We start from the raw sequence: 57,671 nt of genomic DNA, 5'->3' as shown, positions 1-57,671 counted from the left end.
TGAGGCTGGACAACCCTTTATTTTATCAAACAAACGAAGATAATATTTGTAAGCTAAGTACACGCCTGCTTTGGCGCCTTTAGGCAAATTCATGATACCTCTGTAAGCAGCATCAAAGTCAGCCTGAATATCTTCTTCTATGAGTTGTTTGTCCGTTAAGGTAAAATTGGTAAAATCTACATTGGGAAAATAGGTTCTACCTCTTTCCTGAAAGTCTGATTTAATATCACGTAAAAAGTTCACCTTTTGAAATGCTGATCCTAATCTTCTAGCATCGTCTTTCAGGACTTGATACATTTCATTATTTCCTTCACAAAATACTCTTAGGCACATCAACCCTACAACCTCTGCCGACCCATAGATATACTCCTCATAGCCCACTTGATTGTATTCGGACTGATACAAATCCATTTCCATAGAGTGTAAAAATGCCTTAATCAAATCATGGTCGATTTGATATTCATTTACCACCATTTGAAACGAATGTATTACTGGATTAAGGCTAATTTTATCTTCAATTGCCTTAAAAGTATCATCTCTAAAAGTGCTCAACAACGTTTTTTTATCAAAACCATGGAAAGTATCCACAATCTCGTCGGCATAGCGTACGAAGCCATAAATCGCATAAATAGGGAAATGAAAACGCTTATCTAGCGTTTTGATACCCAGTGTAAACGAAGTACTGTAATACTCAGTGATGAGCTTACTACATTCGAAAGTCGTGGTGTTATACAAATCCATCATGTCTTTAAAGCATCATTGCATCAAAGCCAAAGCCTCTTTGCCGTTAAAGGTTTAAAAGTGATTTAGTAATGTTTAGTAAGTATGTGGTCGGGTGATTCTTTATCTCATTTCTTTATCCAATTCACTAGCTACTAATAAGCCAGAAATTAGAGAAGGAGGTACTCCAGGACCCGGTACTGTCAACTGACCAGTGTAGTAAAAATTTTGTATTTTCTTACTTTTCAAAGTTGGCTTCAACAACGCCGTTTGCATAAGTGTATTTGCCAAACCGTAAGCATTTCCTTTGAAAGCATGATAATCTTGTTTAAAATCACGGTGAGCATAGCTTCTTTTGTATACTACAGAGTCGCGAATAGAAGTCCCACAATATTTTTCAAGACGCTCCATCAAAATACTGTAATATTTTTCTCTCATTTCCTCCGTATCTTCCAAATCAGGTGCCACAGGAATTAATAAGAATATATTTTCACAACCCTCTGGAGCAACACTACTATCTGTTACTGATGGTGCCGAAGCATAAAATAGAGGCTTCGAAGGCCATTGGGGTTCAGTATAAATTTCGTGTGCATGAAGACTAAAATCTTCGTCAAAAAATAAATTATGGTGTAACAATTTTGGAATACGCTTATTGACCCCCAAATAAAACAATAAAGACGATGGAGCCATTACTCGCTTATCCCAATATTCCTCATCGTAGTTTCGATAAGTTTGCCCTAGAATTTTATCCTCAACATGATGATAATCGGCACTAGCAACCACTGCATCAGTATCAAAAGTACCTTGACTAGTAATAACTTGTTTGGCTATACCATTGTTTACTACAACCTTTTGAACCTCCTGATTATAGAGAATTTTCACGCCCTTTTCTTCTGCCAAAGCCACCATTCCTTTCACGATTTTGTGCATTCCACCCATTGGATACCATGTACCCAATTGCATTTCAGCATAATTCATCAAGCTATACATTGCTGGAGTATTTTCGGGCGTAGCTCCCAAAAACAGAATAGGAAACTCCATCAATTTTAATATTTTATCGTCTGTAAAAAACTTACGAATATGCTTAGCAAAAGACTGAAATACGTCTAATCGAACTACATCATATAATAATTTTACACTTACAAATTCTGAAATGCTTCGAGAAGGCTTCCACACAAATTGATTAATACCTACATCATATTTATACTCTGCCTGTCGAAGAAACTCTCTAAACTTTGCACCACTACCCGATTCCATTTCCTCAAAAAGCGCTTCAAGTTTATCGACCCCAGCAGGAAGTGCTATGGTTTCATTTCCTTCCAATATCACAGCGTACGAAGGATCAAGACGCACTAAATCATAATAGTCAGAAGTTTTTTTATTGAATTTAGCAAAATAGTTGTCAAAAATATCGGGCATCCAATACCAGCTTGGTCCCATATCAAATGTAAAACCCTCTGCCTCAAAAACTCTCGCACGACCACCCGCCATGCTATTTTTTTCTAGAATCGTAACGTCATAACCTTTATCGGCCAAGCCTGTTGCGGCGGCTAAACCCGAAAATCCCGCTCCAATTACAATTACTTTTTTCATGTATAGTTTTGTTTAAGTATCCAAATCAGATGTTTCTTGTGTGGTTTTGAGATAGATACTTCTAGGTAGTTTAAGTTTTTAAGAGTGATTGAGATAGAAAGCATCTAGTCAAACTAATGCCATATGATACAACTTTACCTTTTCCACCTAAATCTACGTAGGAAATTTATTCTGTTGTATAATTCTTGAAAAAATGGTATTAAGAAATCTTAGAATAGAAACTTTATACTGTAATAAACCGAGAAGCCTAAAGAATGTTTTGTAAAAGGTTTAGTTTTTAAAAATTAAACAAAAACAAAAAAGTCGAGCAAGCGCTCGACCCTTTGCAACTTTCTTCTGTTAACCAAAAAACTAATCAATTATTTCACAATTGTCGTTTTTGGAGTCAATACTTTTGGTGTTGATGAAGTGTAACTCCAGTTAGAACGACTTGTCCTAATTAATTTTAGGCACCAAGTTACAACGTTTAAGCCTTAATTCCAATAAGCATACATATGAAGCTTATCTTTTAATTCCTTTCTGGCTATGTGGATACGGTTCTTAACTGTACCTATTGGGATATTCAATTTGTCGGCTATTTCATGATATTTAAAGCCTCTGAAATACATCACAAAAGGCATACGATATGCCTCATCTAGCGATTTAACGGCATTTTCTATGTCATTAAGGGCAAAAGAGCTTGCTGCGCTGTTGTCAGTGCTTGACTCTAAAGAGTTGATATAATGCAAGTTATCAGAAGTATCAATGAAGGTATTTTTACGAACCATTTTTTGATAATTCGTAATAAAAGTATTTTTCATGATAGTGTACAACCATGCTTTCAAGTTGGTACCTTCTGTATATTTATCTCTGTTGGTGAATGCCTTCAACAAAGTGTCCTGTAACAAATCATTTGCATCTTCGTAATCTCTAGTCAACTTCATAGCAAACGGTTTCAATGACTTTGAAACTCTACCTATGTGGAATGAAAATTCAATAGCAGTCATAATCGTGTTGAGTTTATTTGTTGATTTGTTTAACAAATATATTACAACATTAAACAAACTTCAAAACTTTTTCGAATAAATTTTACATTAAAATTAAATTAGAATTATTATCCAATAAGGCTAAAATCAAGTATTTATCAAAAAACTGCAAGTTTCATAAATGTTCAAAAAAGTTCAAATACCATCAAAAAAGTTTAACAACAAGTCAATTTCGTTAAACAAATCCTTTTGTTTAAGTTTATACTAGTAAAAAGTTAAACAAAACTTTGCCTTCTTCTTAAAAATATCCAAAATCTAGAACCGCTTTAATTGCAACTTTGTTGCAATTATTATCCTGCCAATTATTATCTTTGTTTACCAACAATTATCGACAAACGTGAAAAAACTTTTTTTTATACTTACGGTATTACTCAGCTTTGGGTTGAACATTTTTGCACAAAATACCACTAACTGTAACTGTACACTCAAAGGCGTAGTACACGAAACCAATGCCCACAATCCCATCCCTGGCGCCGTGGTATATTTGAAAGGAACCAAATATGCGGTCTTCACCGATGCGAAAGGTGAATATCAATTCCCGAAACTTTGTCAGGGTACCTATACACTTGTATGTCAGGCAGTGGGCTTTCAAAAAATTGAGGTTCCTATCAACCTGACACAGGAGCATTCGAAGGAACTCACCCTTGCCAATGATGATGAGCACTTACAAGAGGTGGTAGTTTCAGGGAAAAAGACAGAAAATAAGACCAAAGCCAAATCAGTCATTGAAGGTAGCGACCTTGCCGAAACTCGTGGACAAAGTCTTGGTGAAGCGCTGAAGGCTGCAACAGGCGTAACCACACTTCAAACAGGTAGTAGTATTGCCAAACCCGTAATTCATGGGATGCACTCAAACCGAGTATTGATTCTTAATAACGGAATTCGTCAGGAAGGGCAACAATGGGGTAGCGAACATGCGCCAGAAATTGATCCATTTATGGCACAAAAACTCACAGTTATTAAAGGTGCTGCTGGCGTTCGTTATGGGTCCGATGCCATTGCTGGTGTAATTATGGTAGAACCTAATCCCCTACCCGATTCGGCAGCGATTCATGGTGAAGCTAATTTAGTAGGCTTTTCGAATGGTCAACAAGGGATTGCCTCTGGAATTATTGAAGGAGGTTTGCCGAAGAAAAAAGGATGGGCTTGGCGTTTGCAAGGCACTTACAAAAGAGGTGCCGACATCAAAACTGCCGATTATTATTTAGCCAATACAGGTATTCAAGAACGAAATTTTTCGGCAACTATTGGATATAACACTGCTCACTGGGGTACAGAAGCCTATTTTAGCTATTTTGATACGCAATTAGGAATTTTTGCGGGTTCGCATATTGGCAATATTACAGACTTAGTTACTGCGATTAATAGTTCGCGTCCTAATAGTGACTACACGCCTTCCTCGGCAAGCTATACTATCAATCGCCCTAATCAAGATTTGGCACATAATCTCTTTAAAGTAAAATCTTTTTTAGTAAGTGAAAATCTTGGAAAGTGGCAATTAACTCTTTCTCGCCAATATGACTGGCGTTTGGAATATGATGTGCCAAGAGGGAATCGCACGTTGAATACACTCAATTTCAAACTCACGACCTATCAAGCTGAATTATTGCTTGACCACAAACCCCTATGGAACACCTTGAGCGGAACATTTGGCGCAAGTGGTATGTATCAGGAAAACTTATCATCATCGTACGAGTTGACCAAACCGCTCATTAATACCGTATTGATTCCAAATTATCAGACTAAAAGCGGTGGCGTCTTTTTGATTGAACGTTGGGTAAAAAATCGTTGGGAAGTTGAAGGTGGTTTGCGCTATGATATTCGTTCTTCGGATGCGTATGGATTAGATGCCTCCAGCAAACTTTTCAATTATTCTTTTACTTTTAATAATGCCTCCTCAACCATTGGCTTTGTCTGGAATAGTTCGGAGTCTTTATCTTTGAAAGGAAATGCTGCTATTGCTTGGCGTGCACCTAATATGAATGAATTATTCTCAAACGGAGTACACCACGGAGCAGCAGCTTACGAGAAAGGAAATATCAATCTACAACCCGAAGTCGCACATAATTTTTCGGTCACTGCCGAATACTCTGGAAGTAAATGGGCCTGGGAAATTAGTCCTTACTTGAACTTAATTAATGACTTTATTTATTTAAAGCCTCGTGTAGAAAATGGGGAGATTCAAACGGTATTGTCGGTAAGAGGCGCTTTTCCTGCCTTTGACTATACACAAGTAGATGCTCGATTTGCAGGAGTTGATGCTTCCGTAAAATATTTGATTTCAAAACATTTTACCATTACTGAAAAATACTCGATGGTCAGAGCCAAAGATACTCGCAACAATGTTTATATGGTCAATATTCCTGCCGACCGTTTGGAGAGTAGTCTACGCTATACTTTTGGAAAAAATCAAGCTTACGTGAGCTTAACCAACTTATTGGTGGCTCGTCAAACTCGTGTAGAAGCCAATAGCGATTTCTTGGCACCTCCTGCTGGTTATAGTTTGTGGAGTATGAATGCTTCGTATCCTTACAAAAATTTCACCTTTGGTCTAGGTGTAAGCAATTTGCTCAATAAATCTTATCGTGACTACATGAATCGATTCAGGTATTTTACAGACGAAATGGGAAGAAATATTTCGTTGAGAGTACAGTATAGATTTTAAAATAGGGGTTAGGGGTTAGGGGTTAGGGGTTAGGGGTTAGGGGTTAGGGGTTAGGGGTTAGGGGTTAGGGGTTAGGGGTTAGGGGTTAGGGGTTAGGGGTGCAAAACGCTCCCACATCCTATCTACTCACTTTTAACCCACTTTTTTCAACTTTTAAAAAAAACTAATGCCTAACCCCTGTTCCCTATACCCTAAAACACACTTTGTGCCTCTGTGCCTGATCACTCAAAAAACACTAACCCCTATCCCCTGACCCCTCAACATTCAATACCTCCTCCACATACCACTCTGCTTTAGCAGCAGCGTCAGCATCTCTTAGGGCAAGACCCAATCTTCTTAGTAGTACATCTTCTTTGGTACAAGCCATTTCGTGACGTACGGCATAGACTACTTCAGCTTTGATAAATGGATGTCCCGCTACCAATAAGCTCTTCAGATCAGCATCCTTGTTTGACAATTCTAATACTTTTCCAGCATTGCTACCGTACTTTTTCATGAGATGTTGTGCTACCTCAATGGATACATTATATTTATTTACGAGTATCTTCCAATCATCAAATAGATAACCTTCTCCCCCAAATAATACCTGTTGGTCGGTTGTACATTCTACAACAGATTGTTTCAAAACATTTTCCTGAACCATGTCCACAGTATCTTTCGCCATCAAACGATAGGTTGTCCATTTGCCACCCATGATACTAACTAGTTTGGATCGTTTATCTATTTCCACCTCATGGTCACGCACAAGTGATTTGGTTTCAGAATCCAGTGCTGTATGAAGCTTAGCCTCCAACAAAGGGCGTTGTCCCGCAAAACCCGAAGTAACATCTTTTTCGGTTACAGGCGTCTCCAAATAGCGGTTTACATAATCTATTAAATAAGTACGCTCGTAATCTTCCAATTTTGGATTTTCGCTTAATTGGTCTTCCTCGTCGGTTGTACCCACCAAAAGATGGTCTTGCCAAGGAATCATAAAGATGACACGTCCGTCGTCGGTTTTAGGAACTAAGATAGCCGCATCACCTTGAAGAAACTTTTTGGGTAAAACGATATGCGCGCCTCGGCTTACTTTTATTCGAGGTTTCATCTTGCTATTGGCCATTTTACGAATATGATCTGCAAAAGGACCAGTGGCATTAATAAATGCTTTGGCATGGATTTGAATATCTTCCCCTGTAAGCAAGTCTTGTGCAAGAAGCGTTTTGATACGTCCTGTATCTTCGTTTTTGACAAACTTATTAGCTTGTATATAATTAAATGCCAGCACACCCTTTTCTACTGCCGTTTGTACCAAGGCCAAACAATAGCGAGCATCGTCGAGCTGCCCATCATAATATAACACCGCCGAGTTCAGACGCTTTTTCTTAAGTTCAGGAATTAACTCCAAAGCCTCCTTTTTCGAAAGTCTTTCACTTGATGAAATATTCTGTGAACCAGCAATCCACTCATACATCTTTAGACCGATGGTATAATAAATACTTTCGATAAAACTAAAGCAAGGAGTAAGCAAAGCCAAAGGGCGAGAAAGATGTGGTGCGTTTTTCAGCAAAATCTCCCGTTCTTTTAAGGCCTTTCTTACCATTTTGTATTGTTCCCAGTCCAATTTTTTAACAGCCTGTTCCAAGTACCTAACCCCACCATGGATGAGTTTGGTAGATTTGGAAGAAGTCTGAGACGCAAAGTCATTTTTATCAATAATTACTACTTTCAAACCTCGTAGTACTGCATCGATCGCAATACCAGCACCAGTGGCTCCTGCTCCTATGATACAGAGGTCAAATTGCTCGGTTTGGCGTAACTGTTGGAGTTGAGAATGTCTGTTCATTGTTTATATATTTGATTAGGGATATATAGAAGAGGAGACCTTCAATATAAAGAAATTACAATTTCAAAATCGTCTGAGTAAATCAATCTCGAAGTTTTCTTGATGAATGAAAGAATATTGGAGATAGTTTTGAGTATAAAGTACTATAAATAAACAAGCTACTTAAAAAATAGTTATAATTCTTGATAAGTTCACAAAGAAGCCTAAAACTCCCTTTTTTTTCCAAACATTTGTTCAAACTGAGGTATTTCTTCTACTTGATTATCAAATGATAAGAAGTTTACTAGCTTGTCATAAGCTCACAAAAAAAGTCTTGCTAGTTTAGCAAGACTCCTTGAAAAATACAATAAAATTAACAATTTGATATATCCTTTTGATTACTCTATAACTTCAGCATCTTCAAGAATATAATTCATTTCGTAAATATCGTCTGCATTGAGTTTTAGTTTACCTGTAAACGTGTGCATTTCGTCAGTTTTGTATTTCTTAGAACTTCCTTTTTTAGGTTTCAAAGACATTACTGACTCGGGGCCAGCCCCTCCACAAAAGAAACATTGGCTGTAAGGAAATGCCGATAACACATATACATTAGTAGCAGCATCTACAGGAATCACATATCCTTTGATCGTAACTTCTTTATGTTCTAATTTCTTGATGGATGCTCCAAAAGTTGGATACAACATATAAATAGATTCTTGTGGATACCACTTCTTTTTGAAGACTACATCCTTCAAAATTTCCCAAGTAAGTTTTTCGCCTGGTGCGATCATGCGTAAGGCAGGATGCTCGTGAGCCAATACGCTTGTACTCAATAGTAAACTCGCAAATACAAAAGAAAGAAAGCTCTTTTTCATTGATACAAAATTTAGTTTTTAGTGTTGAAATCGTAAATTCAAGTTGCCTGTAGGAGATTTTCGCTTTTTACAAACGATATTGAATTATAAGCAATCGTGCAGAATTTAGATTTGAGTTTTGTGTTTTAGGCACAAGGCAAAAAGTGTAAATTGTTTTTTTAGTAACAATAAATATGTTTTTGCCGAATACCCATAGCTAAAAGCCCAAAGCTCAAAAATGTGCTTGCCCAAATAAGCACTCTTACTTAATCGTCTGCCAAAGTTCTTGAAATATCTATTTTGTAAATACCTAAAGAAGGTATCGCTGCGGCCAGTAAGCCTATTACCAAAGCTCCTGCTAACAACCACACTTCTTCAGCTAACAAAGATAAAACGCCAAAGTCATAATGAAAGTTTTGTTCGACATTCTGTGCCATAACTCCTAAACCTAAACGACTGAGAAATATTCCCACCACATAACCTATAATACTGATAATCAAGCCTTCGGATAGTAATAATAAAAATAATTTTGTACGACTCGCTCCCATCGACAACATCAAAGCCATTTCATATTTTCGCTCTTTCAACGAATTATACAATGAAACAAATACACTTATTCCCGAAACAATAATGATAACCAGTGCTATCAGCTTCAGTGTATCGATCCCAACACCCATCAAGGCAAACAAACGATTCATTTCGATGGCTGGCGTGGCAGTTTGCATGGTAGAGTTTTCGTTGATACTTCTCGATATCATCATACCCATGGCAGGATTTCTAAATTTTACGAGCATAGCTGTAATCTCCTTTGCCTCCTCATGATGCTCTTCGCCATGTTCGCTGTGTTCGTCTTCTGTAAGCAATTTTAAGGCATTGGCACCTTTTCCAGCCTCTTCTGCTTCATGATGCTCGTGTACAGCCCACACGCTTTCGAGTGGCGTTATCAATACTTGGTCAAGCACAGAGTTGCTTTGCTTAAGAATCCCAACCACTTTGAACTTACTTTCTTCGTGATGATCACCCTCGCCATCGTAGCCATGTTGACTGGCAAAAGAATCACCAACTTTGAGTCCTAAATTGCGAGCTGCTTTAGCTCCAACCACGATTTCTAAGGCATTTTCAAATGCTTTTCCTTGTTCAAATTCTCCTTGAAAATGCTCGATATATTTCGGAGTTGTACCAATAATACGGTATCCTTGGTAGCTATCGCCCATCGAAAGCGGAATAGCTGATTGCACCATTGGGTTACGGGTAAAACGCATGGCCTCATCCATATTGATATTGCCCGTTGGCGAGTCTATTTGATATACCGCCGCCAAAATCAATTGTAGAGGACTTCCTTTAGCACCCAATACCATGTCGATACCTTGTATGTTTCGGGTAAATTTTTCTTCTAATTGTTTCCCTACTAGAAGCAACAAGGAGATAATTGCAATCCCAAGTGACATCAACAAGATACTCAAGAAACTGGTTAGGGGTTTGTCTTTTAGGTTTTTCCAAGAAATATGTAATAAATTCATTGTTAGTCAATTTTGTGATTTCCTACGTGATTTTCAAAACTCATTATAAGTACAAGTGCTTCTCGAAAACATCTTTGAGACGCTGATCGTGTGTTACTACCACAAGGCTTGCCCCTATTTCAGAAGTTTGAGTTTTTAGTAAGTCTATTACTTTCAAGCAGTTATCATCATCTAGATTGGATGTAGGCTCATCTGCCAAAATTACCGAAGCATTATTCATCAATGCTCTGGCAATACTCACACGTTGTTGTTCACCTTGTGACAATTGTGTTGTTTTTTTAGCAAGATGGTCTGCAAAGCCTAGACTTTCGGCTAAGTGTTGTGCTTTTTCTTTTGCCAAAGACTTGTTTGCCAAATAATTAGCCAATAGCAAATTATCCAACACGCTCAGCGAATGTACAAAGTGAGGTTTTTGATAAATAATACCCACATTGGCCGCACGAAAGGCCGCCGCTTGAGCACTATCAAAATGGCTTATTTCTTGGTTATGAATTTGAATTGAGCCGCCCGTTGGCTTCAACAAAAGTGCCATAAGGTGCAAAAAAGTAGTTTTACCACGACCAGATTTTCCTAAAATCAACATGGTTTCGCTATCAGCACAGCTGAAATCAGGAAACGTAAATTGCTTCGTAGGAACATTGGGTTGAGTCGGATACGCAAAAGTTAATTGTTGAGTAGCTATCACAGTTGATGAATATGTTTTGGGTTGATAGATCATTGAGCGAGTAAGCCTTTGTACTTCATCAAATGCTACTTTCAAGCAAAATTTCTGCTTGGTCAGAATCGGATTTTAGACATTGGTATAGTTTTCACTTCCAAAAGCTAATACCTTCATTCATTTCGCTCAATACAATATTTTCTGTCTGTAAATGAGTCAGTTTTTATTACAAATATAAACACTAAGCTCATCAAAACGTACCGAACTGTGGGTTATTCAGAGGATTTAAAGATATTTTAAAGAAGGGTTTTACATGGCTAGCAATATCTCGGCAGGGATTCCCAAATGATGATAGAGGTTTTTGATGACTTTAAGCGTAAGCGGTCTTTTTCGATTAAGTATTTCGGAAACACGATTTTCACCCCCAAAATATTGGGCTACCTCCTTTTGCGATAAATTAAGCATTTCTAAACGCTGTTTGATTGCGTCGATAGCGTCCAATTTTGTGACTGGGTAATGTTTTTTTTCATATTCAATTGCCAAAACGGTAACTGCCTCTAGAATATCTAAAGCTTTATTTCTAATGGATTCATCTTCAATCAAATCTGCATCTACTAGATTTTCTATAATTTGACTGGCCTTAATATACTCTTCTTCTGTTCGAATGGGCTTGATTACGATTGAATCAAGGTCTGATATTTGCTGATTTGTCATCCTTCAAAGGTTTTTTATATCTTCGATTTTATCATATTCTTTGTGTGTACCAAGAAATCTAACAAAAACAAGTTTGCGAGAATACTCATACTTGGCTACTAATCTGTATTTATTATGGCATATATTAAATACAATTCTCCCATTTCCAACGGTATCCGCATCCTTGAACAATGCGATGACTTCATTTGGGCTATTGAAATCACACTCTTCATTGACTTCATACCAAGTTTTTAATGAAGATTCGGAGTCGGGATATTTATTCCAAAAATCGCTTATGGTTCCTTTCGTAAATATTCTCATAGCAAATATAATAAAAATTCCCAAAATGGGAATTTAAGGTTTATTTAAACTGACACTAGTATATTTTTGGAACTTCGCTAGCTTGCGCTATATATCATTTCAGAAAAAGTTACTAGTTCAAGTCTTAGTCTTGGACTTATTCCTTTAAACAGTTTTGAAAATGGAAACGACGTAGAAATGTGAGTGGAAGGTTTGTAGAATTTCATGATGTAGCTATTTTACAGTTATTATAATCAAATATATAAGTTTGAATCGTTTTCTCCTAATTCGCTCATAACCCTGTCTATTCATCGCCTATAATGCGATTATAACAGATTATCTAATAATTAGTTAGATACTTTAAACCTTGACTTTTGAGTTGTTTCTAACTTTTTTACCTTAGAGTAGAAAGCCCTTACAAACGGCTTTAATATTCTATCACAAATACCCAATGTATAGTTATCATTTGTTAATTATGCGTTTCTCAAAGCCCCATTTTGGTAAAATTTAGCATGTTTTTGCTAATTTATTATAGAAGTTTTCAAATTTAGAATAGCATAGAACAGCTAATTTGCTAAATTTGCGTCCACTTTTGAGGAACAGCAATTTTTGAGTAGAAAGCTATGAGTAACAACGTATTATATTTTGAACTAACCACCCCAGTTGAAGACGACCGCCCAATTTATATATCTGGCAATTTTAACGGGTGGCTCCCCGACAAGGAAGATTTTCGTTTGAAAAAAACAGAGGAAGGAAGATATGTTTTGAAATTTCCACACTCTGTACCACTTCCTGAAAAACTTGAATACAAGTACACCAAGGGTGGCTGGAATCAAGTGGAGTTGGATGAATTTGGTAACGCTACTTACAACAGAGTAGTTACCAAGAAACTAGGTGTCATGCACGACTTTGTGCCACATTGGCGCTTAGATGGTTCGAACTTGCAACAGGATTTAATGCCTGAAATCAGACTAATTTCTGATTCATTTGATATGCCTCAGTTTGATACCAAACGTGCGGTGTATATCTTGTTGCCACATGATTATGACAAAACTGATAAAAAATACCCTGTCATGTATTTACAAGATGCCCAAAACCTTTTTCAAGAAGGTTCGGAATTTGGGAATTGGGGTATCGACAAACAATTGGCAGTATTGGCATCTCGTGGTCATGGCGACGTGATCATTGTGGCTATTGCACATGGTGGCGAAAACCGCTACAAAGAGTATTCTCCGTACAATAACCCTAAATTGGGAAAAGGCGAAGGTCGTAAGTATGTACAGTTTATTAGCCGTACATTAAAGCCTTATATCGACGCCAACTTCCGTACGCTCACCGATCGTGAACATACAGGTATTGGTGGTAGCTCATTAGGAGGATTGGTAAGTATTTATGCAGGTTTGATGTATCCAGAGGTATTTGGGCGCTTGATGCTTTTCTCGCCTTCTCTTTGGGTTTCGCCAAATATCTACTTCGATGCGATTGACTTTTTGAGTCATTTACCCACCAAAATCTATGCATATGCTGGAGGTGGCGAAGGTCATTCGATGATTCCAAATGTGGAAAAACTCAAGCAAACTTTGCTACGTCAAGGTAACAAAAAGATTGAAATTAATCTTTCACTCGACCCAGAAGGTAAACACAACGAATCACAATGGGGCAAAGAATTCCCTAAAGCCATAGAATGGTTATTCTTTTAATCATTGAGTAATTTGTGAATGAGTGATTTAGTGATTTTTTATCACATAAAAAAGCCATCTCCCACGGGAAGATGGCTTTTTGCATCACACTACCTTTATATAAAATTTTTGTATTTCAAAAATTACCAGTCATAGACCAAGTCGCTCACTAGATAACAATACAAGCGCATATTCACTAATTCACAAATCACTCATTCACAATTATTTAAAACTCAGGAAACGGATCTTCAAACTTCTTCTTGGCTTCCATTTGTTTGATTTCCTCTTCAGTACAAAGACAATCCTTTAGTTCTTGTATTAGTAGTTCTTTATCTAAATCTTGTCCAATAATTACTAATTCATTGATGCGGTCACCAAAGCGTTCATCCCAACGCTTCATGATTTCGTCTTTTGAGTCTTGCCAAGCAGGATAAAAAGAACGCTCCCACTTGGGTACGCCTGCCCACCATTTTCCTGCATAGTCTGCACGAAGCGAACCACCCGCCTGTCCCCAATTCAAGGCATCTTTGGGTCTTGAAGCTAGCCAGAATAAACCTTTAGAACGAATAATTCCCGCATGCCAATGTTGATTGATATAATTCCAAAAACGTGTAGGATGGAATGGACGTGTATCTCTAAAGACGAATGAACTAATGCCATATTCCTCCGTTTCGGGCGTATGACTAGGTTTTTCTAATTCTTGAATCCAGCCTGCCGATTGTGAAGATTTTTCGAAATCAAACAACCCTGTATTGAGAATATGTGAAGTTTCAATTTTGCCAAAAGTCGATTCGACAATTTTTGCCTCAGGATTAAGTTTCTGAATAATGGTCTTTAATTCAGCAACTCTCTTAGGTGGAAGTAAATCCGTTTTGTTCAAAACAATAACATTGGCAAATTCTATCTGATCTGTCAATAGGTTTACGATGGTGCGCTGGTCGTTAGGATCGTCGTCATTGAGACCCCGAGTCCAGACTGTATCAATTGAGCCAAAGTCTTTGGCAAAATTAAAACAGTCAACCACCGTCACCATCGTGTCTAGTTGGGCAAAACGAGAAAGATCAATTCCGCTGTTTTCATCAACATACGAAAACGTTTGAGCCACAGGTAAAGGCTCCGATATACCCGTGGACTCTATGAGCAAATAATCAAAACGCTGGTCTTTGGCGAGTTTTTCAACTTCTACCATCAAGTCTTCACGAAGTGTACAACAAATACAACCATTGGACATTTCGACCAATTTTTCTTCCGTCCTTGAAAGTACATTTTCTTGTTTGACCAACTGAGCATCGATATTCACCTCGCTCATATCGTTGACAATAACTGCTACTTTCAAGCCTTCTTTATTATGTAAAACGTGATTGAGCAAAGAGGTTTTCCCAGCTCCTAAAAAGCCACTCAATACTGTCACTGGCAATTTTCTATTTGACATTTTTTACAAAATTTTATGTTAAAATAATGTGTTGTAATCAGCCCAAAAGAGGCAATCCATCCCAAATACTGCGCAAACCACACTTGGTCTTCATAAAGCAAAGCCCATGCAAAAACAGTGTAGGCCACCCAAAGCCCTATTCGGATACGCTTAGGCGTATGCTTATGCGAACTCATCCAAACAGCAATGAAACCCAAACCTATAAAGCAATAATCCCAAGAAGGATGATGCGCAAACCCCAAGCTCTCTAACTGAAACTCCCACTTAAACAATAGTAAAATCGGCATCAGCATGCAATGTATGAGACATATACCCGAACTAATAATCCCTACATAATCAAAAGTATTCTTTCTGTAATTTTCCATAAATGCAACATTGTTGCAAATATAAAATATCAAAATTCATTTTTGCAACATTATTGCGAATATTTAAAATATGTTTTTATATTTGCAACACCATTGCATTAATTCAACTAAACAAAAATCAATGAAATACTTTGTCAGGTACTCTCAAATTAACTTTTACCCAAGCTGACATTCGTAGTCCTTTTTTAATACACTCATTTATGAAAAACTTACGTAAATCCCTCACAATTTTGGCTTTAGCCTTTGCTGTCATTACTGTTAGTAGTTGTAAAAAAGACGCCCCAGACCCTGTTCAGGACAGTGAAAACCTTACGACCTTAAAACTTAATTTTACCTCAGGAGGCGTTACTAAAACATTTGCTTTTAAGGATATTGATGGTATCGGAGGCAATGCTCCTGTGGTAGATAATATCAGTTTAGATGCCAACAAAACCTACAGTGTAACCGTGCAGGTATTGGACGAAAGTAAAAGTCCAGCAGAGGATATTACTTCAGAAATAGAAACCGAAAGCTTTGAACATCTATTCGTGTACACGCCAACGCCAAGCAATTTGTTGACCATTACTCGTACCGATAAAGACAATAGAAATCTGGAAGTGGGCTTAAAAGCTTCGGCTGTGACTACAAATGCAGGAACAGGCACATTAAGAGTTGTTTTGTATCACCAACCACCACAAAACGGTGTTCCAATCAAAGATGGTACAGCTAAAGGAAGCACAGATTTTGATGCACAATTCAATGTGACAATCAAATAATTTGCCTAGTAAAATATAGTGTTGATAAAATACTTTTGGTATTTCATCCATTTTATCAGCGCTTTGTACCTATACCTCTTAGTATCGAATCTGCAAAAACCTCTATATTTGTGTGTTTTTGCAGATTTTTTTATGCTTATAACTCCTAAAACTAAGTTTTTCAAGAATTTACAGAAAGGGTTATAAAAGCTCATATACCAACCAATCTCGATGATTTCAGTAGCGCTTTGCACCTACAATGGTGCCAAATATCTAGGTGAACAATTAGAAAGTATTCTGAACCAAACTCGCTCGGTCAATGAAATCGTAATTTGCGACGACCGCTCTTCCGACGCAACTGCTGATATTGTCAAAGCTTTTCAAGACAAAGCTCCTTTTCCTATATATTTCAACAGAAATGATTCACAATTAGGCTCAACCAAAAACTTTGAGAAATGCCTTCAATTATGTCAAGGCGATATTATTTTCTTATGCGACCAAGATGACTTTTGGATGCCTGAAAAGGTTGAAAAATTAGTGGGTTATCTCGAAAAAAATCCCCAGCAACAAATGGTATTCAGCAACGCTGGTATGATGGATGAAAAATCGGAGCGCATAGCAGGACATATCTGGCAGGAAGTAATGTTTGATGATACTATGCAAAAAATCTGGCAAGCAGGTGGCGCTGCTCAGATTTTGTATAAAGGATATGTGGTAACGGGAGCAACAGTGGCGCTACGCAAAAGTGCTTTGGACAATATGCTACCTTTTCCAACCTCGGTAAAAGACCTGATTCATGATGCGTGGATGTCGATTTCATTGGCGCTCAAAAATCAGATTGGTTTCGTCAATGAAGAACTGATTTTGTATCGTCGTCATAGTGCTCAACAAGTTGGGTTTGGCGGTGGTGGCGAAGCCGTTAGCTTCAAACAGCGTTTTTCGAGACCTAGAGCCGAAAAACTACTTCCTATTCAGGAGGAATTGCATCGTTTGGAGTCTACCTTGGCTTTGCTCAAACAACATTATCCAGAAGTACCTGCCAGTCAATTTGCCAAACTGGAATCACATCGGGATTTTGTCAAATTTAGACTTGAATTACCTGAAAATCGTTTGTTAAGAATATTCCCTATTGCGTTCAAGTTTTTGGCAGGTAAATATTACGACCCTCAAAAACATTGGTGGAAAACTTTATTGGGGGATATGATAGAATGAAGGGACAAAGTAAAAAAGGCATTAAGGCACAAAGTGTTTTACCCTATAAACATAACACATACTTTACACTTTGTGCCTGTTTACTCTGTGCCTGTTCACTTTTAATTTTATCAACTTAACCAGCAACACAATGTCCAAACATATAAAAGCTATTTCACATAAAAATCAGGTTGCGGTGGTGATACCGATGTATAAATCTGAGATGACACCGTTTGAGCAAAAGTCCTTTGAACAATGTATCAAAATTTTGGGGCATTATCCTATCGTCATTATCAAACCTGAATCTTTGGATTTGGAGCATTTGAAGCAATCTCATGCTGCTATTCAATTTCAAAATTTTGAGGATAAATATTTCAAAGGCATAGAAGGCTATAACGCTTTGCTAACGACTGTCCATTTTTATGAAGCATTTTTGGCTTACGAATATATGCTGATTTATCAGTTGGATGCTTTTATTTTTAGTGATCAACTAACCGAGTGGTGTAATGCAGGCTTTGATTATGTAGGCTCACCACATATCGAACCCGAGCGTTGGAAAATTGGAGACAAACTTCCAGGAAATTATCATCAATTCCGTAGAATTTTCATGAATGGAGGTTTTTCTTTAAGAAGAGTCAAAGCTATGATTCGTTTCTTAAAGATTTTGAAGTTTTTTAAAAAGGAATGGATTTCAAATGAAGATGGTTTGTTTTCGCTTCACTTTATCCAGCTTCGTCCATACAGACCATTGTTAAGACTTCCCAATTGGCAACAAGCACTACAATTTGGTTTTGAACAACATCCCCAACTCTGCTATCAGCTCAATAACCAACAACTTCCCTTCGGCTGCCATGCTTGGGAAAAATATGATTATGGGTTTTGGGAAAAATATATGAAGTAGCTATGAGCATTCAGCTCTCGGCCTTCGGCAAAATAATTAATGCTGAATGCTGAGAGCCGAATGCTGAGAGCTAATTTAATTTGTTGGCTTATCGGGTACTGGTGCTGACGCGTGGTAACCATCAAATACCACTTGTGCATATTTATCCAAAAGCTCTTTTACACGTTCCTGCGATTCCGACTTTACAATTACGCCTACATGAAACTCTTCGTCCATACGCCAACAAACCTCTGTATCATCAAAAATCATGGGGTCGGTATATCGTTGACGCGTCAAGGAAATCAAGATACCTGCGTACATATTTTGTACTTCGGGTAAAGTATATTCCAGATTACGAGCCATAGCTGTTTCGATATTGGCCCATTCGCGCCATAAATTAATCCCTGTAGCAGCCTCTACCATTTCGGCCAAGTGTGCACCTCCAACTCTAGAGGCAGTTTCTAAGAAGATAAATTTCCCTGTAGCATGATCTCGAATAAACTCGGTATGACTAGCACTAAATTTCATTCCGAAGGCTTTCAATACCTGCTCATTCATTTCTTTCAAAGCTAAATCCTCCTCCGAGCCAACCTCCACAGTCATAGAACGAAATACCCCTCCTCCATGCGCTACTTCCATCGGAGTAGACAAATAACGACTACAACGTGTAAAAATTGGTTGACCGCCCACTGTCAAAGAATCTACGTGGTAGACATCACCGGGGCGAAACTGCTCGACCAGATATTCAGGGCGGCGCTCGCCTAAATAATGGACCACCTCCCACAACTGTTCTGAATTATGTACCTTACGAATACCTGTAGCCGATGCTTCCGAGCGAGGTTTGACCACACAAGGAAATTGAACTTTTTGAGTAAATTCAAATACATCATTATCGTTGAATAAAGATGAAAATTGTGGCACGCTAATTCCTGCTTCCTCTGCTTTCATCCGCATCGCCAGTTTGTCTCTAAACAAGCGCCCTGTCGTTTGTCCCATACCCGGAATACGGAAATGCTCTCGCAAATGAGCAGCCTTTTCGACATCAAAGTCATCGAGTGCAACAATACGGTCTATTTTTCGGGAGCGCATCGCATAGCCCAAACCAAGAATAATTTCTTGAATATCGATACTACCATCTGGTTTTTCTTCTACATAAAAAAACTCATCGACGGCTTCGCGTGCCCACGGACGATGTTCTAGTTTTTTATTAGTCAACAAAAAAACCCTATTCCCAGCTTGCTTACAAGCACGCAAAAACTCATTGCCTTTGAAATAGGTTGAGATACACAAAAAGGTTAATTCTTTCGTCATAAAGTAAAGGGCTATATCGGTTTTGGTTAGAGTGTCTTAGAGGTACACCAGAAGAAGATACCAGAACTAAAAGGGCAGAAAGTCTCAATGCGATGCTGCAATACGACTTTATTGATTAAAGCCTTTGATACCTTTCTTAAATATAGCAAAAAAGATGGGATTGGAAGCAAAATGGAAAGGAAATATTTAGGCAATAAAGACAAAGTAAGAAGTAATCTGATTGAAACATTTTCGTCACGGGTGAATAAATTCACCCGCTAAGTGGAATTGTTGATCAACAGCTAATGCTGTACGAAGGATTTCCAATAATTGCGGATTTGGGATTTCTGAACTCGGAAATAAAGTAAAATACCTTTATTTTTTACAAAACATAAAAGATTATACTTCCGAAATCCCATATCCGATATCCGAAATAGACAGTTTTAGTATCCTTCGTACAACCCTAATCAACAGCTATCAATGGGTGTATTTCAAAACTATTAAAAAACTAGTTCAAGACTAAATCTTGAACTAGCTCTTTCTATGAAGCACTCTTTGCCTTGTGCCTCTTTACCTGTTGCCTGATTACTACAATACTCCCTCAATAAAATCTATCAACAAACGAATACCAAAAGCAGTACCCGCTCGACTTGGAACAAATTCGGTATCGCCAAAGGCTGTACCTGCGATATCGAGGTGTGCCCAATTAGTATGATTTTCGGTAAAAACCTCTAGAAACTTAGCCGCAGAGATAGCCCCAGCCATTGGTTTTCCTGAATAGTTTTTGACATCGGCTATATCCGAGGCTATATCTTCTTTATACAAATCCCACAAAGGTAGCCTCCACAAACGTTCTCCTGTACGTGAACCAGCGTTACTGAGACGAGTTGCCAATTGGTCATTGTTGGTAAATAGTCCTGCCGCATGATAACCCAATGTTGAGATACAACTTCCTGTCAAAGTAGCCAAGTCTATAAGATAATCAGTTTTATAGTTTTTGACCATATACCCCAAACCATCTGCCAAAATCACACGCCCTTCGGCATCTGTATCAATTATTTCGATGGTTTTTCCCAAATACGAACCAATAACATCACTCGGCTTAAAAGATTTGGCGTCTACTGCATTTTCACAAGTTGGCACAACACCGATAATATGTATTGGTAGCTTGAGTTTAGCCGCTAATTCTACCGTTCCCAACACAGCAGCAGCACCTCCCATATCCGATTTCATAAGGTGCATATTCGTTGAAGATTTGATTGAAATACCTCCCGTATCGAAAGTTACTCCCTTACCTACTAAACCAATTGTTTTTTGTGGCAAAGGAAAACGGTATTCAACTACAATCATGGCAGGGTCGTGTTCGCTTCCTTGACCTACCGCCAATAATGCCTCAAAACCATCTTTCTCCAAAGCAGGTCGGTCGATGATATGAGCAGAATAACCAAATTTTTGCGCAGAAGCAACTGCCCAATCACACAAAACCTGTGGTGTTTTTTTGTTGGCAGGAGCATTCATCAAATCAAAAATCTCCATCTGAGTTTCGGCAGTGGCAATGCCTTTATCGACTAAATTTTGGGCATTTTCACCAAATAATTCACCCGCAACTAGATTAATCTGGCCATTTTCACCAAATACTTCTGAAGGGGTTTCACTTTCTGTTTTGTAGAGTTTGCTATTATACTGCCCCAGTACGATACCATTAGTAACCCACTCGAGTTGTTCAAGGTTGAGGGACGCAACGACAACATCTATTTGTGCAGCTATTCTTGATTTTTGATGATGAAAGAAATAGCGTAAAGCCTTGATTACTTGTGCAGAGTCTGCATTTTTTCCAAGTCCTAAAAAAAATACTTTTTGGGCTTGGGTGGTATAAAACGAAAACGTTTCTTTTAACTCAGCCTTAAACTCCTTCGCTAAAATATCTGCGTCAAATGCTTCAGACTGGGCAATAGCGTGTAACTGTGTGGATAAGTTATCACTTTGATTTAGTACATATAAACGGCTTTGTGCCTGTGTATCGAGAGAAGAAGAAAGAATAAGAGACATAGCTTTAAAAGTTTACAGCAATCGAGTAATAGCTTTTAGCATTACTGACTACCAAATGGACCTCAACCAAAAATGCCACCTTAGGGGTGGCATTTTATGGGGATTAATTAATATTCGTCTTCATTAAAGAAGAAGTCGTCTTTTGTAGGATAATCTGGCCAGATTTCTTCGATACTCTCGTAAGGTTGACCATCATCTTCCAATTCTTGTAAGTTTTCGACTACTTCTAATGGCGAGCCTGTACGGATCGCATAGTCAATTAATTCATCTTTTGTTGCTGGCCAAGGAGCGTCTTCTAAGTAAGATGCAAGTTCTAGTGTCCAATACATATTCTTTCTCTAAATTTGGTTACTGGTTAAACGAAGGTAATAGAGCAATCTACTGACTATAAATCAATTATGTCTTTTATAAATGCTTATTTTACCCCTATTTTTTTGATTGATTTAATAGGACTGCAAAAGTACAAGTTTTTTGAAATTACCAACATTACTGGTTTGTAATTATTTAGATAATTCAAATAAATTTTCGAAATGATAAATATGGGGTTATTCGCCTACCTTTTTTCTCTATTTCTACAAAAAAGCCCAAATATTACCTCTATTTTGATTTTCTCATGCGTAATTAACTAATTTTTCTATAAAAAAGTATATTCAAAACCCTGTTTTTTTACGAAAAGTGCCTTTATTTTTTGGGTTTTCCCCGAAGATATAGATAACTAATTGATAATGAATCTATATCCACTCATATCCCAATAAAAATATCATCAAGATGCTTTTACAAAAACAAAATTCAAATTGTTGTCATGCAGGAAGTCCTGTCACAACTATATTTGTACCATTGTATACACTATGTTAATTATTCTCACTCTATGAAACACGCTAGCATGAAAAAGCTTCTTTACTACGCACTATTCTTATTATTCTCACCTGTAGCCCAAGCTCAATTTATCAAAATCGACAATGGTGTTCTGTTTAGTTCGTTCCGAAATGAGCTCAAACTCGATATTCTTACTCAAAGAAATACTAGTTATGCCACCGCCCTTGGGATTGATTATTTACAGAAAAAGCATTTTTATTTATCTTCTCAAATAGGTTACCTACAAGTAGGTGGACACGAGCAAGACGATACTCTTTTGGGTACCGGATTTGATCACGCTTGTGAACAAACAAGTTTTATTCATCTCAATACTCAATTTCGCTATTTGATTACTACAGAAAAACCCTTTAGCCCCAGCGTTTTTATTTCACTTGGTCCATTTGCCAATATTCTTTCTGGAAAAAAAGAATTCAAAAGTTACTATCAAGGTTATAACTTTCAAAATTTGTATGGAGGTCTTAAAACTGAACTCGGTATTACCAAAGACCTACATAGTGTAAGACTAGGACTTGTCGGAAGCTATATGTACAATCTCTCTCCTACAGCCAAATCTTCTGCCCTTGAGCTAACCAGTCAAAGCTACAGCATTATGTTTACCCTAGGTTATCGTATCTGAGTTACTCAAATATGAAATTTTGGTATTTTTTTACCGTAAAATAAAATCTTGTTAAGTACTTATTAAAAATTTTTATTAAATGACTCATCAAAAATCAGGTGAAATGATACCTTTACATATATTTTAAAAATCCCTTTTTTCTGGTAATATTTTATGAAAATTGAAATTTGCGCTTACTCGCTCGAATCATGTATCGCTGCCGAGCAAGGAGGCGCTAATCGTATCGAATTGTGTGCTTCGCCTTACGAGGGTGGCACGACTCCATCAGCAGGCCTTATTCAACTAGCCAAACAACATACTTCTATCGAAGTTCATGTCATGATTCGTCCACGTGGTAGCGATTTTTGCTATTCTGCATTGGAAATTGAGCAAATGAAACAAGATATGCTTGTAGCTAAACAACTAGGAGCCGACGGTTTTGTTCTTGGCATTTTAGAGAAAAATGGTCGTGTCAACGTTGAACAAACCAAAGCTTTCGTCGAATTAGCTCATCCTCTGCCTGTTACTTTTCATCGCGCCATCGACATGACTCCCGATTATCTGCAAGCACTTGAAGATGTTATTGAAGCGGGCTGTAAACGTATCTTAACTTCAGGACAAAAAAACTTGGCAGAAGAAGGCGCAGAAAACCTAAAAGCTTTAATTAAACAAGCCAATGGAAGAATTGAAGTTATGATTGGAAGCGGAGTCAATGTGCGAAATGCCTTAAAACTAGCAGCATTAGGCGCTGATGCCTTACACTTCACAGGCAAGTCGACTAGAGATTCGGAAATGGAGTTTAGGAAGGAAGATATTGCGATGGGCGGACTTTCGGAAGTTCCCGAATATGGTGTAATGTATTCAAACGTCGAAAAAATTCGTGCGGTTGTAGCGCTATTCAAATCCGCTTAGCATTTTTGAGTTTTGTTTTTAGTGATTGAGAAACAACTTATTTAAATAACTGGACATACCTCCACTCGTACTTTAAAACATCCAATTTCTCAGATATGAAACGTCGTACCTTTATTCAACAAACCTCTGCTTTGGCTGGACTTTCTGCCTTAGCAGCTAATCAAACACAAGCACAAAATTCAGCTCCTGCTGAATTTCCAATTATTATCTCTACTTGGAACAATGTCAAAGCTAACGAAGCAGCTTGGGCGATGGTTCAAAAAACAGGTCGTGCTCTCGATGCTGTAGAGGCAGGAGCGCTTATTCCAGAAGCAGACCCTAACGAAATTACCGTAGGATATGGTGGCTTGCCTGACCGTGATGGTCACGTTACACTAGATGCCTGTATCATGGACGAAAAGGGCAATGCTGGTTCTGTAACATTCTTGGAAGGCATTATGCACCCTATTTCGGTAGCTCGGGCAGTAATGGAAAAAACTCCACACGTAATGTTATCGGGTGAAGGCGCTTTACAATTTGCTCTTTCGCAAGGCTTCAAAAAGCAAAACTTATTGACTGAAAGTTCTAAGAAGGCTTGGTTGAAATGGAAAAAAGAATCCAAATACGAGCCAAAAGTAAATATTGAACGTCACGATACTATTGGACTTTTGGCATTGGGCAAAAAGGGTGAAGTATCTGGCGCTTGTACCACTAGCGGGATGGCATACAAAATGCATGGTCGCGTGGGTGACTCTCCAGTAATTGGAGCAGCCGTATTTTGTGACGATGAAGTGGGTGGCGCTTGTGCTACAGGCTTGGGAGAGTTTGTACTCAAGACCTTAGGTTCATTCCTCATTGTAGAATTGATGAGAAATGGTCGTACGCCACAACAAGCTTGTGAGGAAGCCATTATGCGTATTGTCAAACGTTATAACTACAAGGAATTCCAGATTGGTTATTTAGCCGTAAATAAACAAGGAGAATATGGCGCTTATTCAATTCAAAAAGGCTTTAGTTATACCCTCACGAAAGAAGGCGTAACCAAAGTTTATGAAGCTGATTATTACATGAAATAAAGAAATAGGCTACAAATCGACAATACACGGTTAGTACTGTACGAAGGATTATGAAAACTGTTTATTTCGGATATCGGATGTTGGATTTCGGAAGTATAATCTTCTATATTTTGTAAAAAATAAAGGTTTTTTACTTTGTTTCCGAAATAAGAACTCCAAAATCTGCAACAGTTTGACTTCGTACAGCACTAATACACGGTCATTTCTATATGACTACGGTATTTTTGCGTTACTACTTTCAGAAAAAATCTGGCAAGTTTATTTTCAAAAAAAAGCCCTCAAGTTATCATGATAACTTGAGGGCTTTTTTTTGAAGGCGAAAAGAATAACTTATTATTCGGGAAAAGATTTTCCTCCTACAACTTAAAGAACTATTCAAAGAAATAATTGTACATACCTTATTCTAAAGAACAGAATAGACCTACATATAAAATGGTAAAAATAGTATATATTAAAGTCATTATATTTACCACAATTCACATATCAACCACAACATTCTGATTATTAATAAATTACCACAAAAGCACATTAATGACGCATTTGGATTTAGCTGATTTTAGGGCTTTTATTGATATTTTTTAATAATTAGATTTTATTAAGAAAAGCCCCAAATAGCCCATTTTGAGCCAAAATAGAAATATGGCTTTAAGTTTCCTATTCACTGAATATACTTATATATTAGCAACCTAATAGCTTGGTACAAGCAGCCAAACCTTATAACTAAGAGCCGATGGAAATACAAAATCCTTTACAATCTGCTACCCAAAAACAAAAGATATTAATAGAAATTGCCTGGGAAACCTGCAACCAAGTAGGTGGTATTTATACTGTAATTCGTACAAAAGTCCCCTCAATGGTGGAAAAATGGGGCGATGACTACTTCTTGCTAGGACCGTACTTCCCACAAACAGCATCTGCCGAATTTGAACCTATTCATGATTTAGATGATTCAGTTTTAGGTAAAACTGTTCAGAAGATGCGCTCAATGGGCTATGGCGTGCACTATGGTTACTGGCTCGTAACTGGAAAGCCTCGCATTGTCTTATTTGATTTTTGGTCAATCTACAACAATATCAATGCCCTCAAGGCAGGCTTGTGGGAGCGTCATCAGGTATCTACGTTGAATACTGAGGAATTGGTAAGTCATGTAATTGCTTTTGGTGAAATGGTTCGCGTGTTTTTGACCGAATTAGCGAAGGAACAACAAAATAAAATTGATATTGTAGCCCATTTCCACGAATGGATGGCCGCTTCTGCTATTCCAGATTTGCGTAAAGACCAAATAAAAGTAGCCACTGTATTTACTACTCACGCTACCATGTTGGGTCGTTACTTAGCTGGTAATGTTCCGAATTTCTATGATAAAATAGACACCTTCGATTGGCTCAAAGAGGCTCGTCATTATGGTATTGAGGCTCAAGCCACACTTGAGCGTTTGGCAGCATTGCAGGCGCACGTTACGACAACCGTAAGTGATGTAACAGCTAAAGAGTGTGAGTTTTTATTAGGAAAAGTCCCTGACTTGATTTTACCTAACGGTCTGAATATCACAAGATTCTCGGCAATGCACGAGCATCAAAATTTACATACCAAATATAAAGATCGTATCAACGAATTTGTGATGGGACACTTTTTCCAAAGTCAACCATTCAATCTTGAGAAAACTTTATACTTCTTTACCTCAGGGCGTTATGAGTATAGCAACAAAGGCTATGATTTGACCCTTGAAGCGTTGGCTCGCTTAAACTGGAAAATGAAGCAAGCTAAGATTGATAAGACGGTCGTAATGTTTTTTATTACCAAACAACCTTATCATTCAATCGACCCTGAAGTATTGCATTCGCGTGCTGTAATGGACGAAATTCGTGAAACTTGTAATTCTATCGAAAAACAAGTAGGTGAGCAGCTTTTTAAAGCATCTGCATCGTCGAGCGATTTACAAATGCCAGACTTAAACAATTTTGTGGATGAATATTGGCGTTTGCGTCTAAGAAGAACGATTCAGACTTGGAAAAACAACAAACGTCCAAAAGTTGTCACACACTTGCTTAAGCAAAATGATGGTATCACAGATTTTGTTCAGAAATCTAATTTGATGAACAATCCTGAGGATAAGGTAAAAATTGTTTATCACCCAGACTTTATCGTTTCTACCAACCCATTATTTGGACTTGATTACGGACAATTTGTACGTGGTTGTAACCTTGGTGTTTTCCCAAGTTACTATGAACCATGGGGCTACACACCGCTCGAATGTATCGCTCGTGGCGTACCAACTATTACTTCTGACTTGTCAGGTTTTGGTGATTATATGATGCAAATCATGCGTGATTACGAGCATTGGGGCGTTATGGTTGTCAATCGTAAAACACAAGACTTCTACAAAGCAGCCGAACAATTATCGGAAATGTTGTTGAAGTTTGTCAAACAAAGTTTACGTGAACGCATCACCCAACGTAACCGTGTCGAAAGCATTTCGGATACCTTCGACTGGTCGAATCTAAGAACGTATTACGATACCTCTCATGATTTGGCATTGAAAAGAAGAAAATAAAACAATTTTTGATTTCGAAATCAAAGAATAGGGTTTAGGATAGATTACTATCTTAAATCCTATTTTCAACAACTATCTTGCTTGTCTTTTGTGCATTATCCTTATTCATCCTCTAACTCTGACTTTTACCGCCTCATTCAGTCTTCAAGCGCTATTTTGTGTACTTCTTTAAGTTGTTTTCTGAATAAAAAATAAATCTGCATTTGCGCAGAAATACCTACGAGTTAGTTTCCTGATATTGACACAATCAATTTATTCTGTTAAGTTTGTTTAGAACACTTATAAGATTTGTTAGCGAATGGATTTTCTAAATGAAACGCTAGTTTGGCTCATGAAAAAGCGTCTTCCTCGTATTCAGGCTTTTATGGATAAGCCTATGGATACGCAAGAGACGATGTTTTGGCAATTAATCCAAACGGCTAAGAATACAGAGTGGGGTAAAAAATACGATTTTCGTAGCATTTCTTCTATTCGGGACTTTCAGCAACGTGTTCCTATTTCTTCGTATGAAGATTTGTTTCCTTTCATTGAACGTACCATGAAGGGAGAACAGAATATTCTTTGGCCTTCCAATATTCAATATTTCGCCAAATCTTCTGGTACTACCAACGCCCGCAGTAAGTTTATTCCTGTATCAAAAGAATGTCTCGATGATTGTCATTTTATGGGTGGCAAAGATATGATGACTCTTTTGGTAGAAAACAAACCTGATACTGAAGTTTTTAGTGGAAAAGGTTTGTCGATTGGTGGAAGCTTGTCGTCTAATCAATTGAATTCGCGCAGTGTCATGGGTGATGTATCGGCGGTAGTCATGAAAAATTTACCTATTTGGGCTCAGATTATTCGTACGCCATCCTTGGATGTAGCGTTGATGGATGTCTGGGAAGAGAAAATTCAGAAAATGGCAGAAGTTACCTCTCAAGAAAATGTCACAAGCATCTTGGGAGTTCCTACGTGGACTTTGGTATTAATTGATAAAATCTTAGAAATCACAGGTAAAGACAATATTCTGGAAGTATGGCCCAACTTTGAATTTTTCATTCATGGAGCAGTGGCATTTCATCCTTATCGGGATATGTTCAGAAATAAAGTTTTTCCTTCTGAAAGTGTTAATTATCTAGAGATTTATAATGCTTCTGAAGGATTCTTTGGTGTGCAAGACGATATTTCACGCAAAGACGAAATGATGCTGATGCTTGATTATGGTATCTTTTATGAATTTATTCCAATGGAAGAAATCGAAAAAGAATATCCTAAGGCTGTTTCGTTAGATGAAGTAGAAATAGGGAAAAATTACGCTATCATCATTTCTACAAATGCAGGATTATGGCGCTATAAAATCGGAGATACAATTCGATTTACAACCAAATATCCGTATCGATTCAAGATTTCGGGGCGAACCAAACAATTCATTAACGCCTTTGGAGAAGAAATTATCGTTGAAAACTCAGATATAGCTATCACTAAAGCGTGTGAAGCTACGGGCGCAATTATCAACGACTATACGGCAGGACCTGTGTATATGGACGGAGGTAAAAGTGGCTGCCACGAATGGGTTATCGAATTTGATCAAGAACCCAACGATCAAGAAGTGTTCAATCAGGTTTTAGACCAGACGCTCCGCTCTATCAACTCTGATTATGACGCCAAGCGCTATAAAGACATGGTACTGACTCCTCCTAAAATCAACGTGGTTCAGAAAGATACCTTCTATTCGTGGATGCGTAGTAAAGGTAAATTGGGAGGACAACACAAAGTGCCACGATTGTGCAACTCACGAGAATATTTAGATAGTGTTTTAGCAGTAGTTCATCAGAATAATACTGCTAATGTTAATTAACTAAATAGGAATCATAACAAATTGAGTGAATGTTGAATGGGTGATTTAGTGATTATTCTAGCAATAGAGACGCAATGCCTTGCGTCTAGCAATGAGTAATTTAGCATATTAATATCAAAAACATGAGTCATCCCGAATTTTAAGATTAGGGTTATTCTCTAAATTTTCATCAAAAAAGCGGTCGAAAAATATTTTTCGACCGCTTTTTTGATGCTATTATACTAGATTTTATTCAGCTCAAGACGCAATCATTGCGTCTCTTCTACTAGAATACAAATTTTAGCATAATCACTCACCCACTCAATCACTCAACTAGGAATGACTCATGTTTTATTATATCCGATTCCCTAAAAGTTGCTTATGAGTCTCCTAAAACTTCAATCCAAAATCAATCACTAACTGGTTGGTTTTGGTAATCATATCAGCAAATGAGCTGCCTCTATTAATTTCTGAAAGTCCTCTTTGATATTGCAATCCAAAGAAAAAGGCATCTGTTCCTGTTCCTAATTTTTTCTCAAACCCAGCCCCTAATAATAAGTTAGCTTCTCCAAAACCAAAAATCCCTGAATTCGGGGATACTCTGTCACGGTATTGCACTAAAGCATTTTTGGCGTAATTGACAGGCTTTTCTGCAATATTAATATCCAAAGTACCTCCAAACTGGATATAAAAAGGCATTCCCGGGGTTACTTGGTCACTAAAGATTTTAAGCGAAACAGGTATTTGAAGATATTGAAGATTAAATTCTGCGGCATTTGCTTTAATCTCATCTTTGGTCAAAGGCTTTTGCACAAATACGTCGGTATCATAAAAACTATTGTAAATATTATACGAAACGCCTTTTACCGTATACCACAAACCAGTACTAAAAGCATATTTCTGAGCAAAATAAAAATCTGCGACTGGCCCAACGGTCATATTAATTTTGGCTGCACCATCTGACATTCCTTTAAAGTTTTTGACACCTTCGAAAGAAACAAAAGTAATCGCTGGTGAAAATTTAAAGCCAATTGACATGTTATTGAATCGACCGCCCCAATATTCGCGAGAAGCTGCCGACAAACTCGATGACCATAATTGATTCTGCGCTAGCACATTTGTAACAGTAGCCAGAATAAAAAGGGTTATTAATACGTTTTTCTTCATAATTTTGCAGGTACTTACCTGATATATTTTGATTGATTAAGTAAGTTTTTATGGACTGTTGTGTAAGTATACTTTTGATTTTCAAACTATAAAACAGACAATCATTCAATTTATTTTGCCAATGCCGTTGGTAAGAGCAATACAATACCTCGTTTTAATAAATAAAGGATACGCTTTAGACTATAAGCAGAAGGCATCAGGCAAAATGTTTTTATTCTTTTATGAGAGATCATTTTGAACTTTCGGCTTTCAGCTATGGGCTTTCGGCAAAAACATATCTGTAGTTACTACAAAATATGTTAAAACTCTTTGCCTTGTACCTGTTGCCTAGTTCCTCAACACACAACTTAAATCTCATTTTGCACGATTAATTAATACTTATAATAAATCAACTCACTCATTTGAACCCTGATTGCTTTCAACAGCTACCACAAGCATGAAAATTTTTGCAAAAATAGGACTTCTCTTTTTAGTTTCAGTATGCCTTTGGGCTTGTAATAATAATACAGATGGCGAACCCGATGTAAGTAATGTTAAAGTCGACGTTAAGATTCAGTACTTAGACAAAGAACTTTTTGCTTGTAAAACCGAACAAGATGTACTGGTTTTTCTACAAAAGTACACAGAGTTTGCTAGTCAATATTTTAATACAACGCCTGCTTCTTTTCCTGTTTTGGCCAACAAACTGTTTACACAAATTAGCAGTCCAGCTTTACAAGAGTTTTACCAGCAGTCTCAGGAAAAAGCATTTTTTGGCAACCAAAATCTTGAAAACGACTTCAAAGAAGCCTTCCAGCATATCAAGTACTATTATCCAGACTTTAAAGAACCTAAAATTTATACTATTTTTACAGGCTTTTTCGGTCAAGGAACAATCCTTAATCCAGAGCTACGCGTAAGTGATTCGACAATTATTGTTGGAATAGACTATTTTATGGGTGAAAAAGGTAAATATCTACCCGATATTTATGATTATCAAATCAAAAAGATATCACCTGCTGTGGTAGTACCTCAAGCCATACTACAACTTTCGAGCCGATATAATACCTCTAATCCACAAGATAGAACACTACTTGCTGAAATGGTTTGGTATGGAAAAAGTTATGTTTTTGGAAAAGTAATGATGCCTTCTAAAGCTGATAGCGTATTTTTGGGCTATTCTAACGAACAGCTAAACGCTACCTATGCTAATCAAGAAGTTGTATGGGCATATTTTATTGATAACAAACTCTTGTATTCGACCCAAGACCCCGCTAAAGGAAAATATATTGGCGAACGCCCTTCTACTCCAGAAATTGGCCCCGCTTGTCCTGGTGGTATTGGAAGATGGATAGGATTCAGAATCGTTTCGAAATACTATTACGATGACGAAAAACTAACCATTCAAGATTTGATGAAAGAGCCCGATGCACAGCGTATTTTTGAGGCTTCAAAATACAAAGGACTACCTGACGAAGAATAATATCAAGTAGTCAACCATTTGGCTCGATTTTATGTTATCATTGCGAGATTGATTAAAGAAATTTAAGACTATTACCTTAATAGTCAAACCAACTAATAATTCATTTAATATCAACTGTTTTCATCAAATTGAGAACAGTGTTATTCAAATATGGCAAAGCGAAGCGATAAGTTTGGAGACGATGCATCTCCACAGGATAAAAAGAAAATTACGAAAGAAGGACTAAGAAAAGCGTTATCAATTTTTAGATTTACAGCACCTTACAAAGGAACATTTGCGATTGGTTTTATCTTTTTGATTTTATCACAAATCACCTCCATGAGTGTGCCTTTGTTGATGGGTCAAATGGTAGCGTCTATCCTTTCGCCCAACGATGCCCAACAAATGCAGGCCATGTCCAACAACCCTATGATGCAGCAAATGCAAAGTAGCTCGGTCATGAACTTGCCAAAGCTGACACTCGACCAAATGACCTTGTTATTCTTGGCGATTTTGGCAGCACAAGCTTTGTTTTCGTTCTTTAGAGTTTACACCTTTTCGAGAGTAACAGAACGCTCGATTCGCGATATTCGTAAAGAGCTTTACGGCAAAATGATTTCTTTGCCTGTAACGTTCTTCGAAAAAAATCGTGTAGGCGAACTAATGAGCCGTATTACTTCGGATGTAACTCAATTACAGGATATTCTTTCGGTTACATTAGCTGAGTTTTTCCGCCAAATCTTTACGTTGATTGGAGGTATCTGTTTGATTATTTATTTCTCAGGAAAACTTACCCTATTCATGCTATCTACCTTCCCGATTTTGGTGGTAGCTGCCTTCTTTTTTGGAAAGTTTATTCGTAAAAATTCTAAAAAAGTACAAGACGAATTAGCACAAACCAATGTAATTGTAGAAGAAACCCTTCAATCAGTTAATGTCGTAAAAGCATTTACCAATGAAGCTTTTGAAGTAAACCGTTATACGACTTCACTCGAAAAAGTATTGAACTGGGCACTTCGTACTGCCACTTTTAGAGGTAGCTTTATTTCATTTATCATCTTTGTTTTGTTTGGAGCTATTGTAGGGGTAGTTTGGTACGGTGGTCATTTGGTACAAAACCATGAATTGACATTTGACAAACTATTGACATTTATCATCTATACGGGCTTTATCGGTGGTTCTGTAGGTGGTTTGGGTGATATTTATGCTCAAATCCAAAGAACGATTGGAGCGTCTGAACGTATCCTAGAAATCTTGGACGAAGAAGGCGAAGTATCTACCAACGAGCCAGTAACACCTGTACACGTAAAAGGTGAAATTGTGTATGACAATGTTGCTTTTGCATACCCATCTCGTCCAGATGTACAGGTATTAAAAAATATTTCACTGAAGGTAGAAGCTGGTAAAAAAATTGCTTTAGTTGGCTATTCAGGTGGTGGGAAATCTACGATTGTAGGTTTATTACTCCGTTATTATCGCTTGAATAGTGGCAAAATTTTGGTAGATGGCCAAGACGTTCAATCATACAATCTAACTGCTTTGCGTCAAAATATTGCCGTTGTACCACAAGAAGTCATGTTGTTTGGAGGTACCATTCGCGAGAATATTGCTTATGGTAAGCCCAATGCTACAGAAGCTGAAATTACGGAGGCTGCTCGCAAAGCCAATGCCTTAGATTTTATTGAATCTTTCCCTGAAAAATTCGATACCATTGTTGGCGAAAGAGGCGTTAAATTATCGGGTGGACAACGTCAGCGTATTGCTATTGCAAGAGCCATTTTGAAAGATCCAGCAATTTTGGTACTCGACGAAGCGACTAGTGCATTGGATTCTGAGTCAGAAAAATTGGTACAAGATGCGCTTGATAAGTTAATGCAAAATCGTACAACGATTATTATTGCTCACCGTTTGGCAACCATCAGAAACGTTGATACCATTTATGTCTTAAGAGATGGAGAAATAGCTGAGTCGGGAAGTCATGAGGCATTGCTTTCGCAAGAAGAAGGTATTTATGCCAACCTTGTGAAACTACAATATGAGTCTAGTATTTTAAGCGAGTAAACGTATGAATGCGAGCGCAATTAAAAGCACCTTGAAGGCCTATAGCCTTCGCCAAACAGAATGTCGCGAAGAGATTCTAGATATATTCTTAACCAAAGCTTACGCATTGGCTCATGCTGATGTGGAAACTCAAATGTCTGAAAAGTTTGACCGTGTAACAGTTTACCGTACACTCAAAACATTTTTGGACAAAGGGCTTATCCACAAAGTACTCGACGATGAGGGTGGTATCAAATACGCCCTTTGCAAAGACAATTGTCATGCCGACGACCATAAGCATCATCATGATCATGTGCATTTTAAATGCACTAAGTGCGGGCTTACCACTTGTCTTGACCACGTAACTATTCCGCAAGTTGCCTTGCCCGAAGGATACCAACGTGTCGAAACTAATTTATTGGTACAAGGCGTTTGTAAAACTTGTAATCAGATACTTTAGGGTTTTTAAATATATTTAACACAACCCAACACTAGGCATATCTCAAACCTCTCTGAAAATGAGAGGTTTTTTATTTAGCTTTGTAAAAAAATCAATAGCTCGTTCGTTCTTCGACTATATACCAACCTTTGCTTAGGCATGAAGATTTTAGATTTATATATTTTAAAAAAATTCCTCAAGACATACGTTTTTGCTGTTTTGATTATTGTTGCCATTATTTTGGTGATTGACTACACCGAAAAGGTTGACAACTTTATCAAAAAACAAGCGCCTACTTCGGAAATTCTCTTTAGCTATTACCTCAACTTTGTACCTTATTGGGCCAATTATATTAGTCCTCTAATGGTATTTATTTCGACGGTATTTTTTACGGCAAACCTAGCAGCTCGCACCGAGCTTATTGCAATTTTGAGTACTGGGGTAAGTTTTCTGAGATTAATGCGACCATATTTGATGGGTTCGGCATTTGTTGCGGTTATTACCTTTTTCATGGTAGCTTGGATTATTCCGATTGCGAACAAAACTCGTATCAAGTTTGAACGGAAATATGTTATTGATACCTACTATTTCAGTGGTAGAGATGTCCATATCAAAGTTGCGCCAGATACGTACGCCTACATGGAAACGTACGACAACAACTCGAATACAGGCTACAGATTTACCCTAGAAAAAATTCAGAATAATCAACTAATGAGCAAGTTGATGGCAGAAAGAATTACTTGGGATACTACTCGTCATAAATGGACTATCCATGATTATCGTATTCGTGCCTTTGAAGGTGAGGGAAAAGAAAAGTTGACGTATGGTACCAAAATCGACTCAACGATTAACCTTTCGCCCAAAGATTTTGACAGTAATTATCAACTTCATGAAACCTTTACACTGCCAGAGTTAAATGCGCATATTGCAAAGTTAAAATCTCGTGGTGCCGATGGTGTTGAGGTGTTTGTGGTAGAAAAATACGTACGATTTGCCAACCCTTTTGCCATTATTATCCTAACCATGATTGGTTTGATTGTATCAGCACGAAAATCTCGTGGGGGCGTTGGATTTCAGATTGCTTTGGGCTTTATGCTGGCCTTTGTTTACATCATGTTTTTTATGATGAGTAAAGGTATGGCCGAGTCAGGTACGATGCCTCCTCTCCTAGCAGTATGGCTACCCAATATTATTTTTAGCGGTATCGGGGTATTACTGTACTATACGATTCCTCGATAGTAAAGGTGAATGATGAATTGTGAGTTGTGAATTAAAATTATAACTGTCAGCACCTTATACTCATCATTCATAATTCACAATTTATAAATCCTCTAAATGAGTTAACTTTTCAGTTATGAAACAGCGTGTCTATGGACTAATGTTTACTAACTCAATAGTTAACTCATTTTTGTTTATACTCCACTTTTATTTCATTTGTTCTAGAACAAGTATACCTTGGTTGATTAAACAACAGATTTTATGCAAAACAAAACTACCAAAGACTATGTCCAATTACACTTTATTGTATTGTTACTTGGTTTTACGGCGATATTAGGGACGCTTATCTCTGTACATTCTTTGAGCACTGTATTTTTCAGAACTGCCATTGCCGCTGTCGGAATATATTTTGTTTTAAAGTTTCGTCAGGTAGATTTAAACATAAATCGTTCGGGTGCAATCAAGTTATTGTCAACGGGATTTTTGATATCATTGCACTGGTTTTTGTTTTTCTTTGCCGCCAAAATATCCAATGTAGCCTTATGCTTGGCGGGCTTTTCCACAGCTACGTTGTGGACAAGTATTATCGAGCCTATTACTTACAAACGTAAAATTCGTCCATATGAAGTGTTGCTCGGTTTATTGGTCATTGGTGGACTTTGCATGATTTTTTTATCAGAAGTAAAGCATATTTGGGGCTTGATTTTAGGTATTTTGGCGGCTATGCTAAGTGCCTTATTTTCAGTAATCAACTCTAAACTTGGAAAGTCATATCCTTCACAGGTTATTACTTTTTACGAAATGACAGGCGCAGCGATTACCTCATTGATTCCATTGCTCTATACGCTCACAAGTGGCTATTTAACCCTCGAGCAAGTAATCCCACACGGTTGGGACTGGCTCTGGTTGGCAATATTGTCTTTGGTTTGTACTGTGTATGCGTTCAGTGTCACGGTTGAATTGTTAATCAAATTTTCGGCTTTTATTTTCAATCTTGCCCTCAATCTTGAGCCTGTGTATGGGATTATATTTGCCTATTTGATTTTTGGAGAAAAAGAACAGATGAACTTAGGTTTTTATGCTGGAACAGGCGTTATTTTAATCGCTATTTTGATTTATCCTATTTTGAATAAAAGGTTTGGCAATTGATTCTTTTCTTGATCAAAGTGAGTATTTATTAATTGGCTAACAAGAAAATCTAAGAAATCAGGTAATTTTGTTAGAGCTATCTTTCAAATATGATCATTTGAAAGATAGCTTTGAAGGCAATAAGCATTTAGGAATTCCAAAATTCTTATTACCAAACATCGTCCTATAAGTCTGAGTAGACTTCTTTCATATTCATTCACTCAAGTTTACGTTTGGTTTTGAAACTTATACAAACTAAGGCATTTTCGCATTCGATTATCTGGGTAATTTTCTTACTTAGTGTAGTGCCCATTGCTATTTTGGGCTATTTCAATCATCCATCTGTAGCAGACGACTATTGCTTTGCCTACATGACCCGTGATTATGGATTTTGGGAGGGGCAGCGTTTATACTACGAAGGCTGGTCGGGGCGATATATCTCTAATATGCTATTTCATGCCTCGCCGCTGGCGTTTGGTTATTTTGGCTTCGTCAAGATTATGCCTGTTCTCATTTTGGCGCTACTATTTCATTCATTTTACCTGATGGTTGGCGAGTTTATTCCAACCAGTCGTAGCAATAAACTAGTGCTGACTGGAGCATTTTTGAGCCTTTACATTGCTGAATCTGCGAGTATAATTGATAATTTTTTCTGGTACACCTCCGTATTTATTTTCCCTATTTCGGTGTGTTATTGGATGTATTTGGTGGCTGTGCTCATACGATATTATTCTCCACAATACCAATCTCTTCAAAATGCCATTGCCTTACTTTGCGCCACATTAGTCTTTTTTATTGTAGGTTCAAACGAAGTAGTAATGTTGATGATTATTGCTTTTCTAGGACTAGTTTGGCTATATTTTCTTCTTTTTGAAAAACGTTTTGATAAGTTTTTTACCATGCTTGGCATTGTAGCAGTGTTGTGTGCGTATTTCTTGGTCATCAAAGCACCAGGCAACCAAGTTCGTATGCAAGGTGGCGCTTTGAGTGGTAATATCGTCTTGGCTATAACGAAGGCCATCAAATCAACATTCAAAGATAGTTTCCACTGGGTAGTTTATAGTCCACTCCTGCCTATGACTCTTTTGTTTGCGGCATGGTATCAAAAATTTGTGCCTAATACCAAGATAGCATTGTTCAAAACCAATTTGCTATATACCATCGCAAGCCTTGGGATTTTGCTCACCTTAATGTTTTTTGCGATTCACTACGGCAACCCTGATGGCGTGCCCGATCGTGTCAAAAATGCCATTTATGTGTTTTTCTTAGCAGGTTGGTTTTACTTGGCATTAAGTATCCTCAATCAGTTTCCAAAACTGATTACGTTACCTTTGCACAACGTCATTTTTGTACTGGGATTAACAGCATGGTCGTTATTTGCCTGGTCAAAAAGTACCAATCTACGAATTATGTATGCGGATATTCGCTCCGGAAATGCCAAAGGTTATGATGAAGAAATGACGGCTAGATACAAACTAATTCAGGAGTCAAAAGCGGATACCATTTATGTAACACCTTTGAAACACGCTCCTAAAACCTTGTATTTTGATGAAATCAAAGACAATCAAGACCATCTTTGGAACAAGTGCTATGCTACTTATTTTAAAAAGAAGGTGATTGTGATGAAGAAATAAATCTGCTAACACATCCTTTCCTTAATTGAGTGATTTTTTGATTGAGTGGATGAGTGATTATTGTTAATCTACATTTTACTAGTAAAGACTCAATGCTTTGCGTCTAAAGAGGTACCCTGTTGAAATACATTATCAAAAAAGGCGGTCGAAATTAGTTTTCGACCGCCTTTTTTGATTTTACCGTGCTAGATATGAGGCTGATTAAGACGCAATCATTGCGTCTCTACTGCTAAAGCTCAGATTTTTAACTACTAAAGTCAAAATGGTTTCTATTTTCAACTTATCTACCAATAGCCACTCTTCTCAAAATCGTATCAATTACCTGCATAGTTGTGATACCATCTGCCTCGGCTTCATAATTGAGCATAATACGGTGGTTCAGTACATCAGGGGCTATTTCTTTAATATCTTCTGGTAATACGTAATCTCTTTCGTCAAGATAAGCTAGCACTTTTGCAGCAAGGTTGAGGTTAATGGTAGCACGTGGTGATGCTCCAAATTGCACATAGCGGGCTTCGTCTCTCAAACCATAATCTCCAGGCTTTCGTGTCGCAAAAATCAATTCGATGATATATCTTTCGAGTGTTTCAGAAATCGTAATTTTATTGATTTCTTGACGAATATTAGAAATGTCTTCTTTTGTCAAAATAACTTTGGGCTTATAATTAAAGTCCATATTTGACATTTTTTGCATTACTTCTAGTTCTTGTTCTTTGCTCAAATATCCCATAAATACCTTTAGCATAAAACGGTCTACTTGGGCTTCGGGCAATGGAAAAGTACCTTCTTGCTCTACAGGGTTTTGGGTAGCTAGTACCAAAAAAGGCTTATCCAAAATGTAGCTTTCGTCGCCAATCGTTACTTGTTTTTCTTGCATCGCCTCCAACAATGCTGACTGTACTTTGGCAGGTGCACGGTTGATTTCGTCGGCCAAAATGATATTGGCAAAAATAGGACCTTTTCGTACCTCAAAATCGTCAAGCTTACGGTTGTAAATCATCGTCCCAATCAAATCAGCAGGCAATAAGTCTGGAGTAAATTGAATACGGTGGAAATTCAAATCAAGGATTTTGGCAAGGGTATTTATCGTAAGGGTTTTGGCCAAACCTGGCACACCTTCCAAAAGAACGTGTCCTCCAGTAAATAGTCCAATCAACAATCGGTTGGTAAGGCGTTCGTGCCCCACCACGATTTTACCCATTTCATCAAATACCTGTTTTATTTTTGCGCGAGAATTCATCAGTCAATAAGAAGTAAGTTTTTGTATCAATTTGCCTAATCACAAGCGAGAAGTTATTGTCATCCGCCTTTTCCAACAACGCTATTCCCCTAGGCTTTCTTGACAAGTTTACGAAAAAAAGCGCAAACTGCCAATCGTATCAGTTTGCAATGATTGGAAGCTTCTTTGCTCTAATTAAAACCTTCGAGTAGGTCAAACGGCTATGTTTCATTCATTTTTCCAAAACTTTACCTTTGAAGTTGGGATAAAGGGTTTGATTTTATGGAAAAAACCATACAAATTTACTAAAAGCAAAGAGTCTCGTTCTATGCTATTGTATTACTCGCACAATTCCACTTTCTCGTGAAACAAATCTTATCTATCTATATCAATAAACCTGTCTATTGGGGATTTACCGCTCTAATTAGCCTTTTCTGTTTAGCATTTGTATTGCCTTGGCTTTTCAATGTTTCTGTGTTATTGAGCTTGGCCTTTGGGGGAATGCTTTTGATAGACTTAGCTATGTTATTGGGTAGTCAAAAAACGTTTCTTGCCAAAAGATTTATTCCAGAACGTTTGTCCAATGGCGACCAAAATACCATCGAAATTGCCTTAGAAAATCGTTATGGATTTGAGGTAAAAGTTAGCTTAGTCGATGAGATTCCTTTTCAATTTCAAAAGAGAGATTTTCAAATAGATACTACATTAGAAAGTAACACAACACAAAATTTACAATACACCCTCCGACCTACCGAGCGAGGCGAATATCTATTTGGTGCCTTAAATGTTTTTGTAAGTTCACCTGTGGGTTTGTTACAGCGTCGTTTTCAGTTTGAAAAAGATAAAACGGTAGCCGTATATCCCTCATTTTTACAAATGCGAGAATATGAATTGATGGCGATTTCGAACCGTTTGACGGATGTGGGTATCAAAAAAATCAGACGAATTGGACATACTCAAGAGTTTGAACAAATCAGAAGCTACGTACAAGGCGATGATATTCGAACGATCAACTGGCAGGCTACAGCCCGACGCAACGAGCTGATGGTTAATAGCTATCAAGACGAACGAGCACAGTCTATTTATTGCCTTATCGACAAAGGGAGAATTATGCAGAGTCCTTTTGATGGACTGACTTTATTGGATTATGCCATCAATTCGAGCTTGGTATTGTCAAATATCGCTTTACACAAGCACGACAAAGCAGGCATTATTACTTTTTCGAATAAAATTAATCAAACACTTTTGGCCGATCGAAAATCTGGGCAGCTTCACCGCATTTTGGATATGTTGTACCACCAACAAACACTTTTTCAGGAAAGCGACTATGAAGCATTGTATATCCATGTCAAAAAGCAAATCAAGCAACGAAGCCTGCTGATAATTTATACCAATTTTGAAACGGTCAATTCTATGCGTCGCCAGTTGCCTCATTTTCGAAAACTTGCTAAAGAACACCTAGTTTTAGTAGTTTTCTTTGAAAATACTGGTCTACAAAATATCCTTGAACAACCCGCTTCGACAACGGCAGAGATTTACCAGAAAACTATTGCAGAAAAGTTTTACTATGAAAAAAAGCTAATTGTGAAAGAATTAGAGCAATATGGGATTCAGGCGTTATTGACAAGTCCTCAGCAATTATCCATTAATACCATCAATAAGTATTTGATGTTGAAAGCTAAAGGAGCGATTTAAAGGAGTTATCAGGTATTGGTTATCGGTTATTTGCTTTTGAGATATTGATTCATATAAAACATGAGTCATCCCCAATTTAGTAATTGAATGTATGATTATATTAAAATTTTTATTCTAGCAGTAGAGACGCAATGATTGCGTCTTGAGCCAAGTTATATATAGTAGGTTTTTATCAAAAAAGGCGTTCGAAGTAAGTTATCCGAACGCCTTTTTTGATAAACAATTAGAGAATATTCCCAATGTTAAACTTTGGGATGACACATTTTTTAATTTTTGTTTTGCAATAAGAAAAGGTAAATGAATAAATATGTTTCACCCAAAAGCGGTCAAAAAATGTTTTTTCGACCGCTTTTTTGATACTGCTTAAGACACAAACATTGCGCCTCTACAGATACCGATTAATATCCACCTCTAAATTTGTAGGTATCAGCTACTTTTTTAATAGCTACAATATAGGCAGCAATACGCATTGGAACATTAAATTGTTGAGAAGTTAGGAATACCTTATCAAAAGAATCTTTCATGATACGATCAGAACGGCGATTGATACGGTCGAGATTCCATTTGTAGCCCATGCGGTTTTGTACCCATTCAAAATACGATACAGTTACACCGCCAGCATTAGCCAAAATATCAGGTACAACCAAGATACCTTTTTCGTTAATAATATCATCAGCCGATGCCGAAGTTGGCCCGTTAGCACCTTCTACGATCATTTTTGCTTGAATAAAGCTAGCATTATCGTGTGTAATAACGTCTTCCTTAGCAGCAGGCACTAATACATCTACATCCAACGTCAAAAGCTGCTCGTTAGTGATTTTTTCAGCGCCAGGGAAGTTTTCTAAAGTACCACGATTCAAATCTCTATATTTGATAGCACCTTCGATATCGATACCATTTTCGTTGTAATAAGCACCTGAAATATCAGAAATAGCCACTACTTTTACGCCTCTTTCATGCAACAAAATAGCCGCATGCGAGCCCACATTACCAAAACCTTGAATAGCCGCAGTAGCCTTGTAAGGATTGATTTTTAGTTTGTCCATACCCGCCATAGCCGAAACCATCACACCTCTACCTGTTGCCTCTGTACGACCCAACGAACCACCCAAAACTAGTGGTTTACCCGTCACGACAGCATTTACAGTCATACCTTTTGCTTTAGAATATTCGTCCATCAGCCAAGCCATCTCACGTGGACCAGTACCCATATCAGGAGCTGGAATATCACGATCTGGACCAAATACGTCTAACATTGCTACCGTGTAAGCACGCATCAAACGCTCCATTTCACCCGCAGACATTTCGCGAGGGTTACAAGCGATACCACCTTTTGCACCACCGTAAGGAATATCCACTACGGCACATTTCCAAGTCATCCAAGCTGCCAAAGCACGAACTTCATCGATGTTTACAGCTGGATCAAAACGAATACCTCCTTTGGCTGGCCCGAGGATGTTTGAGTGTATAACTCTGTGACCCTCAAATACTTTGATTCTTCCATCGTCCATGGTAATTGGTAATCCAACCGTTACTTGACGAGCAGGTACTTTCAAGATATAGTACATTTCTTCAGAGATACCTAACAACTCTACAGCCTTATCAAATCGCTGCATCATGGATTCCAAAGGGTTCTCCTTATCTTTGATAGGAGCTGGTTCTATGTATGTCATAGCATTATCACAGTTTGTTGAAATCTATTGAATTTCATAAAAAAATTGAGTGATTTTTCTCATAAATTAACCACCAGTTCGTTCTTTATAAAATACAAAATAAACTTCTAAAAAATCAATTTGTTAATGAAATATTCACAATATTGCAACCCTTAAACGAGAATGTCAAGTGTCTGGTCTGTAAGTAGAAATACCCGATTTTTTAGCCAAAAACACAATTTTGCACAATTTTTCATTTTTGCTTTTTAACTTTATGGGTAATACAAGCATTTACCAAATAACCATTGGCAAAATTGGTAAATTACCAAATTGTTATTTTTCGGAAAATTTTTATTATTTCTTGAAATATTTCAATTACTAAAAATTTACCACGTATATTTGCGCAATTTTAAGGATGTTCCCTACGCAAAGGGACTTTGACTCACTAAAATCATTGGTACAATTATGATGAATACAGGTTCGGTAGAAGAAAAAACACGCTACTCTGAAGAAGAATTGAAGGAGTTTGAAGAGCTAATCACTAAAAAATTAGATGATACTCGTAGTGAATTAAATTACATCCGTGAGGCTCTACACAAGCGTAACGACCCAGGTACTGATGTGACTTCGGGAAGCTCAAAGTTGATGGAAGATGGTGCTGATACTTCTGAAAAAGAAAGTATGAGCCAGTTGGCTGCTCGCTTACAAAAGTTTTCAACTCAGTTGGAAAATGCTTTGATTCGTATCAAAAACGGCACTTATGGTGTTTGTATCGATACTGGTAAGTTGATCCCTAAAGAACGTTTGAGAGCTGTGCCTCATACACAACAAACCATTGAAGCAAAACTCATGAAGCAACGTTAATCACGTTTGTCAACCGAGTTTCTAGTGCTTTTACTTAAAGATTGGCTAGCCTCTAGAAAATCTTTTGGTAATTCGTGTGCATTTATTTTAAAGCTTTTTATATAGACACCATTCTCAGCGTGGTGTTGCAGATTTTTATCGTCTTTCTTTATCAACCAACTTTTCACACTATGAATTACCGCTACTCGTTTAGCATTAGCATATTAAAGCGGGCAACCGCTTTTTTGCTTTTAATGCTTACTCATTTATCGTTTGCTCAAGTGGCAGACAGCTATTATTTGCCACAAAATGTGAAGTATGACCCTGCCATCCCTACCCCACAGCAGTATTTTGGCTTCCAAGTAGGCGAATGGCATATCCAACACGAGCAACTTGTTGGATACATGAAAAAAGTTGCTGAAGTTTCTAACCGTGTCAAGCTTGTCGAATACGGTAGAACTTACGAAAACCGTCCGCTCCTCCTCCTGACGATTTCTTCTCCCAAAAATTTGGCTAATATCGACCAAATCAAAGCTGAACACCATAAACTTGTTGAACCAGACAAATCGTCGAGCCTCAAAACTGCCGATATGCCAATCGTTGTTTGGATGGGATACTCAGTACATGGTAACGAAGCTAGTGGGACTAATGCCTCTCCTTTGGCAGTATATTATTTGGCAGCAGCACAAGGAGCCGAAATAGATTCAGTGTTAAATGAATCGGTGATTTTGGTAGACCCACGCATCAATCCAGATGGTGGCGAACGTTTTTCGAGCTGGGTAAATGCCAATAAAAGCATGAACTTAGTAGCTGACCCAAACAGTCGTGAGTTGAATGAAACTTGGCCAGGTGGTCGCTATAACCACTATTGGTTTGACCTTAATCGTGACTGGTTATACACACAACACCCTGAAAGTAAAGGCCGTATTGTGAAATACCATGAGTGGAAGCCAAACATTTTGACTGACCACCACGAAATGGGTAGTGGCTCGTCATTCTTTTTCCAACCAGGAATTCCAGCACGTACGCACCCAATTACGCCAAAGAAAAACATTGAACTGACTGAGAAAATCGGGAAATTCCATGCCTCAGCATTAGATAAAATCGGCTCTTTATATTTTACGAAAGAAGGTTACGATGATTTTTATTACGGAAAAGGTTCGACCTTCCCAGATGCACAAGGTTGTATAGGTATCTTGTTTGAACAGGCAAGTTCACGTGGACATTTACAAGAAACGCCTAATGGTCCGATGAGTTTTGCCTTTACGATTCGTAATCAATTCACGACGACACTTTCGACACTTCGCGCTGCCAAATCAATGCGTCAAGAATTGTTAGATTACCAACGCGCGTTTTATCAGGAGAAAAACCCTAGCGCTACTCAAGCTTACGTTTTTGGTAATACAACAGATCATGTGAAGACTCATGAAATGATTCGTATTCTACGTCAGCACGACATTGAAGTATATCGTTTGTCAAAAGATGAAACAGTAGAAGGTAAATCATTCAAAAAAGAAAATTCATATGTAGTGCCGCTTTCACAACCACAGTATCGTTTGGCTCAGGGTATTTTTGAAAAACGTACCAAATTCGAAGATTCACTTTTCTATGATATTTCAGCATGGGGAATGCCATTATGCTTCAACGTACCTTATGGCGAAGCAAAAACTCCTGTAGCACTAGGTGAAAAAATATCTAAAAACGATTTCCCTAAAGGTCGTGTAGTTGGTACAAGCAATTACGCTTACTTGTTTGAATGGGATGGATATTTTGCTCCACGTGCAGCCTATGAATTACAGAAGAAAGGATACAAACTCAAAGTTGCCACAGAGCCATTTACAGGCGTTATCGAAGGTGGTACCAAATCTTTTGACTATGGTACAGTCGAAATTACCGCAGGTGGTAACCAACTAAGTAACCTCGACGGATTACGTGCTTTGTTAGAGAAATTGGCAGAAAGAGATGGCGTTGATTTCTACGCTGCTCCAACAGGCTTAACGCCAACGGGGATAGACTTAGGAAGTAGCTATTTTGCCCCAATGCGTGCACCACGTCCATTGATGATTACAGGAGCAGGTATCAATCCAAACGATGCAGGAGAAATTTGGCACTTATTGGATACTCGCGTAAACTTACCGTTGACGATGTCTGATATTGCCCAAGTAAACCGTATGAGTCTTGACAAATACAATACCTTGATTTTGTCGAGTGGTGAGTATAGTGCCTTGAACGAAGAGAAAATCAAAAACTGGGTACGTGCAGGTGGTACGCTAATCGCTGTAACAGATGCTGTACCATGGGTAGCTTCGAAAGGACTTTCACCTGTAAAAATCAAAAATACGCCAGCAGATACCACTTCAAGTCCAAAACCTTATGCTTTGGCTGAACGCTACAAAGGCGCTCAATTGATTGCTGGAGCTATTTTCCAAGTAAAATTAGATCCAACTCACCCAATTGGCTACGGTTACAAAGAACCAACCTTGAGTGTATTTAAGGATAATACGATTTTCTTAGAAAAAATCAAAGATCCATACAATGCACCACTCATTTACTCAAACGACCCATTGGTGAGCGGGTACATTACTGAGCCAAATAGAAAGACGATGAAGAACACTCCAGCAGTAGTTGCTACGGCTTACGGAGCAGGAAAAGTTATCGTGATGACTGACAATCCTAACTTCAGAGCTTTTTGGTATGGAACTAATAAGTTATTTTTGAATGCTATTTTCTTCGGAAGCAATATTCTTTCTGGTATCAGAGGGGGCGACGAGGATTAATATATAGCCCGAACCCTAGTTCGGAGTTCATTTATAAACCTCCGAACTAAGGTTCGGGCTGATTCAAAAATATGAAACTTTTAGAACCCAACGGCTTGGTCGATAATTTGTACAAATATGTACAAACTCAGATTGAACTTACTCAAATAGAAGTTCAAGAACGCATTGAAGCAGCCATCAAAAAGCTGGTATTACTACTTGTTTTGGGCATAGTTTCTGCCATTTTCCTTGTCTTTGTCTTCATTACTTTTGCCCTTTATCTAAATCATGTTACCCACAGTGACTTTTTAGGATTTGTGATTGTCACAAGCTTATTAGGTATCATAACAGGGCTAGTATTTTATCTTCTCAAACAACCTTTACAGGAAAATGAGCCCCCTAAAACTAACTCAATCGAAACAATTGAACAGTAGTCGGTAACTCATTTTTACAGAATTTTTACAGAAAAGAACACTTTTTTCCCTAGTTTTGAACGCAAAGAGCTTTCCACACCTAAAGGTTGTAGAAGTGCTTGATGCATTGATTGGTATTTTTTCAAACATTCATTCCTTAATTTTTGAATGTTTGGAAATGTGTTTTTCGTTTGAATCAAAAGGTTTATAAATCGTTTTTCAAAAATCTTTCGAGATAAAAGCCCTATCCCTTATGTTACCAGCATTGAGTTCTCAAAACATAGCTGCTCGTAAAGAGCAATTGCAACAAGAAGCACAGGAATATAAAAATAAAATAGACAATCAGGTTATTACAATCAAAACAGAAGCAACCAAAATTGGCACTGCAACACTCGTGATTGGTGGCGTTTTGTTTGGAACCTATTTGCTCTTCAAATGGCTTTCGCCTGCCGATAAAAAAACGAAGGTGAAAGAAATCGTCTATGATGAAAATACTAATCTTCCCGTAACCGTTAAAGAACCCAAAGAAGAATCATGGATTATTAGCTCGATCAAAGGATATATTATGTCCTTTTTGATTGCCATTGCTAAAGACAAAATCTTAGAGGCGATTTCGCTGATGAAAGAATCTATTAATGCTGATGCAGACGACAACAACAACCTTACTCCAACAACTGAATAGTTTTCGACAACAAGGCAAAAAATCTCTTGCTGTCCTTATCGACCCTGATAAGGTAGATGAATCTTCTTTATCGAAGTTGTTGGGACTGTGTAATATTTCTCCAATCGATTTCTTTTTGGTGGGTGGTAGTCTTATTACCACTCCTTCTGTACAGTCTGTGATTAGTCAAATCAAATCACAGACCTCCAAACCAGTCATTCTTTTTCCTGGCAATAGCTTGCATATCGAGCCATCGGCCGATGCTATTTTGTTTCTATCACTACTTTCTGGACGCAATCCTGAGTTTTTGATTGGTCAGCATGTGGTAGCAGCTCCTTTGCTCAAACAAAGTCAACTAGAAGTATTATCGACAGGCTATTTGCTTATTGAGAGTGGTCGCCCGACAACGGTTTCGTATATGTCTAACACCACACCTATTCCCAATAACAAGCCTGAAATAGCAGCTTGTACCGCTTTGGCCGGACAATATTTAGGAATGAAATTGATTTATCTGGATGCAGGTAGTGGTGCAGAAATACCTGTACCTGCCAAAGTGATTCAGGCAGTTAGAGGAATGATTGATATTCCGTTGATTGTAGGAGGAGGCTTAAATACGCCTGAAAAGGTAGCTCAAGCCCTAGAAGCAGGGGCAGATATTATCACGATTGGCAATGCCTTTGAAGACAAACCAGAGTTTTTGGAAGAAGTAGCAAAGGTTTTTGAAAAATATAATCAAGCTTCTGTATGATTTTGGAAAGCTAGGGCGTTTTTGACTCCTGATATTTCTACTCTATTTCAACGCTTTATAAACCACATCCATTACTTTTCTACGAATACCTAATGTATTGATTTTGGTGTTTTCAGCTGAAGTATTTACTCTGTTAGACAAAAATACAAATACGATTTCCTTAGTTGGGTCTACCCACACAAGCGTGCCTGTATAGCCTGAGTGTCCATACGAGGTGGGTGATACCAAAGAAGATATATAGCTACTAGAGCCTCCTGATGGCAATCTATCCCAGCCCAATGAGCGATGACTTCTTGGAGATTTGGTTTGGGTAAAATATTCGACAGTACTTTCTTCCAAGTACTTTTTGCCAGCATACGAGCCTTTGAGTAAATTCATTTGCATCAAAATAGCCAAATCTTTGGCTGAACTAAACAAACCTGCATGTCCAGATACCCCTCCCAACATGGCAGCGGTTTGGTCTTGTACCGTTCCTTGTAGTAATCTCTCTCTAAAAACCTTATCGTTTTCAGTCGGTGCCATCTGAACTTTTGGAAAACGTTGTAAAGGATTATAGCCTGTAGTAGCTAGCCCTAATGGCTGATAAAACGTGTTTTTTACAAAAATATCCAAAGGTTGACCTGATACTTTTTCTACTAAATGTTGCATCATGATCAAACCCAAATCACTGTAGACAAATCCGTAATGTCCTTCTTTGTCTTTTTTGCCAGTCAATGATGATTGAATTACCCAATGCCAAACAGAATCACGAATGGCAGTTTTGGCATACATTCCTTCGGCTACTTGCAATGGATATTCCGACGATTCTGTATTGCTGTAATATTCATTTTTCCAACCTAAAGGTGTACGTGTACGATTCCAAAAAGGGATATAGGCTACTAACCCTGCCTGATGCCAAAGCACATCTTTGATGGTAATATGTTCTTTATTGGTGCCACGTAACTCCTCTAAATAAAAAGAGACCTTTTGTTCAAGGTCTATTTTCTTTTGATCGTATAAAGCCATAATGGCTTGTAAGGTGGCTGATACTTTGGTAACTGATGCCAAATCATAAATGGTTTGGTCGTTGACTGGATTACTGGACGACTCATAACTTAGCCGTCCGAAGTTTTTCTGATATACAATTTGTCCTTTACGAGCTACCACCACTTGACAGCCGGGGAAGGCTTTCTGTTCAATAGCACTCTGAACAATCGTGTCTATTTGATTGAGGGTTGTGGTATTAAAGCCCAAACCTTCAGGATTACCATCTTGTACTAAACCTGTTTGATTGGTAATGATACCTTCTCCTGCTTTGTAAAGTCCTTCTACAGATACTGGAAGTTTTCCTTTGGCTGAAAGTCTACCAAAAATTACATTAGCAACTGCTTTGTGTGCTTCTGGTACATCCTCGTAGCCACAAATAACAGTTTTTGACTCGTTGAAATATTTTAAGCTATAAGGGTTTCCAAAAACGCATAGAATAACATTGGTTTTCTTTTCTAGTTTTTTGATAAACTCCTGCATTGAAGTACTTACGCCATAGCGTGTATATGGGGTATTTTTTAAATCATGAATGCCAACAACCACCGTGCTAGTTGAGTCTACCGAGCGAAGGACTTCATTATAAAATGCCTCAGAATTTTTGCCTCCACTAGTAAAATGTTGGAAGTTACCGTATTGATCTAAAGCTCTTTCAAAACCATTATCAGGATTAATGTCGATGCCAACGGATACTAGTTTTTTATCGGCGCCACTCATGGGAAGTAAAGTTTGGTCATTTTTTACCAAAGTCACGGCATTGTTAAATAACTCCTGACGAATCGCTGCCGCCTCTTGCGTATGAAGGTCTTGATACAAATTGGTAGTTTCGACGTACTTGAATTTATTTAACCCTACCCAATATTTTGCATGTAAAATTTTCTTTACTCTATAATCTACCTCCGCTTGTGGAATGGTTCCATTAGTGATAGCTTCTTTGATTTTTCTGATACCTTCTGGAATATTTTCAGAGTATAGCAAAATATCATTTCCTGCTAAAAAGGCTTGTAAATCTACGCCCCCAGGAATATGAGGCGACGTTTGAACGCCACGCATATTCAAGGCATCTGTAATGACTAAGCCTTTGAAACCCATTTCTTGTTTCAGTAAATTCGTTACAATCGTTGGAGAAAGCGTAGCTGGTTTCCAATCATATACTGGTACTTGGAGGTGCCCAACAATAACAGACTTAATAGAATCATTAATCAATCTTTGGAAAGGATATAGTTCCATATCCTTGAGGCGTTGTGCACTATAAGCCAATTGAGGTAAGGTACGATGGGAGTCTCCATGTGTATCGCCATGCCCAGGGAAATGTTTGGCGCAAGCAAGCAATTGTTCGGCCTGCATTCCACGCATATATGCACTACTTTTGGCTGCTACGTTTTCACGTAATTCACCAAAAGAACGGTGTCCAATAATTGGATTGTTAGGATTGCTGTTGATATCTACTACTGGAGCAAAATTGAGATGCACACCCAATCGCTTACATTGACGAGCAATTTCTTGCCCCATACGATAAATCAAGTCGTTGTCTTGAATTGCACCAAGGGTAATTTGTTTTGGAAAAGCCATCGTATAATTCATACGCATAGCCAAACCCCATTCGCCATCGATGGATACTAACAAAGGAACACGAGCCTGAGACTGAAGACGGTTATTGATTTGAGCTTGAAGGTGAGGTTCGCTTTTGAAGAAAATTACTCCTCCTACTCCATAATTGTTGACAAGAGTTTCGACTTTTTTAAAATGTCCTTCGCCATTATTGGGATGCACCGCCAACATAAAGAACTGACCAATTTTTTGATCGTCCGTCAAGGTTGTAAATACACTATCAACCCATTGGTTTTCTAGTAAAATACTATTGGTATTAAAAAGAGGAGCTGTTGGCGGTGTAAAAACCATATTCGCAATCGGGTGTGCAATTGCCAAACGACGTACACGTGCACGGCTTTTGCGTGAACGACTGCTTTTACGACTCACATGGCGACGCTTTCGGGCTCTTTGTTGTTCGAGAGGTGAAGCCGACGAAACATCTGTTGCCACAACGATGGCACCTAACAATAGGGTTATAATACAACTTAACGCTAATAATCTTTTCAACATCATCTTCTCTAATTTCCTATTCAGTCTATTGCTAAACTAAACGAATTCAACGGCTAGGTTATCTTTTATTGTCCGTTTTGACAATCATTTTCCACAAAAACCTCTCCTCAATCCTAAATCCACAAAACAAATTTTCTTTTAAATAACAAATTTACCATAAATACTTTGGCATTAAAAACCTGAAACCAAACTTATTATCAATTGAGTGATTTGTGATTGAGTGTTTGAGTGATTTAGGTATTAATACAGAATTGAGAGTCATGCATTAGGATTGTACGAAGGATTTGATTTTGGTCAAAAGAACTCTTTTGCTTAGATTTTTTTGGTGTAGTTGCAACTCTTGCAGTTGCCACCACACCAATTTCATTAAAAAAGCGGTCGGAAATTGTTTTTCCGACCGCTTTTTTAGGTAATAATATGCGGCTTTAGACGCAAAGTATTGCGTCTCTACAAGTAATATTCATATTAAAAATGATCACTAAATCGCTCAACCACTCATTCACTCAATAAACCCCAAACTATTGTTCCATCAAATACGCTTTGATGAATTCATTGATTTCACCGTTTAATACAGCATCTGTATTAGAAGTCTGATAGTTGGTTCTATGGTCTTTCACACGACGGTCGTCGAGGACATAACTACGAATTTGTGAACCCCATTCTATTTTTTTCTTTCCTGCTTCTACCTCGGCACGAGCGGCATTACGCTTTTCGATTTCGATTTGATAGAGTTTGGATTTCAACAATCGTAGGGCTACTTCTTTGTTTTGTAACTGCGAGCGTTCCTGCTGACAAGCAATGATAATACCCGAAGGCTTGTGTGTCAAACGAACCGCAGTTTCTACTTTGTTTACGTTCTGACCACCTGCTCCTCCCGAACGGAAAGTATCCCATTCAATATCGGCAGGGTTTACATCGATTTCGATTGAATCGTCGGCCAAAGGATACACATATACAGAGGCAAATGAGGTATGACGACGAGCATTAGAGTCGAAAGGTGAAATACGAACCAAACGGTGTACACCATTTTCTGACTTAAGATTTCCGTAAGCAAATTCGCCATCGATTTCGAGCGTTACCGACTTGATACCCGCCACATCGCCATCGTTATGGTCTACTTCTCTTACCTTAAACCCGTTTTTCTCGCCCCACATAATATACATACGCATCAGCATAGCGGCCCAGTCTTGCGACTCGGTTCCTCCTGCCCCAGCGTTGATTTCTAATACGGCAGACATATTATCGCCTTCGTCAGACATCATTTTACGGAATTCGAGTTCTCCAAGTTGGATTTCAAGTTTTTCACCTTCAGCATCCACTTCATCTTCCGAAGCTTCGCCAAGATCATAAAACTCAAAAATGGTCTCTAAATCGCCTAAATGTCCATTAGCTTTATCAAAACCTGATGTCCAGAATTTCAATTCACGCATTTGACGCATGATACTTTCCGCTTTTTTGGGGTCATTCCAAAATTCAGGATCTAGCGTGATTGTTTCTAATTCAGAAATTTGGTACTTCTTGTTATCGTAGTCAAAGATACCTCCTCAAAGCCTCTACTCTGGCTTTCAGGTCATTGAACCTGTCTCTTGTCATGTTGTTTGATTGTTTTGATTGAGGTGCAAAGATAGCGCATTTTTAGGGAAGAAATAACAGCGACTTTGGTATTCGGATTGAGGATATTTGATTTCGAATTTGTACTAATTTATCAAAATAGGGCTGGTAAATTTTATTCTGAAAGCCAATTCTCATATCTCTATTTCGTCACACAATCATGTGAAGCAGCCTCTAAAGTGGTTTTTCTGAAAAAGTTTAAAATGAGTGTTTTAGAAAAACGTTGCCTTTTTTTGACCACATCATTGGGTGATAATTAAATCTGAGCCTTAATTCTCGACGTTAGTTAGATACAAAAGTCTTCAAAAGACGGCTTTACGTCCTTTACTTTATTCCCTTAAATTATTCCTTATTTATGAAAACTAACAAATTCCTTGCATTGGCCCTAGCTGTAATGGGCGCTGGTATGATTCAATGGTCTTGTAGCAAAAACGAAGATAGCATCGAGCCTGTTCAGCAAGACCCTAACGCACCCAAAGGTCAAGTACGCATTGGTGTGACAGATGCTCCTATCGACAACGCCGAAGTCAAAGGTGCTTTTGTTACTATCACAGAAGTACGTGTTGATGGTAGAGTTTTCGATGCTTTTAAAGGTCCTAAAACAATTAATATTGCGGAGCTTAACAACGGCAACTTCCTTACGCTCGGCGAAGGGCAGTTACAAACGGGTACTTATTCGAAGTTGACTTTTTTCTTTGATTATGAAAAAGATGCGATGGGCAACGCACCAGGGTCTTACATTCTTAAGGCTGATGGTACAAAAAGTAAACTAGTTATTTCGGGAAATGCTCGTAACTATCTTGACTTAAACACCAAACCATTTACTATTAATCAGGATGGCACAACCGACTTGATGGTAGACTTTGATTTGAGAAAAGCCATTAAAACATTCAATGAAAATGCGCAAAAACAATACTCTTTTGTAACGTATGGAGAGTTGCAATCTTCGATTCGAGTGGTCAACAAAACGGCTACAGGTACGATATCTGGACAAGTGAGTGGTTATAATTCAGCCACAATGGGTAATGTCGTAGCCTTTGTGTATAAAAAAGGCGAGTTTAACCAAAATGTTGAAACAAAAGGTCAGGGAGAAAGTGCTGTAGAATTTAAAAATGCCGTATCGAGTGCCAAAGTAGATGCCGCAGGTAATTTTAAAGTATCATTCTTGGAAGAAGGTGATTATGAAATCCATTTTGCTTCCTTCAAAAGCTCTGGCGAGGCAAACTCCTCGGTGGCACTAAACTCATTCTTGAATCTTTCAGGAAACCTAGATTTAACAAAACTATCTGTCAAAAGTAGTACAGAGGTACGTTTATCATTGTCGATCAAAGGTTTTCTAGGCTTGTAATAAGTAATAGAGCATAAACAACTCATGTTTTATCCGAAAAACACTGGCTAAAGAGTGCTTATACCTTGAATTTATATCTTAACTTAATTTGTTTTGACGATCCTCCTTCGAGTTTTTGAAGGAGGATTTCGTTTTTTACCGAGAGGCTTTACTGCTTTTGAATATTTATACTTCTTCCTCAATACCTTGAAGTTATCAAAATTGATAGATGAAGTATAAACTGTATAAGTTTAGCCAAAAACTTGTAATTAATCACTTAGCAGTTGACAGCTTATAACTATATTTGTAGCCAAATTGTACTTTTCCCTTTAAAATAGAACAAAATGGCAACAACTTATGATTTAATAGTGATTGGTTCAGGACCAGGTGGATATGTAGCTGCAATTCGTGCGTCTCAGTTGGGTTTGAAATGTGCCGTAGTAGAACGCGAATCGTTGGGAGGTATCTGCTTGAACTGGGGCTGTATTCCTACTAAAGCTTTATTGAAATCAGCGCAAGTTTTTGAATACATCAAACATGCTTCTGATTACGGTATCACTGTTTCTGAAGCTAGCGCAGATTTCGGTGCTGTTATCAAGCGTTCACGTGGCGTTGCCGATTCCATGAGCAAAGGTGTTCAATTCTTAATGAAGAAGAACAAAATTGACGTAATCATGGGTAACGGTAAAGTAAAACCTGGCAAAAAAGTAGAAGTAACCGCTGCTGATGGTGCTGTTACGGTATATGATGCCAAAAATATCATGATTGCTACTGGCGCACGTGCTAGAGCTTTGCCAAATATCCCTATCGATGGCGTAAAAGTAATCGACTACCGTAAAGCAATGTCTCTTGAATCTCAACCAAAATCATTGGTTGTAATTGGTTCTGGTGCTATCGGTGTTGAGTTTGCTTACGTGTACGCAGCTATGGGTACAAAGGTAACGATTGTAGAATTTATGCCAAACATCGTTCCTGTTGAAGACGAGGACGTATCTAAAGAATTGGCTAAACAATACAAAAAATTAGGTATCGATATTCATACTAATTCATCTGTCGAATCTGTAGATACTGCTGGCGAAGGTTGTAAAGTATCGGTAAAAACTCCTTCTGGTAATATCACAATCGACTGTGACATCGTTCTTTCGGCTGCTGGTGTTATTTCTAACCTTGAAAACGTAGGTTTGGAAGATGTTGGTATCATTACTGACAAAGGTAAAATCTTAGTAAACCAATGGTACGAAACCAATATCCCAGGTTACTATGCTATCGGTGATGTTACGCCAGGTCCTGCATTGGCTCACGTAGCTTCTGCTGAAGGTATTATCTGTGTGGAAAAAATCGCTAACCACCCAGTTCATCCATTAGACTATAGCAATATCCCAGGCTGTACTTACTGCTCTCCAGAAATCGCTTCTGTAGGTCTTACTGAGAAAAAAGCAAAAGAAGCTGGATACGAAATCAAAGTGGGTAAATTCCCATTTGTAGCATCTGGTAAAGCTACTGCTGCTGGTGCTAGAGACGGTTTTGTAAAAGTAATTTTCGATGCAAAATACGGTGAATTCTTAGGTGCACACATGATTGGTTACAACGTAACTGAAATGATTGCTGAAGTAGTTGTGGCTCGTCGCCTTGAAACTACTGCTCATGAAATCATGACAGCTGTTCACCCTCACCCAACCATCTCTGAGGCTATCAAAGGTGCAACTGAAGCGGCTTATGGCTGTGCTGTTGACTTATAATCAGCGTTGATATTCTTCTATAAAGGCCGTGTAGAACCCTCTACACGGCCTTTGTTTTTTATATAACTTAGAATAAAATTAAAAGGCAGAAGATGATTTGAAAGAACTGAATTACCCTTCTACTTTTATCATTTTATGAGTCTTCACAAGATTTTTATCATTTATGAAAAAATTTGCACTCCTCTTTATATACTTTATTCCTCTTTGGAGTTTCGCACAGCTAAAAACAGATGTTCTTGTGATTGGTGGAGGTGCTAGTGGCGTGATGGCAGGAATTCAAGCTGCTCGGTTGGGTGTAAAGGTTACCATTATTGAAGAGGAAGCTTGGCTTGGTGGAATGCTTACTTCGGCGGGGGTCAGCGCCATAGATGGTAATCACCATTTACCAAGTGGGCTTTGGGCAGAATTCAAAAATGCACTTGTCAAACATTATGGTACAGCCACAGCTCTACAAACAGGTTGGGTAAGCCAAGTGATGTTTGAGCCCCAAGTAGGACAACAGATCCTTTCCGAGATGTGTAGTAAAGAATCAAACCTTCATGTGTTATTGGGCACTCGATATACCCAGATTATTTCTCAGAATAACAACTGGCTTGTCTCTTTAGCAGGAAATACCTCCGAAACTATTCAGGCCAAAATCCTTATCGATGCTACCGAGTTAGGCGATGTTGCAGCTCTCTTAGGGGTAAAATATGACTTAGGAATGGATGCCCAAAGTACCTATAAGGAAAGAGTAGCTCCTCAACAAGCCAATGACATTATTCAAGACTTAACTTATGTAGCTCTGCTAAAAGACTACCATCAAGTTCAAAAGCCTGTGAACCCTTCGTCTGATTATCGTAGAGAGAATTTTATTTGTGCTTGTGAAAAACTATGCCCCGATAAACAAATGCCTAGGCTTTGGGATTGTGAAAAAATGAAAACCTATGGCAAGCTACAAAATGACCTATATATGATTAATTGGCCAATTCATGGCAATGATTACTATGTCAATATGGTCGATATGAATGCCCAACAGCGCAAACAAGCGATTATTAAAGCCAAAGAGCATACCCGAAATTTTGTGTATTTCATGCAAACCGAATTAGGCTGGAATACCCTCGGATTAGCCGATGTTTTTGAAACAAGCGATTCTCTTCCAATGATTCCGTATCACCGCGAAAGTCGACGCATCAAAGGACTGGCGCGTATCAATATGAATCATCTTGAAAAACCTTTTGCGCAAGCCGAGCCGCTTTATCGCACAGGTATCGCCGTGGGCGATTATCCTATAGATCAGCATCATGGCAAAAACCCCAAAGCGCCCGATTTGTACTTCGTTCCAGTACCTTCTTTCAATATTCCTTTGGGGAGCCTTATCCCTGAAAATGTTAGTAATCTTATCGTTGCTGAAAAATCTATCTCCGTATCCAATCTTGTCAACGGAGCCTCTCGCCTTCAGCCTGTTGTCATGGAAATAGGACAAGCAGCAGGCGTGCTGGCAAGTCTTGCCGTACAAAATAAGGTTTCTCCTGAAAAAGTATCTATTCGAAAAGTACAAAATATTTTAGT

General features: G+C 38.1%; 44 protein-coding genes (2 of these 44 only partly in view). 25 read left to right on the top strand and 19 right to left on the bottom strand.

Features of this window, described 5'->3' with window-relative positions; translation table 11 throughout:
* The 3 genes from QM524_RS15000 to QM524_RS14990 all read right to left on the bottom strand — a co-directional run.
* On the bottom strand, positions 1-744 hold the 5' portion of the coding sequence (locus QM524_RS15000; RefSeq protein ID WP_283345204.1) for a phytoene/squalene synthase family protein. Its footprint begins 93 nt before the window's first position; the window shows 744 of its 837 coding nt (coding positions 1-744); the start codon lies at positions 742-744; its stop codon lies off the left edge, out of view.
* 99 nt (positions 745-843) lie between these two features.
* A complete protein-coding gene (locus tag QM524_RS14995; RefSeq protein ID WP_283345203.1) occupies positions 844-2,313 on the bottom strand; it encodes a phytoene desaturase family protein in 1,470 nt (489 codons plus the stop codon).
* A gap of 473 nt (positions 2,314-2,786) precedes the next feature.
* Positions 2,787-3,299, bottom strand: coding sequence for an RNA polymerase sigma factor (locus QM524_RS14990; protein ID WP_095160092.1), 513 nt, complete (start codon positions 3,297-3,299; stop codon positions 2,787-2,789).
* A 376-nt stretch (positions 3,300-3,675) separates the two neighbouring features.
* On the opposite strand from QM524_RS14990, the gene QM524_RS14985 reads away from it, so the two are divergent.
* A complete protein-coding gene (locus QM524_RS14985) occupies positions 3,676-6,003 on the top strand; it encodes a TonB-dependent receptor (protein WP_283345202.1) in 2,328 nt (775 codons plus the stop codon).
* 235 nt (positions 6,004-6,238) lie between these two features.
* Here the strand turns inward: QM524_RS14985 and QM524_RS14980 are convergent, their stop codons facing one another.
* From QM524_RS14980 to QM524_RS14955, 6 genes are all read right to left on the bottom strand, one after another.
* Entirely contained in the window at positions 6,239-7,828 is a 1,590-nt protein-coding gene (locus QM524_RS14980; RefSeq protein WP_283345201.1) for a glycerol-3-phosphate dehydrogenase/oxidase, read from the bottom strand.
* Between the two features lie 377 nt (positions 7,829-8,205).
* A complete protein-coding gene (locus QM524_RS14975; protein ID WP_229241912.1) occupies positions 8,206-8,598 on the bottom strand; it encodes a DUF3299 domain-containing protein in 393 nt (130 codons plus the stop codon).
* Positions 8,599-8,927: 329 nt separating this feature from the next.
* The gene (locus QM524_RS14970) at positions 8,928-10,181 is read right to left on the bottom strand and encodes an ABC transporter permease (protein WP_283345200.1); all 1,254 of its coding nucleotides are present in this window, start codon (positions 10,179-10,181) and stop codon (positions 8,928-8,930) included.
* A 43-nt stretch (positions 10,182-10,224) separates the two neighbouring features.
* A complete protein-coding gene (locus QM524_RS14965; RefSeq protein WP_283345242.1) occupies positions 10,225-10,866 on the bottom strand; it encodes an ABC transporter ATP-binding protein in 642 nt (213 codons plus the stop codon).
* A gap of 282 nt (positions 10,867-11,148) precedes the next feature.
* A complete protein-coding gene (locus QM524_RS14960) occupies positions 11,149-11,553 on the bottom strand; it encodes a helix-turn-helix domain-containing protein (RefSeq protein WP_283345199.1) in 405 nt (134 codons plus the stop codon).
* A 3-nt stretch (positions 11,554-11,556) separates the two neighbouring features.
* Positions 11,557-11,853, bottom strand: a complete 297-nt coding sequence (locus QM524_RS14955; protein WP_283345198.1) for a type II toxin-antitoxin system HigB family toxin — start codon at positions 11,851-11,853, stop codon at positions 11,557-11,559.
* 602 nt (positions 11,854-12,455) lie between these two features.
* Between QM524_RS14955 and QM524_RS14950 the strand changes: the two genes are divergently transcribed.
* Positions 12,456-13,532, top strand: a complete 1,077-nt coding sequence (locus tag QM524_RS14950; RefSeq protein WP_283345197.1) for an alpha/beta hydrolase — start codon at positions 12,456-12,458, stop codon at positions 13,530-13,532.
* 205 nt (positions 13,533-13,737) lie between these two features.
* Here QM524_RS14950 and QM524_RS14945 read toward each other — a convergent pair whose 3' ends face one another.
* Positions 13,738-14,943 (bottom strand): GTP-binding protein, encoded by a 1,206-nt coding sequence (locus QM524_RS14945; RefSeq protein WP_283345196.1) that lies wholly within the window; start codon positions 14,941-14,943, stop codon positions 13,738-13,740.
* Positions 14,919-15,308, bottom strand: a complete 390-nt coding sequence (locus QM524_RS14940) for a MerC domain-containing protein (RefSeq protein ID WP_283345194.1) — start codon at positions 15,306-15,308, stop codon at positions 14,919-14,921. The genes QM524_RS14945 and QM524_RS14940 overlap by 25 nt, the downstream gene beginning before the upstream one ends.
* Before the next feature lie 200 nt (positions 15,309-15,508).
* Between QM524_RS14940 and QM524_RS14935 the strand changes: the two genes are divergently transcribed.
* From QM524_RS14935 to QM524_RS14925, 3 genes are all read left to right on the top strand, one after another.
* Entirely contained in the window at positions 15,509-16,063 is a 555-nt protein-coding gene (locus QM524_RS14935) for a hypothetical protein (protein WP_283345193.1), read from the top strand.
* A 210-nt stretch (positions 16,064-16,273) separates the two neighbouring features.
* Positions 16,274-17,254 carry a glycosyltransferase family 2 protein gene (locus tag QM524_RS14930; protein ID WP_283345192.1) on the top strand — a complete coding sequence of 327 codons (981 nt, stop codon included), beginning with the start codon at positions 16,274-16,276 and terminating at the stop codon, positions 17,252-17,254.
* A 130-nt stretch (positions 17,255-17,384) separates the two neighbouring features.
* The gene (locus QM524_RS14925) at positions 17,385-18,134 is read left to right on the top strand and encodes a DUF5672 family protein (protein WP_283345191.1); all 750 of its coding nucleotides are present in this window, start codon (positions 17,385-17,387) and stop codon (positions 18,132-18,134) included.
* A 75-nt stretch (positions 18,135-18,209) separates the two neighbouring features.
* On the opposite strand, the gene QM524_RS14920 is transcribed toward QM524_RS14925, so the two are convergent.
* The 3 genes from QM524_RS14920 to QM524_RS14910 form a co-directional block, all read right to left on the bottom strand.
* Positions 18,210-19,424, bottom strand: coding sequence for an ATP-grasp domain-containing protein (locus QM524_RS14920; RefSeq protein ID WP_283345190.1), 1,215 nt, complete (start codon positions 19,422-19,424; stop codon positions 18,210-18,212).
* A gap of 567 nt (positions 19,425-19,991) precedes the next feature.
* Entirely contained in the window at positions 19,992-21,452 is a 1,461-nt protein-coding gene (locus tag QM524_RS14915; RefSeq protein WP_283345189.1) for a leucyl aminopeptidase family protein, read from the bottom strand.
* Positions 21,453-21,559: 107 nt separating this feature from the next.
* Positions 21,560-21,781 (bottom strand): DUF2795 domain-containing protein, encoded by a 222-nt coding sequence (locus tag QM524_RS14910; RefSeq protein ID WP_026997867.1) that lies wholly within the window; start codon positions 21,779-21,781, stop codon positions 21,560-21,562.
* 554 nt (positions 21,782-22,335) lie between these two features.
* Between QM524_RS14910 and QM524_RS14905 the strand changes: the two genes are divergently transcribed.
* From QM524_RS14905 to QM524_RS14885, 5 genes are all read left to right on the top strand, one after another.
* The gene (locus tag QM524_RS14905) at positions 22,336-22,944 is read left to right on the top strand and encodes a hypothetical protein (protein ID WP_283345188.1); all 609 of its coding nucleotides are present in this window, start codon (positions 22,336-22,338) and stop codon (positions 22,942-22,944) included.
* A gap of 153 nt (positions 22,945-23,097) precedes the next feature.
* Positions 23,098-23,835: a copper homeostasis protein CutC gene (locus QM524_RS14900; protein ID WP_283345187.1), complete on the top strand. Its 738-nt coding sequence runs from the start codon at positions 23,098-23,100 to the stop codon at positions 23,833-23,835.
* A 95-nt stretch (positions 23,836-23,930) separates the two neighbouring features.
* A complete protein-coding gene (locus QM524_RS14895; RefSeq protein WP_283345186.1) occupies positions 23,931-24,890 on the top strand; it encodes a N(4)-(beta-N-acetylglucosaminyl)-L-asparaginase in 960 nt (319 codons plus the stop codon).
* 730 nt (positions 24,891-25,620) lie between these two features.
* The gene (locus QM524_RS14890; protein ID WP_166577226.1) at positions 25,621-27,444 is read left to right on the top strand and encodes a glycosyltransferase; all 1,824 of its coding nucleotides are present in this window, start codon (positions 25,621-25,623) and stop codon (positions 27,442-27,444) included.
* Positions 27,445-27,742: 298 nt separating this feature from the next.
* Entirely contained in the window at positions 27,743-29,284 is a 1,542-nt protein-coding gene (locus tag QM524_RS14885) for a GH3 auxin-responsive promoter family protein (protein WP_283345185.1), read from the top strand.
* 369 nt (positions 29,285-29,653) lie between these two features.
* On the opposite strand, the gene QM524_RS14880 is transcribed toward QM524_RS14885, so the two are convergent.
* On the bottom strand, positions 29,654-30,430 hold the full coding sequence (locus tag QM524_RS14880) for a porin family protein (protein ID WP_283345184.1): 777 nt from the start codon (positions 30,428-30,430) through the stop codon (positions 29,654-29,656).
* 436 nt (positions 30,431-30,866) lie between these two features.
* On the opposite strand from QM524_RS14880, the gene gldB reads away from it, so the two are divergent.
* The 6 genes from gldB to QM524_RS14850 all read left to right on the top strand — a co-directional run bounded on the left by gldB (position 30,867) and on the right by QM524_RS14850 (position 38,330).
* A complete protein-coding gene (gene gldB / locus QM524_RS14875; RefSeq protein ID WP_166577224.1) occupies positions 30,867-31,892 on the top strand; it encodes a gliding motility lipoprotein GldB in 1,026 nt (341 codons plus the stop codon).
* Between the two features lie 150 nt (positions 31,893-32,042).
* A complete protein-coding gene (locus QM524_RS14870) occupies positions 32,043-33,932 on the top strand; it encodes an ABC transporter ATP-binding protein (protein ID WP_283345183.1) in 1,890 nt (629 codons plus the stop codon).
* A 4-nt stretch (positions 33,933-33,936) separates the two neighbouring features.
* Positions 33,937-34,371, top strand: coding sequence for a Fur family transcriptional regulator (locus tag QM524_RS14865; protein ID WP_095166376.1), 435 nt, complete (start codon positions 33,937-33,939; stop codon positions 34,369-34,371).
* A gap of 138 nt (positions 34,372-34,509) precedes the next feature.
* On the top strand, positions 34,510-35,589 hold the full coding sequence (locus QM524_RS14860; protein WP_166577221.1) for an LptF/LptG family permease: 1,080 nt from the start codon (positions 34,510-34,512) through the stop codon (positions 35,587-35,589).
* Between the two features lie 240 nt (positions 35,590-35,829).
* Positions 35,830-36,717 carry a DMT family transporter gene (locus QM524_RS14855; RefSeq protein WP_283345182.1) on the top strand — a complete coding sequence of 296 codons (888 nt, stop codon included), beginning with the start codon at positions 35,830-35,832 and terminating at the stop codon, positions 36,715-36,717.
* 218 nt (positions 36,718-36,935) lie between these two features.
* Entirely contained in the window at positions 36,936-38,330 is a 1,395-nt protein-coding gene (locus QM524_RS14850) for a DUF6056 family protein (RefSeq protein ID WP_283345181.1), read from the top strand.
* A gap of 280 nt (positions 38,331-38,610) precedes the next feature.
* On the opposite strand, the gene QM524_RS14845 is transcribed toward QM524_RS14850, so the two are convergent.
* Positions 38,611-39,570, bottom strand: coding sequence for an AAA family ATPase (locus QM524_RS14845; RefSeq protein ID WP_095166371.1), 960 nt, complete (start codon positions 39,568-39,570; stop codon positions 38,611-38,613).
* 342 nt (positions 39,571-39,912) lie between these two features.
* Between QM524_RS14845 and QM524_RS14840 the strand changes: the two genes are divergently transcribed.
* The gene (locus QM524_RS14840; protein WP_283345180.1) at positions 39,913-41,244 is read left to right on the top strand and encodes a DUF58 domain-containing protein; all 1,332 of its coding nucleotides are present in this window, start codon (positions 39,913-39,915) and stop codon (positions 41,242-41,244) included.
* Between the two features lie 398 nt (positions 41,245-41,642).
* Here the strand turns inward: QM524_RS14840 and QM524_RS14835 are convergent, their stop codons facing one another.
* Positions 41,643-42,917 carry a Glu/Leu/Phe/Val family dehydrogenase gene (locus QM524_RS14835; protein ID WP_095166370.1) on the bottom strand — a complete coding sequence of 425 codons (1,275 nt, stop codon included), beginning with the start codon at positions 42,915-42,917 and terminating at the stop codon, positions 41,643-41,645.
* 444 nt (positions 42,918-43,361) lie between these two features.
* Here QM524_RS14835 and QM524_RS14830 point away from each other — a divergent pair, with 444 nt between their 5' ends.
* From QM524_RS14830 to QM524_RS14810, 5 genes are all read left to right on the top strand, one after another.
* Positions 43,362-43,760 carry a TraR/DksA family transcriptional regulator gene (locus QM524_RS14830; protein WP_229241904.1) on the top strand — a complete coding sequence of 133 codons (399 nt, stop codon included), beginning with the start codon at positions 43,362-43,364 and terminating at the stop codon, positions 43,758-43,760.
* A 170-nt stretch (positions 43,761-43,930) separates the two neighbouring features.
* Positions 43,931-46,516 (top strand): M14 family metallopeptidase, encoded by a 2,586-nt coding sequence (locus tag QM524_RS14825; protein WP_166577218.1) that lies wholly within the window; start codon positions 43,931-43,933, stop codon positions 46,514-46,516.
* Positions 46,517-46,587: 71 nt separating this feature from the next.
* Complete coding sequence (locus QM524_RS14820) at positions 46,588-46,929, top strand: phage holin family protein (protein ID WP_095166368.1); 342 nt, start codon at positions 46,588-46,590, stop codon at positions 46,927-46,929.
* 232 nt (positions 46,930-47,161) lie between these two features.
* On the top strand, positions 47,162-47,590 hold the full coding sequence (locus QM524_RS14815; RefSeq protein ID WP_283345179.1) for a hypothetical protein: 429 nt from the start codon (positions 47,162-47,164) through the stop codon (positions 47,588-47,590).
* Complete coding sequence (locus tag QM524_RS14810) at positions 47,550-48,317, top strand: geranylgeranylglyceryl/heptaprenylglyceryl phosphate synthase (protein ID WP_283345178.1); 768 nt, start codon at positions 47,550-47,552, stop codon at positions 48,315-48,317. Before QM524_RS14815 ends, QM524_RS14810 begins: the two co-directional genes overlap by 41 nt.
* A gap of 42 nt (positions 48,318-48,359) precedes the next feature.
* Here QM524_RS14810 and QM524_RS14805 read toward each other — a convergent pair whose 3' ends face one another.
* Positions 48,360-51,446, bottom strand: coding sequence for a glycoside hydrolase family 3 N-terminal domain-containing protein (locus QM524_RS14805; protein WP_283345177.1), 3,087 nt, complete (start codon positions 51,444-51,446; stop codon positions 48,360-48,362).
* A 515-nt stretch (positions 51,447-51,961) separates the two neighbouring features.
* Positions 51,962-53,036 (bottom strand): peptide chain release factor 2 gene (gene prfB, locus QM524_RS14800; protein WP_141234858.1). Its coding sequence is split into 2 segments (ribosomal slippage): positions 51,962-52,975 and positions 52,977-53,036, totalling 1,074 coding nucleotides; the frame shifts between segments, so codons are not numbered across the junction.
* Between the two features lie 373 nt (positions 53,037-53,409).
* Between prfB and QM524_RS14795 the strand changes: the two genes are divergently transcribed.
* From QM524_RS14795 to QM524_RS14785, 3 genes are all read left to right on the top strand, one after another.
* Positions 53,410-54,402 carry a DUF4382 domain-containing protein gene (locus tag QM524_RS14795; protein ID WP_283345176.1) on the top strand — a complete coding sequence of 331 codons (993 nt, stop codon included), beginning with the start codon at positions 53,410-53,412 and terminating at the stop codon, positions 54,400-54,402.
* A gap of 323 nt (positions 54,403-54,725) precedes the next feature.
* A complete protein-coding gene (gene lpdA, locus QM524_RS14790) occupies positions 54,726-56,120 on the top strand; it encodes a dihydrolipoyl dehydrogenase (RefSeq protein WP_095166354.1) in 1,395 nt (464 codons plus the stop codon).
* A 163-nt stretch (positions 56,121-56,283) separates the two neighbouring features.
* Positions 56,284-57,671, top strand: the 5' portion of a protein-coding gene (locus tag QM524_RS14785; RefSeq protein WP_283345175.1) for an FAD-dependent oxidoreductase. It continues 433 nt past the right edge of the window; the window shows 1,388 of its 1,821 coding nt (coding positions 1-1,388); it begins with the start codon at positions 56,284-56,286; the stop codon falls past the right edge of the window.

It is taken from the genome of Flectobacillus roseus (genome assembly GCF_030056595.1).
GTDB lineage: Bacteria > Bacteroidota > Bacteroidia > Cytophagales > Spirosomataceae > Flectobacillus > Flectobacillus roseus.
This window is presented reverse-complemented; position numbering and strand designations above follow the sequence as displayed.

Excerpts from the sequence above, each read along its gene's own strand:
- QM524_RS14950 (WP_283345197.1), top strand. The coding sequence starts at position 12,456 with ATGAGTAACAACGTATTATATTTTGAACTAACCACCCCAGTTGAAGAC.
- lpdA (WP_095166354.1), top strand. The coding sequence starts at position 54,726 with ATGGCAACAACTTATGATTTAATAGTGATTGGTTCAGGACCAGGTGGA.
- QM524_RS14920 (WP_283345190.1), bottom strand. The coding sequence starts at position 19,424 with ATGACGAAAGAATTAACCTTTTTGTGTATCTCAACCTATTTCAAAGGC.
- QM524_RS14870 (WP_283345183.1), top strand. The coding sequence starts at position 32,043 with ATGGCAAAGCGAAGCGATAAGTTTGGAGACGATGCATCTCCACAGGAT.
- QM524_RS14900 (WP_283345187.1), top strand. The coding sequence starts at position 23,098 with ATGAAAATTGAAATTTGCGCTTACTCGCTCGAATCATGTATCGCTGCC.
- QM524_RS14970 (WP_283345200.1), bottom strand. The coding sequence starts at position 10,181 with ATGAATTTATTACATATTTCTTGGAAAAACCTAAAAGACAAACCCCTA.
- QM524_RS14975 (WP_229241912.1), bottom strand. The coding sequence starts at position 8,598 with ATGATCGCACCAGGCGAAAAACTTACTTGGGAAATTTTGAAGGATGTA.
- QM524_RS14890 (WP_166577226.1), top strand. The coding sequence starts at position 25,621 with ATGGAAATACAAAATCCTTTACAATCTGCTACCCAAAAACAAAAGATA.
- gldB (WP_166577224.1), top strand. The coding sequence starts at position 30,867 with ATGAAAATTTTTGCAAAAATAGGACTTCTCTTTTTAGTTTCAGTATGC.
- QM524_RS14980 (WP_283345201.1), bottom strand. The coding sequence starts at position 7,828 with ATGAACAGACATTCTCAACTCCAACAGTTACGCCAAACCGAGCAATTT.
- QM524_RS14815 (WP_283345179.1), top strand. The coding sequence starts at position 47,162 with ATGTTACCAGCATTGAGTTCTCAAAACATAGCTGCTCGTAAAGAGCAA.
- QM524_RS14915 (WP_283345189.1), bottom strand. The coding sequence starts at position 21,452 with ATGTCTCTTATTCTTTCTTCTTCTCTCGATACACAGGCACAAAGCCGT.
- QM524_RS14805 (WP_283345177.1), bottom strand. The coding sequence starts at position 51,446 with ATGATGTTGAAAAGATTATTAGCGTTAAGTTGTATTATAACCCTATTG.
- QM524_RS14865 (WP_095166376.1), top strand. The coding sequence starts at position 33,937 with ATGAATGCGAGCGCAATTAAAAGCACCTTGAAGGCCTATAGCCTTCGC.
- QM524_RS14810 (WP_283345178.1), top strand. The coding sequence starts at position 47,550 with ATGCAGACGACAACAACAACCTTACTCCAACAACTGAATAGTTTTCGA.
- QM524_RS14905 (WP_283345188.1), top strand. The coding sequence starts at position 22,336 with ATGAAAAAGCTTCTTTACTACGCACTATTCTTATTATTCTCACCTGTA.
- QM524_RS14955 (WP_283345198.1), bottom strand. The coding sequence starts at position 11,853 with ATGAGAATATTTACGAAAGGAACCATAAGCGATTTTTGGAATAAATAT.
- QM524_RS14860 (WP_166577221.1), top strand. The coding sequence starts at position 34,510 with ATGAAGATTTTAGATTTATATATTTTAAAAAAATTCCTCAAGACATAC.
- QM524_RS14945 (WP_283345196.1), bottom strand. The coding sequence starts at position 14,943 with ATGTCAAATAGAAAATTGCCAGTGACAGTATTGAGTGGCTTTTTAGGA.
- QM524_RS14895 (WP_283345186.1), top strand. The coding sequence starts at position 23,931 with ATGAAACGTCGTACCTTTATTCAACAAACCTCTGCTTTGGCTGGACTT.
- QM524_RS14885 (WP_283345185.1), top strand. The coding sequence starts at position 27,743 with ATGGATTTTCTAAATGAAACGCTAGTTTGGCTCATGAAAAAGCGTCTT.
- QM524_RS14820 (WP_095166368.1), top strand. The coding sequence starts at position 46,588 with ATGAAACTTTTAGAACCCAACGGCTTGGTCGATAATTTGTACAAATAT.
- QM524_RS14990 (WP_095160092.1), bottom strand. The coding sequence starts at position 3,299 with ATGACTGCTATTGAATTTTCATTCCACATAGGTAGAGTTTCAAAGTCA.
- QM524_RS14845 (WP_095166371.1), bottom strand. The coding sequence starts at position 39,570 with ATGAATTCTCGCGCAAAAATAAAACAGGTATTTGATGAAATGGGTAAA.
- QM524_RS14910 (WP_026997867.1), bottom strand. The coding sequence starts at position 21,781 with ATGTATTGGACACTAGAACTTGCATCTTACTTAGAAGACGCTCCTTGG.
- QM524_RS14930 (WP_283345192.1), top strand. The coding sequence starts at position 16,274 with ATGATTTCAGTAGCGCTTTGCACCTACAATGGTGCCAAATATCTAGGT.
- QM524_RS14825 (WP_166577218.1), top strand. The coding sequence starts at position 43,931 with ATGAATTACCGCTACTCGTTTAGCATTAGCATATTAAAGCGGGCAACC.
- QM524_RS14795 (WP_283345176.1), top strand. The coding sequence starts at position 53,410 with ATGAAAACTAACAAATTCCTTGCATTGGCCCTAGCTGTAATGGGCGCT.
- QM524_RS14925 (WP_283345191.1), top strand. The coding sequence starts at position 17,385 with ATGTCCAAACATATAAAAGCTATTTCACATAAAAATCAGGTTGCGGTG.
- QM524_RS14935 (WP_283345193.1), top strand. The coding sequence starts at position 15,509 with ATGAAAAACTTACGTAAATCCCTCACAATTTTGGCTTTAGCCTTTGCT.
- QM524_RS14940 (WP_283345194.1), bottom strand. The coding sequence starts at position 15,308 with ATGGAAAATTACAGAAAGAATACTTTTGATTATGTAGGGATTATTAGT.
- QM524_RS14830 (WP_229241904.1), top strand. The coding sequence starts at position 43,362 with ATGATGAATACAGGTTCGGTAGAAGAAAAAACACGCTACTCTGAAGAA.
- QM524_RS14855 (WP_283345182.1), top strand. The coding sequence starts at position 35,830 with ATGCAAAACAAAACTACCAAAGACTATGTCCAATTACACTTTATTGTA.
- QM524_RS14995 (WP_283345203.1), bottom strand. The coding sequence starts at position 2,313 with ATGAAAAAAGTAATTGTAATTGGAGCGGGATTTTCGGGTTTAGCCGCC.
- QM524_RS14835 (WP_095166370.1), bottom strand. The coding sequence starts at position 42,917 with ATGACATACATAGAACCAGCTCCTATCAAAGATAAGGAGAACCCTTTG.
- QM524_RS14880 (WP_283345184.1), bottom strand. The coding sequence starts at position 30,430 with ATGAAGAAAAACGTATTAATAACCCTTTTTATTCTGGCTACTGTTACA.
- QM524_RS14960 (WP_283345199.1), bottom strand. The coding sequence starts at position 11,553 with ATGACAAATCAGCAAATATCAGACCTTGATTCAATCGTAATCAAGCCC.